57 protein-coding genes, 1 tRNA gene and 7 pseudogenes (2 of these 65 cut by a window edge) are annotated in these 54,525 nt (G+C 43.4%); 33 read left to right on the forward strand and 32 right to left on the reverse strand.

All coding sequences use genetic code 11. From position 1 onward, the window contains the following. Positions 1–15, reverse strand: partial view of a helix-turn-helix domain-containing protein gene (locus ACQY1Y_RS01370; RefSeq protein ID WP_223211029.1) — the beginning only. Its footprint begins 285 nt before the window's first position; only the first 15 of its 300 coding nucleotides appear in the window; it begins with the start codon at positions 13–15; its stop codon lies off the left edge, out of view. 135 nt (positions 16–150) lie between these two features. Between ACQY1Y_RS01370 and ACQY1Y_RS01375 the strand changes: the two genes are divergently transcribed. From ACQY1Y_RS01375 to ACQY1Y_RS01385, 3 genes are read left to right on the forward strand one after another with little or no spacing between them, the layout of a single operon-like run. Then, positions 151–285 carry a hypothetical protein gene (locus tag ACQY1Y_RS01375; protein ID WP_002736832.1) on the forward strand — a complete coding sequence of 45 codons (135 nt, stop codon included), beginning with the start codon at positions 151–153 and terminating at the stop codon, positions 283–285. Beyond that, positions 278–802, forward strand: a complete 525-nt coding sequence (locus tag ACQY1Y_RS01380; RefSeq protein WP_002737570.1) for a hypothetical protein — start codon at positions 278–280, stop codon at positions 800–802. Before ACQY1Y_RS01375 ends, ACQY1Y_RS01380 begins: the two co-directional genes overlap by 8 nt. Continuing rightward, on the forward strand, positions 802–1,614 hold the full coding sequence (locus ACQY1Y_RS01385; protein ID WP_430013815.1) for an urease accessory protein UreD: 813 nt from the start codon (positions 802–804) through the stop codon (positions 1,612–1,614). The genes ACQY1Y_RS01380 and ACQY1Y_RS01385 overlap by 1 nt, the downstream gene beginning before the upstream one ends. Before the next feature lie 21 nt (positions 1,615–1,635). On the opposite strand, the gene ispE is transcribed toward ACQY1Y_RS01385, so the two are convergent. Beyond that, positions 1,636–2,577 (reverse strand): 4-(cytidine 5'-diphospho)-2-C-methyl-D-erythritol kinase, encoded by a 942-nt coding sequence (gene ispE / locus ACQY1Y_RS01390; RefSeq protein WP_430013816.1) that lies wholly within the window; start codon positions 2,575–2,577, stop codon positions 1,636–1,638. 17 nt (positions 2,578–2,594) lie between these two features. After that, the gene (rsmA, locus tag ACQY1Y_RS01395) at positions 2,595–3,401 is read right to left on the reverse strand and encodes a 16S rRNA (adenine(1518)-N(6)/adenine(1519)-N(6))-dimethyltransferase RsmA (protein ID WP_430013817.1); all 807 of its coding nucleotides are present in this window, start codon (positions 3,399–3,401) and stop codon (positions 2,595–2,597) included. A gap of 124 nt (positions 3,402–3,525) precedes the next feature. Between rsmA and crcB (ACQY1Y_RS01400) the strand changes: the two genes are divergently transcribed. After that, a complete protein-coding gene (gene crcB / locus ACQY1Y_RS01400) occupies positions 3,526–3,915 on the forward strand; it encodes a fluoride efflux transporter CrcB (protein ID WP_002795171.1) in 390 nt (129 codons plus the stop codon). Between the two features lie 145 nt (positions 3,916–4,060). Then, positions 4,061–4,465 carry a fluoride efflux transporter CrcB gene (gene crcB, locus ACQY1Y_RS01405; RefSeq protein ID WP_002735948.1) on the forward strand — a complete coding sequence of 135 codons (405 nt, stop codon included), beginning with the start codon at positions 4,061–4,063 and terminating at the stop codon, positions 4,463–4,465. A 72-nt stretch (positions 4,466–4,537) separates the two neighbouring features. Here crcB (ACQY1Y_RS01405) and hpnA read toward each other — a convergent pair whose 3' ends face one another. After that, a complete protein-coding gene (gene hpnA / locus ACQY1Y_RS01410; protein ID WP_430013818.1) occupies positions 4,538–5,524 on the reverse strand; it encodes a hopanoid-associated sugar epimerase in 987 nt (328 codons plus the stop codon). 169 nt (positions 5,525–5,693) lie between these two features. On the opposite strand from hpnA, the gene ACQY1Y_RS01415 reads away from it, so the two are divergent. Next, on the forward strand, positions 5,694–8,228 hold the full coding sequence (locus ACQY1Y_RS01415; protein WP_430013819.1) for a glycogen/starch/alpha-glucan phosphorylase: 2,535 nt from the start codon (positions 5,694–5,696) through the stop codon (positions 8,226–8,228). Positions 8,229–8,312: 84 nt separating this feature from the next. Here ACQY1Y_RS01415 and ACQY1Y_RS01420 read toward each other — a convergent pair. After that, positions 8,313–8,386 (reverse strand) — tRNA-Asp (locus ACQY1Y_RS01420). A gap of 633 nt (positions 8,387–9,019) precedes the next feature. On the opposite strand from ACQY1Y_RS01420, the gene ACQY1Y_RS01425 reads away from it, so the two are divergent. Genes ACQY1Y_RS01425 through ACQY1Y_RS01435 form a run of 3 tightly spaced genes read left to right on the forward strand, consistent with a single transcriptional unit; the run spans position 9,020 to position 12,584 of the window. Beyond that, on the forward strand, positions 9,020–9,604 hold the full coding sequence (locus ACQY1Y_RS01425) for a COP23 domain-containing protein (protein ID WP_287744920.1): 585 nt from the start codon (positions 9,020–9,022) through the stop codon (positions 9,602–9,604). Between the two features lie 22 nt (positions 9,605–9,626). Next, complete coding sequence (locus tag ACQY1Y_RS01430) at positions 9,627–10,472, forward strand: S1 family peptidase (RefSeq protein WP_223210784.1); 846 nt, start codon at positions 9,627–9,629, stop codon at positions 10,470–10,472. 27 nt (positions 10,473–10,499) lie between these two features. Further along, the gene (locus ACQY1Y_RS01435; RefSeq protein WP_238406020.1) at positions 10,500–12,584 is read left to right on the forward strand and encodes a serine protease; all 2,085 of its coding nucleotides are present in this window, start codon (positions 10,500–10,502) and stop codon (positions 12,582–12,584) included. Between the two features lie 57 nt (positions 12,585–12,641). Here the strand turns inward: ACQY1Y_RS01435 and ACQY1Y_RS01440 are convergent, their stop codons facing one another. The 4 genes from ACQY1Y_RS01440 to ACQY1Y_RS01455 all read right to left on the reverse strand — a co-directional run bounded on the left by ACQY1Y_RS01440 (position 12,642) and on the right by ACQY1Y_RS01455 (position 17,429). Then, complete coding sequence (locus ACQY1Y_RS01440) at positions 12,642–14,333, reverse strand: CHAT domain-containing protein (protein WP_287231552.1); 1,692 nt, start codon at positions 14,331–14,333, stop codon at positions 12,642–12,644. A 31-nt stretch (positions 14,334–14,364) separates the two neighbouring features. Continuing rightward, the gene (locus ACQY1Y_RS01445) at positions 14,365–14,682 is read right to left on the reverse strand and encodes a DUF433 domain-containing protein (protein ID WP_430013820.1); all 318 of its coding nucleotides are present in this window, start codon (positions 14,680–14,682) and stop codon (positions 14,365–14,367) included. Positions 14,683–14,745: 63 nt separating this feature from the next. Continuing rightward, positions 14,746–15,714, reverse strand: a complete 969-nt coding sequence (locus ACQY1Y_RS01450; RefSeq protein ID WP_430013821.1) for a DUF1822 family protein — start codon at positions 15,712–15,714, stop codon at positions 14,746–14,748. Beyond that, positions 15,672–17,429: a hypothetical protein gene (locus ACQY1Y_RS01455; protein ID WP_430013822.1), complete on the reverse strand. Its 1,758-nt coding sequence runs from the start codon at positions 17,427–17,429 to the stop codon at positions 15,672–15,674. The genes ACQY1Y_RS01450 and ACQY1Y_RS01455 overlap by 43 nt, the downstream gene beginning before the upstream one ends. 297 nt (positions 17,430–17,726) lie before the next feature. Here ACQY1Y_RS01455 and ACQY1Y_RS01460 point away from each other — a divergent pair, with 297 nt between their 5' ends. The 3 genes from ACQY1Y_RS01460 to ACQY1Y_RS01470 are packed head-to-tail and all read left to right on the forward strand — an operon-like array spanning position 17,727 to position 18,660. Beyond that, entirely contained in the window at positions 17,727–17,876 is a 150-nt protein-coding gene (locus tag ACQY1Y_RS01460) for a hypothetical protein (protein ID WP_193746295.1), read from the forward strand. 32 nt (positions 17,877–17,908) lie between these two features. Further along, complete coding sequence (locus ACQY1Y_RS01465; RefSeq protein WP_002737387.1) at positions 17,909–18,124, forward strand: hypothetical protein; 216 nt, start codon at positions 17,909–17,911, stop codon at positions 18,122–18,124. A gap of 23 nt (positions 18,125–18,147) precedes the next feature. Next, positions 18,148–18,660: a TolB family protein gene (locus ACQY1Y_RS01470; protein WP_002738091.1), complete on the forward strand. Its 513-nt coding sequence runs from the start codon at positions 18,148–18,150 to the stop codon at positions 18,658–18,660. Positions 18,661–18,667: 7 nt separating this feature from the next. Here the strand turns inward: ACQY1Y_RS01470 and ACQY1Y_RS01475 are convergent, their stop codons facing one another. Continuing rightward, the gene (locus ACQY1Y_RS01475; RefSeq protein ID WP_430013823.1) at positions 18,668–20,011 is read right to left on the reverse strand and encodes a DUF3370 domain-containing protein; all 1,344 of its coding nucleotides are present in this window, start codon (positions 20,009–20,011) and stop codon (positions 18,668–18,670) included. Between the two features lie 318 nt (positions 20,012–20,329). On the opposite strand from ACQY1Y_RS01475, the gene moaA reads away from it, so the two are divergent. Then, positions 20,330–21,319, forward strand: coding sequence for a GTP 3',8-cyclase MoaA (moaA, locus tag ACQY1Y_RS01480; RefSeq protein WP_002751787.1), 990 nt, complete (start codon positions 20,330–20,332; stop codon positions 21,317–21,319). A 4-nt stretch (positions 21,320–21,323) separates the two neighbouring features. On the opposite strand, the pseudogene ACQY1Y_RS01485 reads toward moaA, so the two are convergent. Together ACQY1Y_RS01485 and ACQY1Y_RS01490 are read right to left on the reverse strand one after the other, a co-directional pair. Beyond that, a pseudogene (locus ACQY1Y_RS01485) lies at positions 21,324–21,509 on the reverse strand (PCP reductase family protein). A gap of 101 nt (positions 21,510–21,610) precedes the next feature. Continuing rightward, on the reverse strand, positions 21,611–22,198 hold the full coding sequence (locus ACQY1Y_RS01490) for a Uma2 family endonuclease (protein WP_193977418.1): 588 nt from the start codon (positions 22,196–22,198) through the stop codon (positions 21,611–21,613). Between the two features lie 225 nt (positions 22,199–22,423). Between ACQY1Y_RS01490 and ftsY the strand changes: the two genes are divergently transcribed. From ftsY to ACQY1Y_RS01510, 4 genes are all read left to right on the forward strand, one after another. Next, positions 22,424–23,758 carry a signal recognition particle-docking protein FtsY gene (ftsY, locus tag ACQY1Y_RS01495; protein ID WP_272015950.1) on the forward strand — a complete coding sequence of 445 codons (1,335 nt, stop codon included), beginning with the start codon at positions 22,424–22,426 and terminating at the stop codon, positions 23,756–23,758. Between the two features lie 94 nt (positions 23,759–23,852). Beyond that, positions 23,853–24,653, forward strand: a complete 801-nt coding sequence (locus ACQY1Y_RS01500; protein WP_430013824.1) for a metal ABC transporter ATP-binding protein — start codon at positions 23,853–23,855, stop codon at positions 24,651–24,653. 39 nt (positions 24,654–24,692) lie between these two features. Then, a complete protein-coding gene (locus ACQY1Y_RS01505) occupies positions 24,693–25,109 on the forward strand; it encodes a DUF3119 family protein (RefSeq protein WP_108937557.1) in 417 nt (138 codons plus the stop codon). 333 nt (positions 25,110–25,442) lie between these two features. Continuing rightward, positions 25,443–26,726 (forward strand): DUF3086 domain-containing protein, encoded by a 1,284-nt coding sequence (locus tag ACQY1Y_RS01510; RefSeq protein ID WP_430013825.1) that lies wholly within the window; start codon positions 25,443–25,445, stop codon positions 26,724–26,726. Between the two features lie 4 nt (positions 26,727–26,730). On the opposite strand, the gene ACQY1Y_RS01515 is transcribed toward ACQY1Y_RS01510, so the two are convergent. Then, positions 26,731–27,816 (reverse strand): tRNA (guanine-N1)-methyltransferase, encoded by a 1,086-nt coding sequence (locus ACQY1Y_RS01515; RefSeq protein ID WP_430013826.1) that lies wholly within the window; start codon positions 27,814–27,816, stop codon positions 26,731–26,733. Positions 27,817–28,177: 361 nt separating this feature from the next. After that, entirely contained in the window at positions 28,178–28,648 is a 471-nt protein-coding gene (tsaE, locus tag ACQY1Y_RS01520; RefSeq protein WP_430013827.1) for a tRNA (adenosine(37)-N6)-threonylcarbamoyltransferase complex ATPase subunit type 1 TsaE, read from the reverse strand. Between the two features lie 338 nt (positions 28,649–28,986). Between tsaE and ACQY1Y_RS01525 the strand changes: the two genes are divergently transcribed. Then, positions 28,987–30,186, forward strand: a complete 1,200-nt coding sequence (locus ACQY1Y_RS01525) for a lipid-A-disaccharide synthase-related protein (protein ID WP_430013828.1) — start codon at positions 28,987–28,989, stop codon at positions 30,184–30,186. Here ACQY1Y_RS01525 and ACQY1Y_RS01530 read toward each other — a convergent pair. The 3 genes from ACQY1Y_RS01530 to ACQY1Y_RS01540 all read right to left on the reverse strand — a co-directional run bounded on the left by ACQY1Y_RS01530 (position 30,183) and on the right by ACQY1Y_RS01540 (position 32,595). Next, positions 30,183–31,763: a glycoside hydrolase family 3 N-terminal domain-containing protein gene (locus ACQY1Y_RS01530; protein ID WP_430013829.1), complete on the reverse strand. Its 1,581-nt coding sequence runs from the start codon at positions 31,761–31,763 to the stop codon at positions 30,183–30,185. The two genes, ACQY1Y_RS01525 and ACQY1Y_RS01530, sit on opposite strands and share 4 nt — an antisense overlap. Positions 31,764–31,969: 206 nt before the next feature. Next, positions 31,970–32,356, reverse strand: coding sequence for a 30S ribosome-binding factor RbfA (rbfA, locus tag ACQY1Y_RS01535; protein ID WP_430013830.1), 387 nt, complete (start codon positions 32,354–32,356; stop codon positions 31,970–31,972). A gap of 41 nt (positions 32,357–32,397) precedes the next feature. Beyond that, on the reverse strand, positions 32,398–32,595 hold the full coding sequence (locus ACQY1Y_RS01540; RefSeq protein ID WP_002737592.1) for a DUF751 family protein: 198 nt from the start codon (positions 32,593–32,595) through the stop codon (positions 32,398–32,400). 785 nt (positions 32,596–33,380) lie between these two features. Here ACQY1Y_RS01540 and ACQY1Y_RS01545 point away from each other — a divergent pair. Together ACQY1Y_RS01545 and ACQY1Y_RS01550 are read left to right on the forward strand one after the other, a co-directional pair. Beyond that, the gene (locus tag ACQY1Y_RS01545) at positions 33,381–34,769 is read left to right on the forward strand and encodes a carbohydrate-binding protein (RefSeq protein ID WP_430013831.1); all 1,389 of its coding nucleotides are present in this window, start codon (positions 33,381–33,383) and stop codon (positions 34,767–34,769) included. Between the two features lie 238 nt (positions 34,770–35,007). Then, positions 35,008–35,199, forward strand: a pseudogene (locus ACQY1Y_RS01550) (hypothetical protein). Positions 35,200–35,205: 6 nt separating this feature from the next. Here the strand turns inward: ACQY1Y_RS01550 and ACQY1Y_RS01555 are convergent. Together ACQY1Y_RS01555 and ACQY1Y_RS01560 are read right to left on the reverse strand one after the other, a co-directional pair. Next, positions 35,206–35,280, reverse strand: a pseudogene (locus ACQY1Y_RS01555) (DUF751 domain-containing protein); the annotation flags it as partial. 88 nt (positions 35,281–35,368) lie between these two features. Next, positions 35,369–36,271: pseudogene (locus tag ACQY1Y_RS01560) on the reverse strand (hypothetical protein). A 12-nt stretch (positions 36,272–36,283) separates the two neighbouring features. Here ACQY1Y_RS01560 and ACQY1Y_RS01565 point away from each other — a divergent pair. The 5 genes and pseudogenes from ACQY1Y_RS01565 to ACQY1Y_RS01585 all read left to right on the forward strand — a co-directional run bounded on the left by ACQY1Y_RS01565 (position 36,284) and on the right by ACQY1Y_RS01585 (position 38,613). Continuing rightward, positions 36,284–36,676 carry a hypothetical protein gene (locus ACQY1Y_RS01565; protein ID WP_002737311.1) on the forward strand — a complete coding sequence of 131 codons (393 nt, stop codon included), beginning with the start codon at positions 36,284–36,286 and terminating at the stop codon, positions 36,674–36,676. 107 nt (positions 36,677–36,783) lie between these two features. Continuing rightward, positions 36,784–37,365: a hypothetical protein gene (locus ACQY1Y_RS01570; RefSeq protein WP_430013832.1), complete on the forward strand. Its 582-nt coding sequence runs from the start codon at positions 36,784–36,786 to the stop codon at positions 37,363–37,365. A 23-nt stretch (positions 37,366–37,388) separates the two neighbouring features. After that, complete coding sequence (locus ACQY1Y_RS01575) at positions 37,389–37,613, forward strand: AbrB/MazE/SpoVT family DNA-binding domain-containing protein (protein ID WP_080600713.1); 225 nt, start codon at positions 37,389–37,391, stop codon at positions 37,611–37,613. Positions 37,614–37,617: 4 nt separating this feature from the next. Next, a pseudogene (locus ACQY1Y_RS01580) lies at positions 37,618–38,052 on the forward strand (type II toxin-antitoxin system death-on-curing family toxin). Positions 38,053–38,481: 429 nt separating this feature from the next. After that, a complete protein-coding gene (locus tag ACQY1Y_RS01585; RefSeq protein ID WP_265578834.1) occupies positions 38,482–38,613 on the forward strand; it encodes a hypothetical protein in 132 nt (43 codons plus the stop codon). Positions 38,614–38,679: 66 nt separating this feature from the next. On the opposite strand, the gene ACQY1Y_RS01590 is transcribed toward ACQY1Y_RS01585, so the two are convergent. Continuing rightward, positions 38,680–39,834, reverse strand: coding sequence for an HNH endonuclease family protein (locus ACQY1Y_RS01590; protein ID WP_430013833.1), 1,155 nt, complete (start codon positions 39,832–39,834; stop codon positions 38,680–38,682). 219 nt (positions 39,835–40,053) lie between these two features. After that, the gene (locus ACQY1Y_RS01595) at positions 40,054–40,695 is read right to left on the reverse strand and encodes a DUF262 domain-containing protein (protein ID WP_430013834.1); all 642 of its coding nucleotides are present in this window, start codon (positions 40,693–40,695) and stop codon (positions 40,054–40,056) included. Between the two features lie 129 nt (positions 40,696–40,824). Between ACQY1Y_RS01595 and ACQY1Y_RS01600 the strand changes: the two genes are divergently transcribed. From ACQY1Y_RS01600 to ACQY1Y_RS01610, 3 genes and pseudogenes are all read left to right on the forward strand, one after another. Then, complete coding sequence (locus ACQY1Y_RS01600) at positions 40,825–40,962, forward strand: CHAT domain-containing protein (protein ID WP_430014633.1); 138 nt, start codon at positions 40,825–40,827, stop codon at positions 40,960–40,962. A 121-nt stretch (positions 40,963–41,083) separates the two neighbouring features. Then, a pseudogene (locus ACQY1Y_RS01605) lies at positions 41,084–41,283 on the forward strand (IS5/IS1182 family transposase); the annotation flags it as partial. 154 nt (positions 41,284–41,437) lie between these two features. Next, a pseudogene (locus ACQY1Y_RS01610) lies at positions 41,438–41,666 on the forward strand (IS5/IS1182 family transposase); the annotation flags it as partial. Between the two features lie 300 nt (positions 41,667–41,966). Here the strand turns inward: ACQY1Y_RS01610 and ACQY1Y_RS01615 are convergent. Next, positions 41,967–43,391 carry a Ni/Fe hydrogenase subunit alpha gene (locus ACQY1Y_RS01615; RefSeq protein ID WP_271936289.1) on the reverse strand — a complete coding sequence of 475 codons (1,425 nt, stop codon included), beginning with the start codon at positions 43,389–43,391 and terminating at the stop codon, positions 41,967–41,969. A gap of 687 nt (positions 43,392–44,078) precedes the next feature. Here ACQY1Y_RS01615 and ACQY1Y_RS01620 point away from each other — a divergent pair. Both ACQY1Y_RS01620 and ACQY1Y_RS01625 read left to right on the forward strand, forming a co-directional pair. Continuing rightward, entirely contained in the window at positions 44,079–45,065 is a 987-nt protein-coding gene (locus tag ACQY1Y_RS01620; RefSeq protein ID WP_002737778.1) for an RNA polymerase sigma factor, RpoD/SigA family, read from the forward strand. A gap of 100 nt (positions 45,066–45,165) precedes the next feature. Then, a complete protein-coding gene (locus ACQY1Y_RS01625; protein ID WP_002737830.1) occupies positions 45,166–45,639 on the forward strand; it encodes a DUF29 domain-containing protein in 474 nt (157 codons plus the stop codon). A 212-nt stretch (positions 45,640–45,851) separates the two neighbouring features. On the opposite strand, the gene ACQY1Y_RS01630 is transcribed toward ACQY1Y_RS01625, so the two are convergent. Together ACQY1Y_RS01630 and nblB are read right to left on the reverse strand one after the other, a co-directional pair. After that, positions 45,852–46,943: a tetratricopeptide repeat protein gene (locus tag ACQY1Y_RS01630; RefSeq protein WP_430013835.1), complete on the reverse strand. Its 1,092-nt coding sequence runs from the start codon at positions 46,941–46,943 to the stop codon at positions 45,852–45,854. A 73-nt stretch (positions 46,944–47,016) separates the two neighbouring features. Beyond that, positions 47,017–47,682, reverse strand: a complete 666-nt coding sequence (gene nblB / locus ACQY1Y_RS01635) for a phycobilisome degradation protein NblB (protein WP_430013836.1) — start codon at positions 47,680–47,682, stop codon at positions 47,017–47,019. A 44-nt stretch (positions 47,683–47,726) separates the two neighbouring features. Between nblB and ACQY1Y_RS01640 the strand changes: the two genes are divergently transcribed. Further along, complete coding sequence (locus ACQY1Y_RS01640) at positions 47,727–48,479, forward strand: tetratricopeptide repeat protein (protein WP_430013837.1); 753 nt, start codon at positions 47,727–47,729, stop codon at positions 48,477–48,479. Between the two features lie 22 nt (positions 48,480–48,501). Here ACQY1Y_RS01640 and ACQY1Y_RS01645 read toward each other — a convergent pair whose 3' ends face one another. Continuing rightward, positions 48,502–49,455 (reverse strand): ABC transporter ATP-binding protein, encoded by a 954-nt coding sequence (locus ACQY1Y_RS01645; protein ID WP_103113343.1) that lies wholly within the window; start codon positions 49,453–49,455, stop codon positions 48,502–48,504. A gap of 402 nt (positions 49,456–49,857) precedes the next feature. Here ACQY1Y_RS01645 and ACQY1Y_RS01650 point away from each other — a divergent pair, with 402 nt between their 5' ends. Next, entirely contained in the window at positions 49,858–50,058 is a 201-nt protein-coding gene (locus ACQY1Y_RS01650) for a hypothetical protein (protein WP_002735656.1), read from the forward strand. Positions 50,059–50,154: 96 nt separating this feature from the next. On the opposite strand, the gene ACQY1Y_RS01655 is transcribed toward ACQY1Y_RS01650, so the two are convergent. Further along, a complete protein-coding gene (locus tag ACQY1Y_RS01655; protein ID WP_130758081.1) occupies positions 50,155–50,976 on the reverse strand; it encodes a sulfotransferase in 822 nt (273 codons plus the stop codon). Between the two features lie 272 nt (positions 50,977–51,248). Here ACQY1Y_RS01655 and ACQY1Y_RS01660 point away from each other — a divergent pair, with 272 nt between their 5' ends. Beyond that, positions 51,249–51,431, forward strand: coding sequence for a hypothetical protein (locus ACQY1Y_RS01660; RefSeq protein WP_002746279.1), 183 nt, complete (start codon positions 51,249–51,251; stop codon positions 51,429–51,431). A gap of 320 nt (positions 51,432–51,751) precedes the next feature. Here ACQY1Y_RS01660 and rpmE read toward each other — a convergent pair whose 3' ends face one another. The 6 genes in view from rpmE to ACQY1Y_RS01690 are tightly spaced (at most 40 nt apart) and all read right to left on the reverse strand, a layout consistent with a single transcriptional unit that may run on beyond the window. Next, a complete protein-coding gene (rpmE, locus tag ACQY1Y_RS01665; protein WP_002735793.1) occupies positions 51,752–51,985 on the reverse strand; it encodes a 50S ribosomal protein L31 in 234 nt (77 codons plus the stop codon). Positions 51,986–52,004: 19 nt separating this feature from the next. Next, entirely contained in the window at positions 52,005–52,418 is a 414-nt protein-coding gene (gene rpsI, locus ACQY1Y_RS01670; protein ID WP_002737094.1) for a 30S ribosomal protein S9, read from the reverse strand. Between the two features lie 4 nt (positions 52,419–52,422). Continuing rightward, complete coding sequence (rplM, locus tag ACQY1Y_RS01675; protein WP_002735375.1) at positions 52,423–52,878, reverse strand: 50S ribosomal protein L13; 456 nt, start codon at positions 52,876–52,878, stop codon at positions 52,423–52,425. 40 nt (positions 52,879–52,918) lie between these two features. Further along, on the reverse strand, positions 52,919–53,734 hold the full coding sequence (truA, locus tag ACQY1Y_RS01680; protein ID WP_016514326.1) for a tRNA pseudouridine(38-40) synthase TruA: 816 nt from the start codon (positions 53,732–53,734) through the stop codon (positions 52,919–52,921). Between the two features lie 2 nt (positions 53,735–53,736). Beyond that, on the reverse strand, positions 53,737–54,087 hold the full coding sequence (gene rplQ / locus ACQY1Y_RS01685) for a 50S ribosomal protein L17 (protein WP_002760055.1): 351 nt from the start codon (positions 54,085–54,087) through the stop codon (positions 53,737–53,739). Between the two features lie 21 nt (positions 54,088–54,108). Further along, a protein-coding gene (locus ACQY1Y_RS01690; protein WP_002737965.1) for a DNA-directed RNA polymerase subunit alpha crosses the window boundary here: on the reverse strand, positions 54,109–54,525 show its 3' portion. Its footprint extends 525 nt past the window's final position; only the last 417 of its 942 coding nucleotides appear in the window; the start codon falls outside the window, past its right edge — the gene reads right to left on this strand; its stop codon occupies positions 54,109–54,111.

Genomic DNA, 54,525 nt, shown 5'->3' on the forward strand with positions numbered 1-54,525 from the left:
CGGACTATATGTCACAGGAATAATTTTCCTCTCCTCCCGTCAACCAAACAGCCTCTTAATCAGAATCAAAAGATCGTCAAGGCAGCTCACAGGGGGACAAAATCGGATTTTTTAGCAGTTTTTCCCCCGATAATTTAGGATAAAATAAAAATGCGATCGAGAGTTAATACCATGGCCCGATCGGCAGCTCGAGAATCGATGATAATTGAGATTAATGATCCCTTAACTCCAGCGAAAACTATTAACCTGATTTTCCCAGCCCAAAAATTCCCCCAAAATGCTTAATCCTCTCCTCTGGCAAAGTGCCAATCCCCACCCCGATAATCTGGAGAATTTCCAAATTATTAGCCAATGGTGGCAAGATTTAAATCTTAAGGAAGTCTTCTGGCAACAGCGTTTAATTCCCGATACTGGCTCTCTGGAAGATATTAATTGGGAGCAGCAAGGTTTTGATGAAAAGTTTAGCCTCCAAATGCCCCAAATTCGCGGGATTACCCTCTATTGGCATAAATCTACTTTTGCTGACGAAAGAAGCATGACACCTAAACAATTAATTTTAGATCGGGAACGGGAGCAATTAGACATTTATCCTCAATCCCAAGCTAGTTTAGTTATTCGGGTGACGAAACCCCATCTAGTTTATAAAAAATTCGAGCTAAAAAATCCTCTCCTAGTCGGCAAAAAAGCGGAAAGTGAATATATTTTACTGATCAGGGATAAAGAACAGCAAATAGAAGTTAAAATTAATCTTAGTCCTGAAAATTATCGGCAATTTCTAGAAACCATGACTGAGGAGCAATAATGTGGCAGGGAAACCTAGAACTAATTTACAAGCAAAAAAATCTCGCAACCCAGATTAATCACGTCTATGCTACCGCCCCTTTAAAAGTACAAAGACCTTTTTATCCCGAGGGAAAAAACCTTTGTCACACGGTGATTTTACACACTGCGGGGGGAATAGTTGGGGGTGATGTTCTTCAACAAAAAATTCATCTCCAAGCCGCTACTAATGCCCTGATTACCACTGCTTCTGCTGGAAAAGTTTACCAGAGTAATGGTCAGATGGCACAGCAATTAATCGAGATTAAAATCGATGACAATGCCGGTTTAGAATGGCTACCCCAAGAAACAATTATCTTTAATGGTGCAGCATTTCGCCAACATTTACGAGTGGATTTAGGGGAAAATAGCAGTTGGTTGGGATGGGAAATTACCCGTTTTGGTCGCAGTGCGCGAGGCGAGAAATTTTTAGCGGGAGAATGGCATTCTAATTGGGAAATTTGGCGCTCAGGACAACCTTTATGGCTCGATCGATCCTTCCTGTTGGGTGGTAAAATGATCGAGGGATTTTCTGGTTTAAATGATAGCGCCCTGATCGGTACTTTAGTTTATATCGGTCAACCGGTGGGCAGAAATTTAATTGAGAAAGTGAGAGATTTTTCCCTAGAAGGGGAGATGGGAGTTACTAACACTTTAGGAGATGGTCTTTTGTGTCGTTATCGGGGTAATTCTAGCGGTGAAGTGCGACAATGGTTTCAGCAGGTTTGGCAAATTTTAAGGCGAGAAATGAGCGATCGAGAGGCAATTATTCCGCGAGTTTGGTTATCTTGGTAAAGGCGGTCAATTTTAATTTTCTCAAGTCACTTGAATGCCTGTATCGGTGATTGGGGCTATCCAAAATTGTAGATCGGGAGCGACGAGAATTTCCTGGGCCTCTTTAACGATAGTTTCCGCCACTTCTTGAGATGAACAGAGAGTAAAAACCGTCGGGCCAGAGCCTGACATCATCGTTCCCAAGCCGCCTAAATCCCCTAGAACCTGTCTTAACTCTGCTACGAGGGGAAATTCCGGTAAAACCACCTTTTCGAGGTCATTATGGATAAATTTGCCGATAGCGGCTGGTTGTTTATGGGCGATCGCTTGTACCAAAGCCCCAGAACTTACCTGCTGACGACGGTGATGAAATTCCTCTGGAGAAGACAGATAGGTATCCTGAAATTTTTGCCGATAGCTTTGGTAGGCCCAGGGTGTAGAAACGGATAAATGATCGTATTTAGCTAAAATCACCCATAATCCGGTTAAAGGAGCGATCGGATCGAGAATTTCTCCCCTTCCCGTACAGATAACCGTTCCTCCTGTCACACAAAAGGAAGTATCAGACCCCAATCTTGCCGCTAAAGTTTCTAATTCCGGACGGGTTAACCCTAATTCCCAGATTAAATCGATACCGACTAACACCGCCGCTGCGTTGGTGGAACCCCCCGCTAAACCGGCAGCCACGGGAATATATTTCTCGATGGTGATATCGATACCGCCGTAATTGGCAAAGAGACGGGGGAATTCCTTCGCCATCAAAGTGGCGGCCCGATGGGCGAGATTACTGCTATCTTGGGGGACGAGGGGATGAGAGCAAAAGAGGCGGAATTCCTGCAATCCGTTGGGCCGGAGAGTGATGCGATCGCATAATGCCACCGTCTGCATCACCATGACTAACTCGTGGAAACCATCAGGGCGATCGCCAACGATTTCTAGATATAAGTTAATTTTAGCGGGGGCTAGAAGGGTATAACTGTGCATTTGTCAAGGAAAAAAATCTAAAATTTTGGCAATTGACCTAATTTTTCCGCCAAGTCAATCCATTGCGATAAACTGAGATCTTCGGCGCGAGCGAGGGGATTAATTTCTAATTGTGTCAGGATTTGGCTTAATTGATCGCTATCTAGACAATTTTTTAGATTATTGCGTAACATTTTGCGCCGGTTGGCAAAACCAAGGCTAACTAAAGTGGACAAAAAGGCCGCATTACTGACATTATTCGGCAAAACACGGGGTAAAAGCTGAATTACCGCCGAATCCACCCGGGGAGGTGGGGAAAAGGCTCGCCGGGGTACATCACAAATCCATTGACAATCGGCAAGGTATTGAACGCGGACGCTCAAAGCACTGTAAGCTTTGGTGGAGGGGACAGCGACTAATCTTTCGGCGACTTCTTTCTGGACTAAGAGGGTAATACTCTGGTAAGGGGGGGTGAAGGGATGGGCGATCGAACCGAGCAGCTTTTCGAGGATCGGACCGGTGATATTATAGGGAATATTAGCCACTACTTTATTAACCGGCGGCAGTTGCTCCGGTTTAAGGCTAAGAAAGTCGCCCGGGATGAGATGAAAGTTATCTTGTTGGCCAAATTTTTTATTTAAAATTGTCCATAGATCTCGATCGATTTCTACAGCGACAACCAATTGAGCGCCATCGAGAAGACGACGGGTTAAAATGCCTGTACCCGGACCGATTTCTAATACCCGATCCTCTGATTGTAAATTAGCAGCGCCGATGATGCGATCGAGTATCGATTCATCTTTTAACCAATGTTGTCCAAAACGTTTACGCGGTTGAATTTTCATACCTCTATTTTAAAATCAGAGGGTTGTTCTCGACAATAACACCCCTGAAAATATGGGCCATGCGATCGATAAACGCATCAATTATCATAGAGCCTAGGCAAAGATAGCAAAAAAATTAGATACAATGTCAGATTTGAACGATGTTTTCGCAATTGTAGCCGGAGCGGTTCCGGGGGCGTTATCTCGTTATCATATTACCGAATGGACAAAAGCAAAATTCGGCTTGCGCTTTCCCTATGGAACCTTTATTATTAATTTAACTGGCTGTCTAGCTATCGGCTTTTTTTGGGCTATTTTACCCAGTTTTCCCTTTTATTCCCACGCACTAGATTTAATGGTTAGAACGGGATTTTTAGGAGCTTATACCACCTTTTCTACCTATAGTTTAGATATCTTGATCCTCTGGCGCAATCAGCAAAATTTTCTCAGTCTTTTTTTTGCCGTTGCTAGTATAATTTTCGGATTGATTGCCGTGAGAATCGGGGCAGCTATTGCCCAATTTTTTCTAGGTTAAGTAGGTAGGCGTTAAAAACTATCAGATGCCCCCCTTATCAAGGGGGGATTAAGGGGGGATCGAACCTAAAATCCATTTTTAATTTAATTATAATCAGCTACTTAATTCTCCAATTTATTGACTATTGAAGGGCAGGAGAGACAGCATGAATTTTTTCAGGGGACGTTATAGTTTATTCGTGGCGATTGGAGCTATTTTTGGGGCTTTGAGTCGTTTTTATATCGGAGAATTAATTGACAGTATTTTCGGTCAAGAATGGGGATTTTTGGGGACATTTTTTGTCAATATTTCTGGTTGTTTAATTATTGCCTATATTTTTACTATGGTTAAGGAAAATATTCGCATAATTGCCCCAGAATTAGGATTGATGATTGCCACGGGTTTTTGTGGTTCCTATACAACTTTTTCCACCTATAGTTTGGAGGTCAACAAGTTTTTAGAGCAGGGAAACGTGACTTTCAGTTTAATTTACTGGTTGGGCAGTGTTCTTGGGGGGATGATTGCGCTTAAAATTGGAGTTATTTTAGCAAGAACAGGTTTTCCTAGATGAATTATTAAGGGCGCAAAAATAGATAAATATCTAAGCACAATTGAGACCATCTTTTTCCTTTCCTACTCAGTGTTAATAAGTAATGTCTCCATTGGTTTGAAACCAATTGACGGCATCAGCTAAAGCTTGTCTAATCGGCGATTGCGGTAAGCCCAGTTCTTGCACTGCCTTCGAGGAATCGTAGTACATGGACTGTTTTGACATTTTCACGCCATCAAGGGGTATAGAGGGCGATTTTCCGAAGACAGGAAGAACTTTTTCATCCAACCAAGATATTAGTAAAGGAATCCAAAAAGGTAAAACAATTTTCGGGGCATTTATGCTGGTAATTTCGGCTAATTCTGTTAACAAAGTTTTTAAAGAAGTGTTTTGATGACCTAAAATATATCTTTCGCCAGTTCTGCCCTTTTCTAAAGCTAATAAATGTCCCCAGACCACATCGCGCACATCAATTAGATTTAATCCCGTATTCACATAAGCGGGCATTTTTCGCCGCAAAAAACGGAGAATAATGTCGCTGGTGGGTGTAGGCTTGATATCAAATGCTCCTATGGGCGTACTAGGATTAACTATAACGATATCCTGTCCTCTTTGTACTGCTTTGAATGCCTCCTGTTCTGCCCAATACTTCGATTTTTTATAATAACCCACTAATTGATGGGCGGGACTTTGATAAGTTTCATCGACACTTTCACCCTTTTTACCTACTCCAATAGCCGCCACAGAACTGGTATAAACTATTCTGGTAATTCCCGCTAAATGCGCCGATTCCAGGACATTTCTTGTGCCTAAAACATTGTTTTGGTAGAATTGATATCTATCCTTTTGCCAGAGAGAATAGTGCGCCGCTACATGAAAGAGAACTTCGCATCCGACCATTAATTTAAATAAGTTCTCATCATTTAAATTACCCCAGACAATTTCGAGATCTAAACCCCGCAAATTTCTGAGATTACTCTGGGGACGGACGAGGACGCGCACTTGGTAGCCTTCGACTAAAAGCAATCGCACCAAATTCGCCCCGATAAAACCTGTTCCACCCGTCACAAAAGCACGCATTGCTCAAACTTTCCCCTATTTTTGCTTCCTATCGGTAACTGAAATTTAATTACCTTAACTTCATCATTACTATACCTTAATCTTAGTCAAGATTTAAGCTTTTCTTGATACAATTTCAGGGCGGGTTATCTTAGACTAAGAGCAGCCAATCTTCAGTAAAAATGCTCCTATGAATCCATCTCCAGAGTCAACTTTTGTTTGTCCGATTATCATCGAAGATGATAGAACAGGATTAGACACAGAAACTATCCGACGGGCTTTAAGGGATAATTTACTCTATATTCAAGGTAAATTACCGGAATTAGCCAGCAAAAACGATCTTTATATGGCCCTAGCTTATACCATACGCGATCGTTTATTGCAGCGTTGGTTAACCACCCAACAAACCTATCTAAAAAAAGATGTCAGAACCGTTTGTTATCTCTCGGCCGAATTTTTAGTCGGTCCCCATTTAGCTAATAATTTAATTAATCTCGGTATCTACGAACAGGTCCAGAAAGCTGTCAGCCAATCGGGATTAAAACTAGAAGAATTAATTGCCCAAGAAGAAGAACCGGGGTTAGGAAATGGTGGTTTAGGTCGTTTAGCTGCCTGTTATCTCGATTCCCTTTCTACCCTAGAAATTCCAGCTATTGGTTACGGTATTCGCTACGAATTTGGTATCTTTGATCAAGAAATTCACGACGGTTGGCAGGTGGAAATAACCGATAAGTGGTTACAGTATGGAAATCCCTGGGAAATTGCCCGACCGGAAGCGGGAGTAGAGGTAAAATTTGGCGGTTATACCGAATCCTATACCGACGAAAATGGTAATTATCGCAGTCGTTGGATTCCCGATTATGTAGTCAAAGGAATTCCCTACGATACCCCAATTCTCGGCTATCGAGTTAACACCGCTAATACCATGCGTCTATGGAAGTCAGAAGCTTGTGAATCTTTTGATTTTGGACGCTTTAATCGCGGCGATTATTATGGTGCGGTGGATAATAAAGTTCACTCGGAAAATATCAGTAAAGTTCTCTATCCTAATGATGAACCAATTCAAGGCAAAGAACTACGTTTAGAACAGCAATATTTCTTTGTTTCCTGTTCTCTACAGGATCTAATTCGTATTCACCTGTACGAGAACCCCAGTCTAGATAATTTTCATCAAAAATGGTCGGTACAATTGAATGATACTCACCCTTCTGTCGGGGTAGCTGAGTTAATGCGCTTGTTAATTGATGTGCATCATTTCGATTGGGATAAAGCTTGGTTTATCACTCAAAATACCTTCGCCTATACCAATCATACTCTTTTGCCAGAAGCTTTAGAAAAATGGCCTTTGAGTATTTTTGGTCGTCTTTTACCGCGATTAATGGAAATTATCTACGAAATTAACCATCGTTTCTTGGATAAAATTCGCATTATTTATCCCCATGATGACGGCAAAATGTCCCGTTTATCTATAATCGATGAAAGCGGCGAAAAATACGTCCGTATGGCTCACCTTGCCTGTGTGGGTTCTCAGGCAATTAATGGGGTGGCAGCCCTCCATACAGAATTACTGAAAAAAGATGTTCTGCGCGATTTCTATGAACTCTTTCCCGAAAAGTTTAGCAACAAAACCAATGGAGTTACTCCCCGGCGCTGGATAGTTTCTAGTAATCCCCGCTTGACTTTTGCGATTACCGAAAAAATCGGCGAAAATTGGATTAAGCATCTGGAGGATTTACGCGGTTTAGAAAACTATGTGGATGACGGTGGATTTCGGGACTCTTGGCGACGAATTAAATACGATATTAAGGCAGATTTAGCCAATTATATCGCTAAAAAAGTCGGCATTAAAGTTGATCCTAGTACCCTCTTTGATGTGCAGGTAAAACGCATTCACGAATATAAACGGCAACATCTCAACGTTTTACATATCGTCACTCTCTATCATCGCCTCAAAAATAATCCCAATCTCGATATTACCCCCCGTACCTTTATTTTCGGTGGTAAGGCAGCCCCGGGTTATTTTATGGCGAAATTAATCATTAAATTGATTAATTCTGTGGCAGAAGTGATCGATAATGATCCGACAATTGGAGGACGGTTAAAAGTGGTTTTCCTACCCGATTATAATGTCACCTTCGGTCAACGGGTTTATCCAGCTGCCGACTTGTCCGAACAAATTTCCACGGCCGGGAAAGAAGCTTCGGGAACTGGTAATATGAAATTCTCTATGAATGGGTCCTTAACTATCGGCACTCTCGATGGGGCAAATATCGAAATTCGTGAAGAGGTGGGAGCGGAAAATTTCTTTCTTTTCGGCTTGACAACCGAGGAGGTTTATGCTAAGAAAGCCGCCGGTTATAATCCCCAAGAATACTATTACCATAACGAAGAATTGCGGGCAGTATTAGACCTCATTGGTTCGGGATTTTTTAGCCGGGGTGATAGTAGTTTATTCCGTCCGCTTGTGGATAATCTTATCTACAATGATCCCTATATGTTACTGGCCGATTATCAGTCCTATATCGATTGTCAGGAAGGAGTCGGTTGGGCCTATAAAGATCAAGAACATTGGAGTCGTTTAGCAATTCTTAATGTGGCCCGCATGGGGAAATTCTCTAGCGATCGATCGATTCGGGAATACTGCGAGGAAATCTGGCGGGTACAACCGGTAAAGATTGAATTACCCGATTATATTCAAGCTAATGCCGGTTTATCGGTAAATTAGAACAAATCTAGGCAGTGGGAACGTCTTCATCGATCCTACTGCCCACAGGATAACCAGCCTTGAGCGACTCTAATCTAGATTTTACGGGATTGACGGGGCTCGAACCCGCAACTTCCGCCGTGACAGGGCGGTGCTCTAACCAATTGAACTACAATCCCATTTTTGCGACAATTCCAATTGTAACTTCATCATCAGGGTTATGTCAAGCATCTCTGGGAAAATTTTTTTTGAGGGAGTGGGGAGAGAGGAGATGGGGAGAGGGGGGAAACAATTGATAACTGGGTTTTGAAAGTTGGATTGGGAGTTAATCGTACTATCGATCAAAAACGGATTTGCTATACTTCAAACGGTCACAATGCGAGTTTTTGCGGCTCTTCTCGACTTTGTATGATAATCAGTGCTGATCATTCCTAGTAGTCTTGCTAGGCAAGGCTTTGAAGACTATAGTTCTGGAAAATTATCCCTATTCCTCTTCCTTCCACACAGAAACGAGAAGATCCGTGGCTCTTCTCGACTTTGTGTGATAAGTTTAACTTATATAGTAGCGATCGATCTTTGTGTCCTCTGTGTCTCTGTGGTTCGTTCCACTCCCTCGCCCGCAAGACTGTATCTTAGAATACATTTTACCCACCAAACCGGGGAGAGCCGATCCGTTAGTTAAAGCCAAAAAATCCCAATCAAGTCAATCAGGAAAAATGTAAAGAATTATCAAAAAAAGTCCTTGAGCTAACACCCGCAGCAAAGACTTTGAGCTAGAATCCAGTTGTGGACAGACTAAGAAGGAGGTTTCTATGAAACTTAACTTGTTCGCTTCACTAATGGCGGCTAGTACGCTGGCTGTTGGGGCTTTGGCTATTGGTGGGCAGCCCAGTTCTGCTCAAACTCAGAAGTTTTTTTGCAGTATGAGCAGAGAAGGAGGACCTGCAACCTTTGTTGTCACTGAACTTGCGGGTAATGTTGAGCTAATTCGTTGGCAAGACGATTCTTTTCCTCCACCTCATACTCCTCAACAGCGTTGTGTAATTGTATCTCAAAGATTCCAAAGATTTTACTCCAATGGTACATTGAAGTTTATTAAAGCGGCAATACTCAGAGGGGAACCTATCTTGTGCGTTGCCACTTTTAAAGGCGGCCCTTGTCTTAAAGACGGAGTGCTAGTGACTTTCAAACGCGGGACAAATCCTGAGATTATTTTAGAACAGATCAAAGATAATGCCAGACTTGCTTCAGGTAAACCCGTCCTTCTAAGTGGGGATAGCGAAATTTCCAAAGTCAATGGCGAATTCTACCTAGATGTAAACAGTTTGTTGGGAGGGGTGGATCCTTCAAATTTTTTCTCGCCATTTGATCAAAATTCAGACATTTGGGATCAGTGAGTGAATTACAAAACAAACTAATATGCGGTGGTGGACAGTAATAGTAGTTGCTTGTATGGGGAGTTCATCGATCTTCATTCCTTTTGGGTTGCTCAATGGTGGGGTGTCTATTCCAAGTAGAGACTCAAAGATTTCTCTTTTGGGTTTATCTTGGCAAGCGGCTGGGCTATCTTTAATATCGGAGCAATTGCCAAAACAGGCTCAGTCTATCACAGTCAGAATTCTCTCAAGAGAAGTCATAGGGTCGGGATTCCTAGTAAACCGGCAGGGAACAGTTTATACAGTTCTGACTAATGCCCATGTCCTGAGATCTGGTACTCCCCCATATCATATTCAGACTTCAGATGGCCATGTTTATTTAGCTAATTTATTCCAGTCTGTATCATTTAAGGGTAATGATTTGGCTTTGTTGCAGTTTCGTAGCTTTAAGGTTGTATATAAAGTAGCGTCTTTTGGTGATCCTGCGATAGTGGGAGAAGAGGTGTTTGCTGCAGGGTTTCCCTTGTCAGTAGAATCATCTACAAGGCCAATCTCACCGTCCATTACAGACTATAATACTGGCTTTGTTTTTACCAGCGGGAAAGTCACGCAGATACTAAGTAAGCCCTTAAAAGGTGGCTATCAAATTGGCTATACTAATGTAATTGAAAAAGGAATGAGCGGGGGGCCACTATTCAATCATCGGGGTGAAGTTATTGCTATTAATGGAATGCACGCAGAACCTCTCTGGGATATTCCCTATGAATTTACAGATAATTCTGAAGCAACACCAGATCAACATAAGAAAATGAGCCAATATAGTTGGGGAATCCCCATTGAAACCTTCAAACAGTTAGGACTTCCAGCACTCAGAACCCACAAGCAGTAGTAATTCTTCAAAAGAAATATGATAATGATGAAATTTTCCTATCAAATTCCAGTCGCACTAATTGGGGCAGTGGTTTGTCTAGTGCAACCTCAGCTTGCTATAGCGTTGACACTTCAAGAGATTCAAGTTATTGCTGAAGAAATTACGGTAAAAATTGACGGTGCAGGAACTGGCTCTGGGGTGATTTTTGACCGACAAGGTAACAAATATTTTGTCTTAACTTGTCGTCATGTTTTCTATAACGACAAAAGTAATGAATTTCAAGCAGGACAATATGAAATTCAAACCTCAGATGGAAATCGTTATCCTATTTATAATAGAAAAGAAATACCAGGGCTAGACTTAGCAGTAGTGGAGTTTGAGAGTAATAAAAATTATAGAATTGCTAAGTTAGGCGATTCTGACAAAATCATAGGTTCTGCAATAGTTTACGCTTCGGGTTGGACGGCTAAACAACCAAAAACCGAAAAACGTGAATACAGTTTTAATGTTGGCTCTTTTATAGAACGACGCTCTACGCCAGAAGGTGGAGGTTATGCTTTAGTTGTTAATAATACTATCTTTGTTGGGATGTCAGGGGGTCCGTTGTTAGATGAAAAGGGTTTTCTAATTGGTATTAATGGGCTACGTGAGTCACCAGATGATAGAGCTTTGAGGTTGGCAATTCCTATCAAAACTTTTTTGGCGGCTCGGAATAATCCAGTACTATCGCCACCTGCGGTAGCTCTTCAGCCTACTGCAGAAGACTTACTAACTCTAGGAATATCTAAGGCCAATAGCGGTAACTATGAAGAAGCGATTGCAGCTTACAATCGCGTTTTGCAAATTTCACCTAACAATGTTGATGCTTATTTACAAAGAGGCATCGCATATATCGAGCAAAACAAATATCAAGCAGCCATTGCGGATATGACTGAAGTTATCAAGCTGAACCCGAACAACTCCAGAGCTTATTTTTGGCGTGGTTTAGCTCGTGATTATAGTGAAGATAACCAAGGTGCGCTCGAAGATTATAGCCATGCGATCCGTCTCGATCCAGAATACAGCGGAGCTTATAACAACCGAGGAACTGTCTATGCAGAACTCGGGGAATATCAGAAAGCAATCTTGGATTACACTGAGGCAATTCGCCTCGACCCTGATGTTTTTCTGGCTTACGAAAATCGTGGCGATGCCCGCTATTCTTTAAAAGACTACCAAGGAGCGATCTCTGATTATACTCAAGCCCTTAACTTCTTAGAATACTCTGGCTTGGGTTTTCAATATCGGAGACATGAATCTGGTCAAGGGCTAATTATTACCAAGATTTTTGAAAACTCTCCTGCTTTCAAACAAGGCTTGATTCTAGATGATTTAATTATAGCTATTAATGGTAAATCAACACTGAACAAAAGTGCGGAAGATTTAGTTGAACTAACTGTTAATCAAATGAGCAGTGAGTCGGTTACTCAAGTCACCTTGAAGCTTAGACGCAAAGATAGAGGAGATTTTGATGTTACTCTAACTAAGGAGAATATTGCTGTCCCTAGATCTGCGAGTATCTATTTCGGCAGAGGAAACGCCCGCTATTACTTAAAAGATTATAAAGGGTCAATATCCGATTACAATGAAGCAATTAAGCGCAACCCAAAATATGCAGCTGCCTACAGAGAACGGGCAGATGCTAGAGATGAATTAGGGGAACACCAAGAAGCTATTAAAGATCTGAACCAAGCTATTAGCCTCAACCCCAAAGATGCTCGTGCCTATTTTCTTCGGGGTTGGATTCATTCTAATCGGTTTAAAGCTTATCAGGAAGCACTCAAGGATTATAATCAAGCAATTCTCAACGATCCTCAATATCACATTGCGTACTTTGAGCGAGGTTTGATTCATCGTGAGTTGGGAGATAATCGGGGAGCAATTAATGATCATACTCAGGTTATTCGTCTGGTTCCCGATTGGGCGAATGCTTACTACAACCGCGGGCTTTCATATAGAGATCTCGGAGAAAAACCAAAAGCCTTAGAAGATTTTAAAAAAGCAGCAGAACTTTATAAACAACAAAATAGAAAAGAAGATTACCAAGATGCGATTGACAGAATTAATGAGCTTCTAGGTGGAAGAGTATAAATTTCTCTCTCAATCTGTAGACCTGTTATCAAAATTGATTTTTCTCCTCATATTTTGCTAGAGATTTGGATTCAGTTCAACTTGGAATGAATTAATCATAACCTTTGTTACAAGCGGCAAAAACTCAGGAAATTCTTTATTTTCCGCCGTGTAGGTGATTCTGTAAATTTTTTCTCCTTTTATCATTAAGAACTGTAAAGATTTCAACTGAAAACCTAGATCATCTTGCCAAGTATACTCAATGAGATGAGCTTGATTATTCGCTAAGGTCGTCTGCTCAGACCTAAGAATAATGCTGGAGTTTTGTTGATTTATTATTTTAGAGATAGTGTCATTCACATAATCGTCTAACATAGGTGGACCAATCAAATATTCGTCTAGGCTAATAGTAAGGCGAGGAGGAAAAGAGGATAAATCGTTTTTATCTGGTGAAAATTTGACAAAAATTCCTGATCCTTCTAGGTCGCCTTTTCCCTCTTGTAATTGCCAGTTACGGGGATATTTTATTGAAATTCCGTACTTGTGGAATTGATAGGTTTCAATTTCTGGCGGTCGATTTGGAGGTGAATTTTCATTGTGATTTGACATTGAGATAATGCTAGGTATAATAAACACCAGTGCCATCGAAGCGGCAAAAACAAAGGGAAGTGCTATCCAAAAACGGATAGGCAGCCTCTTCTGAGTTTGCCAAATTATAGGAACGGCAGCAGGATTTTGACAAATAACGGGCAGCCCCATCACCCCCGGCAGTTCCGTATCTAATCCTTCTTCAGCTAGACGTTCTCTCGCCGTCCGCACCGACAAATACAAAGATTTACCCCTAGAAAATGCCTTGAGAAAATGCTTTAAAAACTCCTGTGCCACCTTATCGGGTACAGGTTCTCGCATGACGATCGCTTGAGGAATTTGCAAATTCTCCAATTCCTTGGCCAACCCTAACCCATCACAAGAGTTAAAAATGGCTAACTGTAACCCCCCTTCGATCGCTGTCCTCAAACCATGTTTTAACTCACCGATAGTCAAACTTTCCCTTTGATTAATATAAATGCGCCCCACTTCCCCTTCCGTATGGCTGTGTCCGGCAAAAAAAAGGATGTCCCAGTGTTGTTCCCAAAGTTGTTCGCTAATCTTTTGTCGAGGCGGTTCTACCAAAAAAACCGTCTCAGCCCCTGGCAAATTCTCCAAGAAGCGTCTATCTGCCGTCACGTCAATGCCCTCGCTATTGCCTAAAATTGCCAAGATTCTCAGCCTTTTGGTGGGGGAAGGTGGGCTAACAATTTTTTCAAAGACAGGAGCGGCGATCGCAACCTCTGACTTGGGATAATGGTCAAAGAACTCAATCAAATTCCAAGGTAGCCGCCGCAAATAGCCATCCCCAGCTTGAATGATGAAGCGAATGGGTTCGGAACGGTTCAAATTCTCTAACAGACGCTCTCTCACTGGACGAAACGACTCGGAGTTCAGCCAGCGTTTGAGGCTATCTTGCAAAGTTTGAAGGGTCTGGCGACAGTCGGCAGTAGTGGAAACATTGGTAATTTGGGTAGCAGGTGCTGTTAGCCTGACAACAACAGGCAAATGTCTATAACTAGACTGCCATTGGTCATAGTTTTGGGGAATTTCCGGAGCGCTTGGCAATCTACCTGTAACTTCGATCGAAGGAGGGGAGCCTTCCTCAGCAATTTGCAGGATAACGGGAAATCCCTGTTCCCAGTTGCCTTCTCCCAATTTAACAGTCACTAACTTAGCCATCGCTACCACCTGTCGTAATAAAGTTTGAGGCTCACTTGAGAATTCCTTGTGTTTTAAGTCTGGCCACAAAAGGCGACTCGATCGCTGAGTGCCGCATTTTTTGGGCATATTCCAGATCGGCAGCGATCGCCCCGTCCAATTCTTCTTTATGATCCCAATAGTAGGCGAAGGCTGAGTGAATCTGACTCATACTCAAATGGCGATGGTTGATTTGAATTTCTTCAGGAGTCCAACCGTAAGCCATCTGAGCCATCACCAGATCAATCACCTTCATTGTCGAGCTTGCAATGATTGGTATCCCGCGTTCGTCTATTTGAATATGCTTGTATTCGGTTAGTGCGGTTTTCATGATTAAACTTTCTCCGTTTACTTGTACTTTAGTTCCTAGCAATTTCTCAGGGGGAAAGTTCTGCTAGAGGGTAAAATCTTCGGTAATATTTGCCTCTCCCAGTCCCACCCTGACACTGAACTGTTCTCCCGGTGAACCACTAAACTTGAGTTGGATGTAATTGTCCAGTTCTCTTGCCTCAGTTTCCAAAAAGGTTTTCCCAGCCTCATCCAGCACCACTAATTGTAAGTGGGCAGGCAAATATTTCTGGTTTCGCATCGGATAGACCCTGAGGAGAACCGCTATCATTTGGTCAGTTTTAGGCAAGACAGCCACCATTAGAGTCACTGGGTGTTCCCCGATCAGCATTCCTAAATCTTTAACTCTCCTCAACCCACCTGCCAAGTTATGCGGAGCGAGCCGCCATAAACTCTCTGCCGCACTCCAACGGGTTTCTTCATCCTGAGTTACCCCCAGCAAGTGAGTCAGAGCCGCCAATACCTCAGAAGATGCAGTTCCCATCTCTCCCAAGCGCAGTGCTGCTTGTCTGCGGCGATGCTCCTCCTGACTGGTATAAATCGTCTCAATTAAATCGCGAACCGTCTTGGAATCCATAAAATCAGCCCCGCGCTCGCGTAAGGCATAAGCATAGGCAAAACAGGGTTCTCCAGGTGCAAAAAGCTGTTCAATCGTCTGCCAGCTTTCCTCAAAAACATTTTGTAACCATTGGCTCAAATTGACTCGGCTTTTTAAGGAAACTGAACGAGATTGTTCCTTTTCAACAGCAAAGAGCTTTTCTAAACGGTAGTCTTGACTGGATTTCTGCCGCTCTGGTAAGCGATTAAGTTTTCCCAGAACTACTTTTTGGTTATTTTGGGCTGTCTCAAAGTCCGGGGAAGCGGGAGAGATATTTTCATACCCTTCACTAGCTTCTTGGTATTCCTCCCTAGCTTCCTCATATCGCTGCAAGCGAGTTAGATAATCCCCGATTAATTGGGCAATTTGACCGTCTAGAAAGGAATTTCTTTCTTGATTTCCGCTAGTGCCTGACATAGTTCATTGTCCTCCTGTTGGTTGGCTTTTCCAAAAACTTCGATCCACTCCTCTTTTGCTCTCAGAGGTTCTTGCCAGTAAGCATGATAGAGAGCTTCAGCCAGATTGCCCCTTTCTCGATAGTACCGCTCCAAGACCTGATGGGCAGCCTGGGTTCGCTCCCGCTTCTGCTCGTGGTTGAAACGACGGATGAAGGGATGAAGACGATACCACCCTTCACCTTGTTGCTCTGCCTGCCAGACGAAGGAAAAACTGAGGAGCGAGTCAAAGGCAGCATGGGAGGGATTGCATTTCAAGGATTCGCCCAGATGAAAGTAAAGGTCTTCATTAAAGGCTCGACAGGCACTCAAGACATAAACCGCATCTTCCAACACCCTGTCCGTGTATTTCAGGAGTCTTTCTACCAAAATCCCTAATTTCCGATTAAATCCCTCTCCTGTCTCGGAAACGGATTGAAAGTCGGCGGCGGTAAAGGCTTCTTTTTTTTCTGGCGCCATCCTGACTAAATCCGCGCATAGCCCCAGCAAGAGAGGATGAACGGAATCGCCATCAAAACTACTATAGGCAATCAAGCTCTGCTGCACTTGGGTATCCTCAATTCCTACTCTTTGTAGGTAGTCGAGGGCATCGGTTACTTGAAAGTTGAACACTTGCCTGCACTCTAACTTGTCCGCTGTAATTGAACAATAGCTGGCTCGATGCCACTGGGGAATTTCCCGTCCTGCCATGACGATGACAATTTGGGGCAACTCCAACAACTGCGACAACAGACACCGCAGCCATTCATCCTGCTTGAAAAATCTGGCACTTCCTTGATTGCGCCCTTCTCCCCAAAAGGCTTCGTGGGTGTCGAAAAACAGCACCAGTTTTTCAGGAGCGCCCTCTCTTTGCATGGCGACCTTGAGATCTTCCGCAAAAAAGTTAGGTAAAGCAACAATCAATTCCGTATCGGGGTCTAACTCGGTGATCCGTTGAAAATCTTTTTTCTGGAGTCCTCGACCATTTAGGTAACGATTCAAGTCCTTACCCAAATGTTTTGCTATGAGATTCAACGTGCTGGCTGTTAGTGTCGCTAAGGTACCGGGCAAGCCTAGTATGGCCGCCAAGTCTTTGTTCTCCTGAGCGATCGTTTTAATTGTGTTAATAATCCCACCAACTACAAATAACTCTTGTGAAGGAAACCACTTAGTTATATCAGTTTCATTCGTGAGTTTTCCTGTCTGTTTTAAATGCCAGATGCAAGAAAATTCATAGAGCGGAAAAGAGAGTTTATATCCCAAGCGAACAGCATTGGTTATTAACTGATTATGCAAAATCAGTAGCCCGTCAAAGGCTTCTTGAGGTTGTTCTGGTCGCGATGACCTGGCTGGGGATTCAAAATCCAACAGTGTGGCTGGCACAAATTGAAAGTCACTTTCCCAGTCAGTAATTGTCTTAATAAACTCAACAATTTCAGGATGGGTTTTGGTTTTAAGTTCTGTCCAAGTTTCTAAAGGAAAGCGCTTGCAACAATTTTCCAATAAGAATTTCAGCAGCAGCGACTTGCCATTGCCACCATCCCCATAGAAGAATAGGATTTTATGGGGGTCAAGCTCGTCATCGTTGAGATATTCTGCAAATCGCAAGGTTAACTCGTGTCGGTCGGTAAAGTGCCGGAGAGCGCGATTTAGCTGAGTTAACGAGGCTTTTTGGCTAGTGGGATCGCTGATGCTCATAGCCGTACTACTTAGAAAATGTAATTGCTATTAAAGTCTAAAATCTTCTCTAATTCTAGCCTTTCCTCTTGCCATGCGGACAATAAACTGCTCTTCCACTAAACCGCCAGACTTGAGGGTGCTGATTGGGTAGTATTGCTGAACTTCCCACCCCATACATATCTACTACAATAGCCGAAAACCCTTATCCATCAATGGATAAACCCATTAACTTTTCTTTATATACCCCGTGTTTATTGTAATATTCCTTAAATAGACAAATGGGGGAAGTTTAGGCTAAAATGGCGGCCGTGTATAGTGATTCAATTAGTATTATTCGATCGAGTGAACTTAGTGGAATTTGAGAGTGAAGATTATCCATCAGAAAAGTTAATTGCTTGTCAAAGTCCCTTAATCGCTGAGAAAAATCAAAAACAAACAGAAGCCTTATTCTTTACAATACAATAAAAGTGTAATTAAGCTTGTTGGGAGCCTGAGCTATGACTAACCCGAATTCGATCGAACAGCTATCGCAGGAATTACTCGATCTAGACCAAGTAGATGCCGATACCGGGGCAGATTTGCGGCAAAAAGCCCAAGAAATCCTCGCTGAAACCAGTATTGACCTACCGATTCGAGAAGCGATCGCCGATAGTCTCAGTCAAGGCAATCAACTACTTACCCTCAAAACCGTCGGCAAGGAAGAAAGTTACTAGCACATTTGGGGTCGAAAGTCAAGATGAAAGAAAAAATTTTTTTTGTCTGGCTGGGGCGATTTTTGGCCTCTTTTGGGCTGTTATCGGGGATAAGTGGCTGTAATTCCCCTCTCTTGATCACTCCTCAAGTTCCCGCCGGTGGTTTAAATAGTTTTGCTCCCGATCAATTCCCCAGTTATAGTGCTGATGGTCGCTATTTAGCCTTCGCTTCCGATCGCTCCGGTCGTCGTAGTATATATCTATTCGATCTGCAAGAAAAGCGCTTAGTTAATCTTCCTAACCTAAATCGTGGCGATTCTAGCCAAGATCAGCCATCTCTGAATGCTGACGGTCGTTTAATTGCCTATATCTCCAGCGAACGCGGTAAAAGTGATGTCATGGTTTATGATCGTTCCCAGTCCCGTGCAACCCTATTAACCGCTAACCTGCGGGGAAGCGTCCGCAATCCCACCATTAGCGGTGATGGTCGCCAAATTGCCTTTGAAACCAACCAAGACGGTCAATGGAATATTGCGATCGTTAACGGCCAATTTTAAACTTGTTCTACTCGGTCTTAATCGTTAAAACCTGCGGAGGGGTCGCATCTGGTGGATATAAAAAATTTACCTGTACTACACGCCAATCCCCCGGAGGAATAGTCAGAGTCACTAAAGATTGCCCCTCTTGTCCGCGTCTTTGGACGAGATGGAAAAATCTGCTTTGTGCCTGTCCTTGGTCATCGCTATAATTGACGGCTACTGTTCCCCGAAAAAACACCTGTGGGGCAGCCGGATCGAGAAAACGCAAACCCTGACCGATAATATTCTCTTTAATCGGTGTTTCTAGCGCAATAGTCACCGTTTTCGCCTCATCACTTCGATTAAATAGAGGTAAACTTAACCGATATTCCACACCGTAATTACCATGAGCTTGATAGGCCGTATCGGGATAGCGAACTAACATACTAGCACTTTGATTTTGTTCCGTTCCCAATTTGCCCCCGGGTAGGGTACTAATCCCATAGGCTATAGATTGACCAGAATCAGGAATATTTAACCATAAAGAAGCTCGATCGACCAATCGGGCGGGCCAAGCTGAACCTTGGGACACCCCCGCTACCCGTCCATAAATTATCTGTCCTTGACTATGGGGAGGAGTGGGCGCTCGATCCCGCGGAGTCGATAAATCGCCTTTTTCTAGCAAATTTTGCCACTCTGTCAGATTTGGGGGTCTTTCCTGCCCATTTTCGTCTAGGGGTGCATAAAGAGCTAAACTAGCAGCGTAGAGAAGACCGTCACTTTCCAGACGGAGATAAGTGGACCTACCGTTTAAAGGGGGAGTCAAATCGCGCACGGGAATCGCCGCATTTAAGACCATAAAACTCTCCCCAGGGGGAATAATAATCCTATCGGAAAAAATATCCTGACGCTGCCCCATTAAAATATCCCCCATTACCCGACTTCCCGGCCCGGCAAAAACCGTCCCCTGATTATTTTCCACTTGTGCGGGTAAATCGATAAAAGCTGCATCGGGTTGACTCAAATAACTAGCTCCTTGCAGAATTTTAACGGTCACGGGATTAGGACTGGGATTGTGGAGTAATATCCCCAAATAAAGGGTGCGTAAATTATCGGGAAAACTCCCCCTCGCTACATGGTGGGCAAAAATATCAAAGCGTCCCTGAAAAGCATAATTTAAATGGGCCGAGGGAAAACTTTTCTCTTGAGGGGGAAAAGTCGAAAGCAAAATCCCTTCTCCTAACAATAATTCGGGACTATTACTATTAAAAACGGGAACTTGATCTAGTTGATTCGGTAAAGGACGCACCTGCACCGGTCGAATTATTTCTACAATAGGAGGAGTTTGGGCAATGGGTAGTAAAAAAGGTAACATCACAGAAATTACCATCTCAAGATAATTAATTTTTGATCATAGCATTATTGGCTCGCTCAATTTAGATAGTATTCTGTTTGTCCATATCTAGAGGATTGTTTAATATTTCTTTCTGGTGTTAGCTGACATTTTTGGTTAAGTACAATCAAGAAAAATTATCAAATTTCCCAATCGTTATTTGCCCTTGCCATTGAGCAAATCTATTGTCATCATAGACTAAAATCTAGATGTAGCCGTGGTTTTCTGGAAACTTAGCCCGATGTCTAGATATCGATCGAGCCGGAATTGTTATGATAAATTCATGAAGTTTTATAACAGTATTTCCCCGTGAACATGAACCAAATTGACTATCTCAGGATTAGTTTAATCGATCGCTGTAACTTTCGCTGTCAGTATTGTCTGCCTGAAGATGCAGAATTGGCCTATGTTCGACCGCAAGACTTACTCACCCGGGAGGAAATTCTTACTTTAGTCAAAAATGTCTTTATTCCCCTTGGTTTCCGCAAATTTCGCCTTACTGGTGGGGAACCTCTCTTACATCCCGAAGTAGTGGAGATTGTGCGCGATATCGCCTCTTTATCTGCCACTAGCGATTTAGCCTTGACCACTAATGGCTATTTACTTGACAATTTAGCCGAAATGTTGTATGAAGCCGGACTAAGACGGATTAATATCAGTTTGGACTCCCTCGACCCCGACACTTTCGATAAAATTATCGGTAATCGCGGCCGGAGTCGTTGGCAAAAAACTTGGGCAGGTATTCAAGCGGCCCAGAGGGTGGGTTTTGACCCCTTAAAATTGAATGTGGTGGTGATTCCGGGGATAAATGAGGCAGAAGTGGAGGATTTAGCGGCTTTGACCATCGAGAAGCGTTGGCACGTCCGTTTTATCGAGTTTATGCCCATCGGTAACGGTGATTTATTTCAAGAAAAAGCTTGGATTGCGAACGAGGAATTAAGAGGGCGAATTCGGGCAAAATGGGGTTTAAATGAGGGTCAAGTGCGGGGAAATGGTCCGGCCGATGTTTTTCAAATTCCGGGGGCTAAGGGTACAATTGGCTTTATCAGTCAGATGTCGGAATGTTTTTGCGATCGCTGTAACCGCCTACGTCTTTCGGCCGATGGTTGGTTGCGTCCCTGTCTCCTCAACGAAACCGGACAAATTGACCTAAAAACTGCCCTCCGTCAGGGAATTTCGCCGGTAGAAATCAGGGAAAGAGTGCGGGAATTAATAGAACTGAAGGCAGAAATAAACTTTAAACTGCGTGATTCCGGCACATCAAGTGGCATTTATACCCGTACTATGTCGCAAATTGGCGGCTAAAAATCTACTGTCCGAATTCTACTCTAGCCTGTTCTACCATTTCCACGGTAACTCGATCGGAACCAGCATGACGAGCTAATTCTTCTATCCTTTGACGCGCTTGGGAACGAACAAAGTAGGGAATATTTTTCAGTTTTGCCTTGGCTTCTGCGGTCTATTGTAGTTGATCGGAAAAATCTAGAGCTTCCATAGATTTAACATATAGTAGTCCGTCTATTGTACCAAAAAAGATTAGCTATTTTGAGATAATGAGTTTCTTGATAGCGACTCTTTTTGACCTTTCTTTTAATTTTAGGTTTCTGCTAGGTCGAAATTGACTCTTTGATATAAATCTTGCAAAGAAATCTGCCAATCCACCGACACCAATTGTAAAACCGCATTTTCCCCCGTGACGAAATCAATTAACCATTGATCATCCTTTTGTTTATAGTAACGTTCCACACTATAACTAGATTGTTCGATCAGAATATATTCCTGAAAAGTTGGCAGAGAACGATAGAATTTAAACTTATCTCCTCGGTCATAAGCTTGGGTAGAATTAGAGAGAACTTCGACAATAATTAAAGGATTGATCACGTTAGATTGACTATTACCTTGATAGAGAGGTTGACCTTTAATCACCATCACATCAGGATAGGTGTAAATGCTATAATCTGACAGCCATAAACGCACCGTTTCCATGTAGGTATAATAATCTTGATTATTGATATTTAAGGGAAAATTACGGCAAAAATTTAGACAAATCTGATTGTGATTAGTGGTGGCTCCTACCATTGGGATAATTTCTCCTTGACGATATTCATTTTTATCTTCGGACGTTTCCTCTAGGGCGAGATATTCTTCGGGAGTATAATATTTAGTTTCAGTAGTGGTTAACATTTTTGACTCTCCTTCCTATTCTATTTTCTAGGATACAGCATTTCTCTAAAAAGAGACAAAGTTATCCTTGAGGAAGGTTATCAATTGAGTGGCTCGGATTATATTTTTTCCTTAATCTCCGGCAAAAAATGCTGAGAAATCCATAATTAAAAATCTAACTATCAAAATTGCTCACTTCAAAGGTTAAAATAAACTAGATAAATAGTTTTATGTTTAGTTTCTCCTATGTTTAACTGGTTCCGTCGTCAGAAAGTCCAACCCGAACAAGAACAAGCACCCCCCGCACCCGTAGAGGAAACCCCCAGCGAGGCAACCAGTCAGGAAGAGTATTTAGATTGGGCCAAAAAAGCCTTTAAAAATATTCAAGAGAAAAAAGCCACGGCCGAGGCCGTCGTGAGCGAAACCCCTGAAACATCTATTGCTGAAACGGAACCTCCGCAAGAGGAAGAACCAGTTAAAGAAGAAGAAACCGAGGATAATACCCCCGCATGGCTGAAAAAATCCGATCGCCTCGAAATTCTCAAAGAAACCGCCATCGAAACTCCCACAGAACCGGATGAAGATTTTATCTGGTCGGCCAAAGTTTTAGCCAATCAGGGACGACAAGCAGAGGACGTTTCAGAAGAAGAAATCACCTGGTTAAAAAAATTGCGTCAGGGTTTAGGCAAAACGCGCCGCAGCTTGGTCAATCAGCTTAAGGCCGTGGTCGGTCAGGGTCCCCTCAATCAAGATGCGGTGGAGGAAATCGAAGCTTTATTGCTTCAGGCCGATGTGGGGGTAGATGCCACCGATTATATTATCACTACCCTCCAAAATAAGCTAAAACAGGAAGCTCTGCCCCCCGAAAAAGCGATCGAATATCTCAAAGAAATTATCCGCGAGATTTTAGATGCACCTTTAGCCAATTATAGCAACCCCGGTTTTGAGCCAGAAAAAGGTAAATTAAATATCTGGATGCTCACAGGAGTTAACGGAGTGGGTAAAACGACGACTATCGGCAAATTAGCCCATTTATCTAAACAATCTGGCTATAGTTGTATAATAGCCGCTGCCGACACCTTTCGCGCTGCTGCCGTGGAACAGGTGAAAGTTTGGGGAGAGCGATCGCAAGTCGAAGTCATTGCCAACCCGGGCAAAAATACCGACCCGGCCGCCGTGGTGTACGATGGCATCGAAGCCGCTAAATCCAGGGAGATAGAATTACTCTTAGTGGATACGGCGGGAAGATTGCAGAATAAAAAGAACTTAATGGCAGAATTAAGCAAAATTCGCCGCATTATCGACAAAAAAGCCGAGAGTGCCGTGGTGGAATCCCTTCTAGTTCTCGATGCCACTTTAGGACAAAACGGCCTGCGACAAGCAGAGGTTTTCTCGGAAGCTGCCCAATTAAGCGGCGTGATCCTGACTAAAATCGATGGTACAGCTAAAGGGGGTGTTGCCCTTGCCGTAGCGCGTCAGCTTAACCTACCGATTCGCTTTGTTGGCGCTGGGGAAGGAATCGAGGATCTGCGGCCCTTTTCCAGTTACGAATTCGTGGAAGCTTTACTGAGTGGCGATTGATCTCACCCCAGCTATCTTTCATAATCTTTTCATGGTTGCTTCATAATTGTCTCATTTTTAGCTATGCTAGAACTGGAGACTCGGGGTAAAAACTATGCAAAGGACAATTACAGTTAGTCATCTAGGAGTATATTATCGCGGCGTGGAGGCCCTACGGGATATCACCCTGAAAATTTATCCAGGACGATTAACCGGTATTATCGGTCCCAACGGTGCGGGCAAAAGTACCCTGATCAAAGCCATGCTAGGATTAATTCCCGTACAACAGGGAAGCGTTAACTATCAAGGGCAATCTCTACAGCAACAACTGGATAAAGTCGCTTATGTTCCCCAAAGATCTCAAATCGACTGGACCTATCCCGTCACCGCTTGGGATGTGGTAATGATGGGGAGAGTCAGAAAAACGGGTTGGTTTCGTCCTTTTTCCCATATTAGTCGTCAACGGGCTTTAAATGCCCTAGAACGGGTGGAAATGGCTGATTTGCGCCATCGTCCCCTCGGTCAGTTGTCGGGGGGACAACAGCAAAGAGTCTTTTTAGCCAGATCTTTGGCCCAAGAAGCGGAGATTTTCTGTTTTGATGAACCTTTCGTTGGGGTAGATCAAAAAACCGAGGGGGTTCTTTTTAATATCTTTGGTGAGTTAGCCCAAGAAAATAAAATTGTCATGGTGGTTAATCATGATTTAGGCGAATCTATCACTCATTTTGCTGATTTAATCCTCTTAAATAAAGAATTGATCCTCGCCGATCAACGATCTAAGGTCTTAACTGATTTTAATCTCCGGCGTGCCTATGGGGGTAAAGTCTCCTTCTATGATGCCATGACACCACCAGATCATCGCCGATCGAGTCTCGATTATCTCGATCGCTTCTCAAAAAACAATGCGATAAACTAGAAGCGAAGATATTTTGGCTGACTGCCGATAGGGACACCGATGACAACTATTTCCCCGCAAGAAGTAACAGGAACGATCGAACTGGCTCCTAACTATCGAATTCCCCTGTTTTTGGTAATTTTATCGCTGCCTTTACTCTTTTTACAGGTCTGGCTCGGAATAATTTTCTCCCTGTTAGGCCTATTCTTGATGTTCCAGACTACCCGCATTCGTCTCCAGTTTACCCCTACCTCCTTAGATGTCTATCTGTCCGGGCAACAAATTCGCTCCTTTCCCTACCAAGAATGGCAAAATTGGCGAATTTTCTGGAATAAAGTCCCGATACTATTTTATTTCAAAGAAATTAACAGCATTCATTTTTTGCCCATTATCTTTGACAGCGCAACCCTGAGACTGTGCCTGGAAAAATACTATCCTTTAGCAGCATCGCCAGCGATCGACTCAGAAGCGAACTAAGATTGAGTTAAAATTAGATTTGGCTAATAGCGTCTTAAGTAGGTAGGTGTTAAAAATTGTCAGATCCCCCCGCCTATCGGCACCCCCCTTATTAAGGGGGGCAGGGGGGATCCCCCGCCTATCGGCACCCCCCTTATTAAGGGGGGCAGGGGGGATCCCCCGCCTATCGGCACCCCCCTTATTAAGGGGGGCAGGGGGTATCCCCCGCCTATCGGCACCCCCCTTATTAAGGGGGGCAGGGGGGATCGAAGGCAAGATATATCGTCTATTAATTAGAACCACTTACTTAATTGCCTGCCTTGGCCCTTTGTTCGCTCTGCATTTCTAAAGCCGATGAATTCAGAAGATTTTAATGTTTTACCCCTTGACAAAATGACAGACTTACCCAATGAATCTGTCGAAGAATTTAGTTTTGATGATCTCTGGAACGATCGCCCAGTAGAGAATCCCCTGCCATCGGCAATCGCCCCCGAAGGCGAATTAGTTCCCGCAGCGCAGGCGGAACCCCTACGAGCAGAAATCGAGGCTCTAGAACGGCAAAAACAGAGCCTAGCGGCAGAAATCTCGGCATTAAAAGCGGAAAAAGAACGCTTGATCGCCGAGGAATTGGGGGATATCAAAGCTCAAATCGAAAGAATGCTCAAGGAGGGCGTAAAAGACCTAGAACAACGCAAACAGGCTTTAGAAGTGGCGATCGAACAGTTAGAACGCCGTCGTGAGCGGATTCGACAGGAAATGCGGAGTAATTTCGCCGGAGTCTCCCAGGATCTAGCCGTGCGGGTTCAGGGATTTAAAGACTATCTGGTGGGCAGTTTACAGGATTTGGCCGCGGCTGCCGAACAGTTGGAATTACCCCGTTTTGAAACCCCCGAAAAATCCCCCCGACCCGTGGAACCTCCCCAGCGAACTGAACGAGAGGAAAACCCCCGTCCATCCCGTGGCAGTCAAGGCCGGGATGATCGCGGAGAAATTCCCCGTCCCCCCCGTACCAGTAACCAGGGCCGGGATAATTGGCAAGAACCCCGTCGTTCTAATCGTTCGGGTTATGAATCGGAACCGGTGGGACAATCCACCCCTAGACAGGGCTTTTCTGAGCAAAATCAGCGCATACAAACTCTTTTAGAGCGTTATCGCAGTCGTCCTGACTATTACGGTCCGCCTTGGCAATTACGGCGCACTTTTGAACCAATTCACGCCGAACGGGTGCAACAGTGGTTCTTTAAACAGGGGGGCCGGGGTACTGTTCGCGGTATGGGCAGCCGTCTCCAGAATATTCTGGTCGCTTCGGCAATTATCTCGATTATGGCGGAATTACAGGGCGATCGCTTCCGTTCTCTCGTTCTGGCTAATAGTCCCGAACGTTTAGGCGAATGGCGGCGCGGTCTCCAAGATTGTCTCGGCATTTCCCGCGCCGATTTTGGACCTGACCGCGGCATCGTTCTCTTTGAGTCTCCCGAAGCTTTAATTCAAAAAGCGGAACGTTTAATCGACGATAAGTATTCACCGCTCATTATCATCGATGATACCGAAGAACGGCTGAATTTCGCTCTTTTACAATTCCCCTACTGGTTAGCTTTTGCCCCTGAACCCCAACAAAGTTCTAGTTATTGGTATTAACTAATTAGTCCTTGAGTAGTGCGATACATTGGGCTAAAGAAGCGTTAGTTTTCACCGCTTGCGGGTTAATATGGGTGGCAGCAGCTCGATAACCTTGTTCTAGGAGAGCTGCAATTAAATCTTCCCTTTTAGGTAGATCTAATTTGCCCCTTCTACCAATTTCCCGAAAGCTATAAAAATAGGGAGGAAAATCGTTTTCTTCCCCCATTATTTTTAACAATTTAACTACCTTTTTCCACTGCCATTGATCGGCTAAATCTGCCATTTTTTCTAGATAAAGGCGATCATGTAAACTGCCTAACCACAAGGGTCCAGTTAAGGTTAAAGGTTGCCCGTCCCCAGAACAAACTATCTTGCCTAACTTAGGCCAAGGCACTGATTGATATTCCCCGCAGCTATGACAATAACCGAGAAAACCGTAGTTATGACTATTTAATTGTCTATTAGCCGTTAACCGCACCATCACCCGATAACTTTGACCAAAAAAGAAGGAAAAAATCGGCGTAATTCCTAAACCTAACCGGGCCGATTCTAATTGCAAACCGGCGATAATTAATCTTAATCCCTGTTCGTGGGCAGCCGGATGATTGCGAGCAGATGCTCCATAATCAGCTAAACTATTTTCTAGATTATGACCCGTCAGCGTTCGTCCATCGGTATTAGTCAGATAAATTAAACCACCGATTTTAGTGGCTAAAGGAATAGCACTAAACAGAGATGCAGGGGAACCAAAAGCATCAATATCAACTAGATCATAATGGTCTTTTTCAAGATAACATTCTAGGAGAACTTCTTGAGCAGATTTATAGGTTATTTTCCCTTGTTTCTGTTGTAATAAACTCTCTAAGTTAGCGTCTAAAGTTGGCTTAATTTCTGGATTTCCATCATTAACCCACAGCCAATCCGCACCACTTTCTAACCAATACCTGAGCGCTCGCACACCAGAGCCGCTCATTACTTCTAAAACGCGCAAACTGCCCCGCTCTTTTTGGGCAATTGCCGCCCCTAAAACTCCTAAATCTCGGACGATTTTACTATCTGGTCTATAGAAAGTATTGTTGATATTAAATATCGCTTTTTCTTCCTGCATCGCTCATCTCATAATTAGCACTCGATCGCTACTTTTTTTCTTTCCACAATTCCCTAGTAGCGAAAAGGGTCAACCACTGCCAAAACCGATCAGACATCAAGATAGAGGATAAATCTAAAGATAGTGTGAAATTAGCAGAAATTGCCGATTTTTTTAGTATTATATCCCTGAAAAGCTGATAGTTTCCCCGTGGGAAGGGCAAATTAAAGGTAAAAAAACAGTTATTTTTTTACATCTTATAAGTAGTTAGATGTTAAAAACTATCAGTTCCCCCCTTATCAAGGGGGGATTAAGGGGGGATCGAACCCAACATCTATCTTAGATGCCCAGAGTTACGGCTAAAGTTTGATTGCTTCAAAAGTCAAGTGCTGATAGCGATTCCTGTGGGGTCGCTATTTTTTTCCTCCCCACCGACAAAATTGAGCAGCGCTCGTCGTCCCTGCTCGCCTCGATCGAGTAAAGTAATCTCTAGATAATTTTCCGGCAAAAAAGTTAAACGTTCCGACCATTCGATCGCCACTATCCCTAAATCTACCTCGATTCCCTGCCAATAATTTTCTAGGTACAGCGCCTCGATATCTTGACCCTGCAAACGATACAAATCCAAATGATACAAAGGAAGGCGGCCTTCGCTATACTCGTTAACGAGGGTGAAGGTAGGACTAGCTATAGGCTCTTGAATACCCAATCCTAAGCCAATTCCCTGTACTAAGGTGGTTTTTCCCGCTCCCAAATCGCCTTTTAATAAAATTACACTGCCGGAGGCCAAGGTTTGCCCCAGTTTTTCCCCTAAATTGACAGTAGCTTCTCGATCGGGTAAGTCGATAATCATTTTTTTCCGCTAGGATGCCAATTAACCACTGATTCTAATATAGCGATCAGAGCAGCTTTCTGACCTTCTTGGCTCTGGGGGGCCAAATTTGGTCTTTTGATCGATAAAAATAGAAGCAGTTAAACTAATCTCTTATCTCTTAGTCTTACCTTTGGTCAAATGGTCGCCATCAAGACAGAGATAAGCGATCGGCGAAACCTTCTGGTAGATTAGACTAAATGGGAATTGGTTAACTGCTTTTATAAAATTGATTGTTCCCTAACCATCAGCATTGTCTGGGGTCGAAGGGAATAAAACAACCGAAGTTTAGGACTTTAAGTCAGAAGTTAAGAAAAACAGTGAAATTATTATTTTTGAGTAATGGCCACGGTGAAGATGAGATCGCGATCCGGATTATTAAAAGACTGCAATCATCTCCCCACTGTCCGGGTATTACTGCTTTACCCCTAGTGGGTAACGGTTATGCTTATACTCGTCTGGGGATTCCCCTTCTCGATCGAGGTCAAAAAATGCCCTCTGGGGGTTTTATCACTAGGGATGCGAAACAATTATGGCGAGATCTACGGGAGGGATTATTAGGATTAACCTCCCGTCAATACCGTCTGGTCAGAAATTGGGGCCAAGAAGGGGGAAAAATTGTTGCGGTGGGAGATATCTTACCCCTTGCCCTTGCTTGGTTAAGCGGGACAGATTATGCTTTTGTGGGAACGGCTAAATCAGAATACTATCTCCGGGATGAGCAGGGATGGTTAGATAGTAGCTCGATGATCGATCGCCTTTGGGGTTCCTACTATTATCCCTGGGAACGCTGGTTAATGGCTCATCCTCGCTGTCGGGGGGTTTTTCCCCGGGATAGTTTAACTAGCAAAATTTTACAACAGTGGTCAATTCCCGTTGTCGATGGGGGTAATCCGATGATGGATGACCTTTTACCCTCCATAACGGGCGATTTTCCCCAAGATTGCCTAAATATTCTGCTGCTACCCGGTTCGCGCTTTCCCGAATCTCTCCACAATTGGCAGCAAATTCTCGCAGATGTGGCCGCCATTATCGGCCGTTTTCCCGATTACAAGCTGGAGTTTTTGTCGGCGATCGCTCCTTCTCTCCCCCTAGAATCTTTTACGGCTGCTTTAATTGACCGGGGTTGGCGAGAACATAGCACAAATAAGTTTATTTGTCAAGAGGTATTTATAACTATTTCTCAAAGGGATTACGCCGAATATTTAGGCCGTTGCCATCTAGCGATCGCCATGGCGGGAACTGCCACGGAACAGTTCGTCGGTTTGGGTAAACCGGCGATCACAATTGCGGGATCTGGACCACAGTTTACTCCCCATTTTGCCAAACTGCAACAGCGTTTATTAGGCTGTTCAATTCTCTTAGGCGATAGTGCCGAGTCAGTGCCAGACAAGTTAGAATATTTATTACAAAATCCCCCAAAGTGGCAAAAAATCGCCTTTAATGGTCGTCAGAGAATGGGTTCAGCCGGTGCCTCCGATCGCATTGCCCAATGGTTACTAGGCAATTTTTGCCCTTAAACGAAAGTATCGGTCTGATTTTCGCCGCTAGTGGTCCCCTCAAAAATAGTTTCTAGGGCGATTTTTTGGGCGCTTGGTTGTTGTCCGTAGCTGAAAAGATAGGGAATGTCTCCGCTTTGTTGACGAAACCACTGGAAAACGTAGGGACTACCATAAACAATCAATGCTTGAATTTGTCCGGTTTTCAGCAAAGCTTGATAGATAGCTTTCGTTTCGTCCCTTAATCCGGCACTACCCCGAAAAGGATTACCACGGATAAATACTTGTAGGAGAGTCGTTTCTGGGGAGACGAGGGACTGATTAAAGGTGCTACGGTCGATTATTTGGGTTTGATAACCCCATTGTCGGGGAATTGTCACCGCCGGACAAGAGCGATCAAGAAAGTCACAGTTGAGTAAATCATCGATAATGATTAAATTGCGGCCTTGAGTGGCTTGAATCGGTAAATTAGCGCTAACTGTTTGGGAATCTTTTAAAATATCGCTGACAATCTCTAGAGCTTGCGGTGCCGCTAAACTGCTTAAGGATTCTAAGGATGGCTGTCTTTGCCCCAATTTCTCTTTTGCTCGTTGAATACGTTGCCAAGAATCATTAATTCTCGCTTCGCTAATTGTACCCGCTTGCACGGCACTATACACCGCTTCGATCGCTTCGATCGGATCGGGAGGCATTAACAGTATATCAGCCCCCGCCTGTACCGCCCTCACTGCTATGGCGGCAGCACTGGCAATTTTGGTCACTCCTCCCATAATCAGGGCATCGGTGACGATTAAACCCTGAAAACCGAGATTTTGGCGCAGTTTTTCCGCGAGAATTTTCGAGGAAAGAGTGGCGGGAAACTCGGCATCCCAAGCGGGAATTAACAGATGGCCTGACATAATACTATCAACCCCCGACTCGATCGCCGCTTGAAAGGGGGGCAATTCGATCGCTTCTAGGCGATGATCATCGTGGTTGATGATGGGAAGATCGAGATGGGAGTCATTGCTGGTGTCACCGTGGCCGGGAAAATGTTTGGCCGTGGTCAAAACTGGATAGGAATCGGCCCCTAAAATAAAAGCTTGAGCTAGATTAGCGACGATTTCGGGAGTTTCAGCGAAGGAACGAATATTGATAACGGGATTGTCGGGATTATTGTTCACATCGACAATTGGGGCTAAAATCCAGTTAATCCCGATCGCTAGGGCCTCCTTAGCGGTAATTGCTCCCATTTCCCTAGCATATTCTGTGGCTTTTGTCAAGCTTTTTTCGGCTATTTTTCCTAAAGCCATCGGGGGGGGAAACCAAGTAGCACCGGAGAACCTTTGGCCGACTCCCTCCTCGATATCGGCGGCAATGAGCAGAGGATTATCCCTGGACCAACTTTGTAATTGTTGGCTACGGAAAGCGATTTCGGCGGCGCTGCCTCCTAAGAGAATTACCCCACCGAGGTGGAGGGTTTCTAACCAATGTTTCAGGGTGGCGTTGACAGGTTCCCAAGCAGGATAGCGGATTTGTTGGTCAAAGAGATAGCCGGAAGCGCGGACTACTATCATCTGACCAATACGTTCTTTTAGGGATAAAATGCGATCGCTCATTATTCAGTTATCAGTTATCAGTTATCAGTTATCAGGAGACAGGAGACAGGAGATTATTTTTATTTGTTCTCCCCATACCCCAATTCATAATTCATAATTCATAATTCATAATTCCCCCACTTCCCCATCACCCCACACCCTACACCCTCTTTCAAGTCAGGAGACTCCGAGACAGGAGACAGGGAGAAAAAAGACGGCTAATAGTTCTATTCTTCTTCGGAATCGTCATCTTCTGGGGGTCGATCGGTTTTAATATGATCAAGAAGATGTAACATTCGATCGCCGCGTTCAAGAGAAGAATCTTCTAGGAAGACCACTTCGGGGGTACGTCTCAGACGGATGCGTTGGCCCAGTTCACGTCGGACGAATCCCGCAGCAGCTTTTAACCCGGCCATGGTTTCGGCCTTTGCATCTTTGTTGCCGTAGATAGACACAAAAATCCTAGCGTGTTGTAGGTCGTGGGAGAGATCTACATCGGTAACGCTAACCATACCGGCACCGACGCGATCATCTTTAATTTCCATTAATAACATTTGGCTGACCTCGCGCTTAATTAGCGAGGACACGCGAGATACTCGACGATCATTGGCCATAATTTTCGTCCCCTAAAAACAGCGAAACCTTTACCATTGTATCAAGCTAATCCGAGCATGGCTTTGAGGGTGAAATAAAGAAAGGCGAAAGTTCCCCCCAGAAAGCCCACAAGTGCGATCGCTGTGAGGGGATTTTTTAATAAAGGGGCCAACCAGCCGAAAAAGGCGAAGAAAATCCCTAAACTAAAGCTAATCAGATAGCGGGGGTAACGGCTCACGTTATCAAAAAAGTCGCCCATAAATTTTATTTATTATCTTTGTCCGTAAGTAATTATAGCAGTAAGCTTCGATGCTGCCACGCCGCCCGATTCAAGGAACTTAACAGAATCTCTAGACTTTTGTACTATTTAGCAGTACAACATCTGGCTGGAGAGAAATACGGAATCACTCTACTCTAGATACAGTTAAGGGTACAGCCATTTTCAAGCTGGCGACGGGCATCGATCGATCCCTGAATTTCGGCTAACCAAAAGAGGATAATTAATAGCCGGATGACAGCGATCGAATATCGAATCTTGGCGGAGAGAGTCAGAAATTTCCCCGACTAATAAGGGATTGTTAAAACTTAGCTCCAAACTAACTTTTGGATGGGTGCAAGGTTGGCATTGATACCTTAATACCTTAATTTAGCAACGACTAAGAATGCGGTGCTGGGGCAGAGGGTGATTAGATAGATAAATTCTAATTGTTAAGAAAATCTTAAACTTGGGTGTTGTCTGGAAAAAATCCGTCTAGGATTACAGTTATGATCGTCGAACAGTAAGCTCGATAATAAGTTCGCAGGAACATTTAAAATTAAACACTTATGGCTCTTCGTTTTGTGTCATGCAATGGACGGGGGTTATAAGGGATGGAACACTTATATAGAAAGGCATTTAGCGATTTTTGTCAATTATTTTCGATCTAGAGCGAACTAATCAATTAAGTCTTTTACCAGATAAGGATTTAGTCGATTTATGCCCTCATATCGAACCATACCAAGTAACGAAGAACCACACTTATTTCCTAAATTCATAAATGTCCTATGTTAAAGATTGCCACAATTCCCTATCCAATTGCCACAAAATACAAAAGCTTGTTTGGACAGGCAGAACCAATAGTAAAAAACCCTATTTGGTTGAACTGTTTTGCTCGTGGTGTCGATGGTCGTGTTTATCGAAAGTGGTTCAACAACAACGCCGGGTGGAAACCATCTGACTTTGATTGGCAGCCGCTTGGGGGAGGGATTACGGATTACCCAGTTGCAGTGGCATGGTCTAGCGATCGACTTGATATTTTTGCCCGCGGTGTTGATGGCGCTCTGTATCACAATTATGGAAGTAACAACGATAAACCTTTAGCAGGATGGGAACTACTGGGTGGTCTGATTCAAGGTTCTCCTACAGTTGTTTCTTGGGGAACTAATCGAATCGATATTTTTGCCCGTGGCACGGATAATCGTATTTACCACAAGTGGTGGGATGGCAAGGGATGGAAACCCTCACAATTAGATTGGCAACCCCTGTTGGGGATTGAAACATCTGAGCCTCCTGCCGCAGTAACATGGTCTAAAGGTCGTTTAGACATTTTCGTACTCGGTTTAGACGGGAATGTGTATCACAACTATGGAAATGGCAATCCTAATAACTGGAGCGGATGGGAAACACTAGGTGGCTCACCGTTAAAAGGAGCGCCAACGGTTGTTTCTTGGGGGGCTGAGAGGATTGATATTTTCGTCCGGTCGTGGGATGGTACCATTAAACACAAATTATGGGATGGAGTATTTCCCTGGAAACCATCACAATTAGATTGGTATGATGTAGGTGGTCCGATTAACACCAATAGACCGGGTACATCTGACCCTCCTGCTGCGGTTGCATGGTCCAAAGGCCGGCTAGACGTATTTATACGCGGACAAAAAGAGGGGGCTGTGCATCATAATTATGGCAATGGAAGTCCTGGCAGTTGGAGTGGATGGCAATCACTGGGGGGCAAAATCCAAGGACCTCCTACAGTTGTTTCTTGGGGGACTAACAGGCTTGATGTTTTTGCCCGTGGCATGGATGATGGGGTTTGGCACAAGTGGTGGGATGGCGTACCCCCCTGGAAGGGTTGGGAATTATTGGATAAACCAGTGAGTCCATCAATCGTTGTTTTTACTACAAAGAATCAAACTGGTGGAGCCATAAGGGTTAGCGGTAAAGGTTTTACCCCTGGTGGAAGAGTCAAGTTCTATGTTGAGAATCTAGTCAATCAAAAGAATCCATTCCATCTGACGGAAGATCGTGCAGATGCACAGGGACAGTTTTCGGAAAAAACTAATTTCTTCCAGGCCAACTGTTGGCCAAATCAAGTTAATCCTGCTGTAATTCGCGCAGTTGATGTGGTGACTGGTGCATCAGCAACAGGGACATCAAATGCTTATACTTGCTAATTGTTTATTAAGTTTGATCCCATCGCCTCGTAGCGACTGTTTTGATTGTCAAGGGGTAATTCAAAAAACACTCAAGCAGTTACCCTAAAACTCAAAATCTCAAGCCGAAAAAAAACGCAGGAAAAGCTAATCCGATCAGGCTAAAATAAAGCAGCTAAAACCCTTGATCAGAGACAAGAAGGGGTGTGATACTAAATCTCGTCATTAGAGACTGATTATCTATTGCCCCTTTTGTCTATTGCGGCTCTTCTCGACTTTGTGTGATAATTTTTGCTTATAGAATCATGAAATGCTTACTGGGAAAGACTTTTAGGACTATTTTGCTGAAGAAACTATCAGTATAGACCCCGTTTCCACACAGAAACCAGAAGAGCCCTATTGCCTATTGCTTGTCCTGATATGTAGCCTATACTCAACGGATTTAGTGTGAATCTCTGGCGCAGAAAATCCCTAAACTAAAGCTAATCAGATAGCGGGGGTAACGGCTCACGTTATCAAAAAAGTCGCCCATAAATTTTATTTATTATCTTTGTCCGTAAGTAATTATAGCAGTAAGCTTCGATGTTCAAGGGTAATTCGATAATTTCCCCGATTGAGTTTCACTGGGATTGTGGGACATCCGGCGCGAGAATCATCAATTGTCCCTCCTTATCCTCGCGAATGGCTAGAATCGCCGGACGTTCATTTTCTGCCGACTGAGGGGATAACCCGCGAAAAACATAAGTCCAATTGTTATTTTGGATTAATAACCGCCAAACTCGCGGGGGATTGACTTTACTATCATTCGTTTCTTTTCCCCGCAGCTCTTCGAGTAATTTAGTCTCACCGATAATTCGATAACCTTTGAGAGAAGGATCGGTAAAAACATCCTCTGGATTACGACCGATCGCTATCTGTTTTTCTGGTAAAACTAAAGTGATAACTGGTAAGGTAGAACTATCATTAACTGCATCGCGACGGGCATCGATCGATCCCTGAATTCGGGCTAACCAAAAAAGAATAATTAATAGCCAAATAACAGCGATCAAATCTTTTCGGAGAGCTTCGGGAATTCCCCGGACTAATAAACCTAGGGGGTGAAATATTTGATGAAATTCCCGTTTAGATTGACTGACAATTAAATAGGATGGCAGGGGAGACAAAATCCAGAGGGTAAATTGAATCGCAAAGGCAACGGCAACCAGCGCCAGAAAAGTTCGCAGCAACGCCCCGAAATCGCCACAGAAGACCTGTATCGGCACGAAAAGGAAGGAACGCAAGGGCAAGTGCAGACGGTTAATCTCAAGGCTAAACCAGCCGAAATAGGACTACCGATAAATCCATCCCGTAAAATAGAGAAAAATCCCCAGCAAACCGAGAAGACTGGCGAAAGTTCCTAGTATCTGTGTTCCGGGAGGGGGCGAATTCGGAGCGCTCACGGTAAAATGTCCCTGATTGGCGTTTTCGATCGCTATCCTACTCGATCGATCGGGTTCTATCGCCAGTTCTTTGTATTTTATCAAGGAGAATAACCCATGTCCATCGACGATCCCCGACAAGTTCGTTTGTTAATTGAGAAAATGGAAGCGAGTTTACCAATCCCTGTGCGTGCAACTCCCGAAACGTTAAAACTAGCTGAAACAAAAGGCGAGCGATACAAACCCGATCACCAGTTTTCGATCGATAAAATTTTCTACACGGGAGACGAGGGGGGAATTATTTGTTTCCTAAAAAATGAATTGGGAAAACAAACGGGTCTTATCTGTTCTTTAACCCATCTACGCATCGATAACGATCATCCGTTAGCGGCGGATATTCAATCCTACCAGAAAAAGCGATCGATGCGGATCGCACTACAGGATGGCAAAACTGGAAAAGCCCTCCGTATTGCCAAACAAAACCGCCCGAAAAAAGGTTTCGGAAAGTAAAAATATATTGATAAAAACCGCAGGTTGGGTTACTGTTACTCCTAACCCACCGCATCCAAGATCGAAAACAGAACCAACCCAATCCCGATCATTCAGGCAAGGTAAAGATGAAAAAACTCTACCCAATAATAACCGCAACTAGCCTAGTTTTTATCGCCTCTCTTGCTGGCTATCATCTACCAGCCACCGGCGATCTATCTCCCGTCAAGAAAATCCCCGTATTCATGCCGGATGATACGAAAGTATCTTTAAAAAATGGCACTTCTCTATCTGGGAGATTAATCAAGTTCGATTCCCAAGCAAAAACGATCGCTTTAGGGAGAGAATCAAAAACAAAAGAAGTGGCAACGAAAGAGATCAAACAGATAGAGTTTCAAGGCAAAGTAATTATCAGAGAATCCCAATCTCTTGTCATTAGTGTAGTAGAAGAATTATTAAATGACGAACAACAACAGAATAGAGAACGCTGGCATGAACCCCTACAGAACTTCAAAATTGTTGATGTTAATGAAGGAAAAGCGGAAGTAACTTTAACCTCGCTAAACCCTCGACAAATAGGATATATATCGGGTGTATTGCATAACAGTTCCTACGTTGTCGAGGAAATTAAGTTCAACCCCTCGGACAAAATTGGGATTCAAGTAAACCGTTGTGTAGCTACTTACCAATATGGGAGGTGCTATGATTGATATATTTACTCAGTCAAAAAACGATGATTAAGTTAAAAGTCACAACGGTAGGGAACTCTATGGGGGTGATTTTCCCGAAAGAGTTGGTGGAGAAGCTGCGCCTTAGTAAAGGCGATATGCTCTACCTCTTGGAAACGCCGAATGGCTTTGAGCTTACACCCTACGACCCCGAATTTGTCCAGCAAATGGAAGTGGCGGAGGAAGTGATGCGCGAAGACTGGAATGTTTTGAGAAAGCTGGCAACTTAGGCTCATGAACCAGCTAATCTGGATAGCTGATGGGGTAGCTCTCGCGATTCATCACCGCCAAATAGCCGAGCATGGTGGATTAGAGGGTATTCGAGATGAGGGGTTGCTAGAAAGCGCACTTTCCCGACCGCAAAATCTTCTGGCTTATTCTGAGTCGCATCCTGACATGGCTTCTTTGGCAGCAGCCTAAGCTTATGGGATTGTCAAGAATCACCCTTTTGTAGATGGGAATAAGAGAACGGCCTATGTAGTGACGAGGACTTTTCTGAGGCTCAATGGCTACGATCTTCAAGCTTCTAGTCAAGAAAAATACCAGATATGGATCGATCTTGCTGTTGGTAAGCTTTCAGAGGAAGAATTAGGGACTTGCGCTTTGATAATGTACCTTTTGGGCGAACGCAGTTCGCCCCTACATTGTGGACAAAATCCGTTACTGTAGGGGCGCAAAGCTTGCGCCCTCCGATCGATTGGGATATTATTCCCACGCAAGTCCCTTAGCTGATTGGATTAGGAAACATTTATTAAAGATTCTTCTAATGTCGGGTTAGCGAGGGGAAAAATCATGTCATTGATCAGATCTTCGTACTTAAATAGGACTGTTATCGCATGAAATTTAACAAGGGAGTTGAATATGATTACCTTTGAAAACGCGCTGGAGTTGGTTAGTCAATTACCCAGGGAACAGCAAGAAATGTTAATCGAGTCAGGGGAGAATATCAGGAATTGAGAGCTTGTTCCTGTAGTTATGATTGCCGCATCATTTTCTATTTGGAACGAGACGAAAAAACTCAAACAGATAGGATAGTTTTGATTAACATTGGAACTCATGATGAGGTGTATTAACTAATAACTGATAGCGGAAATAACTATGAATCCCAAATTTTACGCCTTACTTACCCTTTCCCTAGTGGCTACCGTCACCCTACCAGTTGTTAACGGGAAACTCTCCTCTCTCGTCCCTGCGGTAATAGCGCAAAATACGGATGCGAGGAAAGCCTAAAATTGTTAAGTGATGTGAGAAATTCAGGAAATTTTCTGCAATGCCCGACCTTTTTCTCTCCGTAAGCTACAGACGAAAAATGGCAACAGCAGCATCTATCAGTAATTTTTGATGAGCCTCAATTTCACTCTTTGTCCAAGCTGTCTTTGAGCCTATCTCTTGAGTTAATAAAACTGAAGATTTTTGATAGAGCGGTTTTTTAGTAGAAAAATTGTCGTTGCCTCCAATACTATTTTGTGCAGGGTCTAAAATAGTAAGATTGCCAAGAGAATTTTTGAGTTGGTCAAGCTCATTATCTTGGTCAGATTCACTGACGTTACGAGGATATATATGTTCGATCGATGTGCCAGCAAAGTCATATAATCTGCTTTTGTCAAGACATACAGACTCACCACTTGCACCGTCTTTGTACCATTGATAGTAATACTCAATTGTCATTAAAAAATATTTTAGAGGCTTGTTGCTACCACCAGATTCTTGATATTCAAGGGTAACTAGGTTATCCCTGAATTTTTGATCTGATGCCTTTGATTCCATAAGTTTTTGTAGCTCATTTCTGAGATTATTAACATTATAATTATTGGGATTTTTGCGAATATTAAGAGCCTCTTTGGCGTAGATATTTTTAAGCGGTGTTATGTGTTGATTACATACTATTTTATACCGAAAGAATACCTTTTCTAAAATATTAACTATTTCTGAGAATGATTTTTGATTGAGTTCAGATGCTGCCAGTAATAAAGGAATTGATAAAGTATGTCCAAGTTCAACTATAAGAATGTTCAAACGAGTTTTATCCCAACTGGTTAGAGGTTGCCGAAGTTCATACAACCATTCTCCTTTTACCAGTTTTCTACACTTAAAAATGTCTTCGTGAGTCTTTTTTACTACTTGATAAATTTTTTCGGCATCATCTTCTGTAAAATTTTGTTTCTTATGTTGTGGGAAAAATTTATCAAGAAACATATCAAAAACGGCATTCTGTTTTGGTCTATTACCTTGATAAGAATCATAAATCCAATTTAAATAATCAGTTGTGTCGGTTGGTGAATCGGACAGGATATTGTCCCATAATTTTTCTACAGAATCTTGGTTTCTGGAATAGCCTTCGAGAAGTTCCAATGTTTTAGCTCTTAATAAATCTCCATCTGTAAGATTGGTTCCTCGATCATTAATAACTTGAAAAAGTCTAAAAGCATCCTCTCTATTTTCAGTTACCATGTGCAAAATTGTAAAATCATTGTCTAATATATTTTGAATAATTTCGAGATCATCTATCTTGTGGTTCTTCGGTTTGTCTTATGCAATGGACGGGGTTATAAGGAATGAAACCTTTATAGAGACAGACATTGCCGCAATTTTTGTCAATTGTTTGCGATCTGGAGCGAACTAATCAATTAAATCTCTTGCCAGATAAGGATTGAGTCGATTTATGCCCCCCTATCGAACCATACCAAGTCCCGAAGAGCCTATCTTGTTTTCTATTCTGTGATGACCATTGATTATTCTTTGGATTTCATCTAATAAAGTTTTATGTGCAAATGAAATTTTATTGTGTGAGTCTCTTGAGGGAGATGGATTTATATTACGAATCAAGTCTTTATAGAAAGGGCTGTCGGCCGTTGAAAGTGTTAAAACTTCCACAGGGGTTACTTGTCTCTGAATCTCTTGATCGAATTCAATAAATCTGTTTGACAAATCTTGAATACGTTTGTTGATAATTGATACTAAATCATTTTCCCCTGGTGACTGTTGAGCCTCTGATTTTAGGTTCTGATAAGTTTGAATCATACAAGCAACCAACAAAGCAAATGTAGCTATTCTTTGTTGTCCATCAATTATTTCATATTTATGCTGATCAAATGCTCCAACAACAGGGTGTTTGACACTCAGAATGCCACCAAAAAAATGATTTATTGGCGAATCTTGCTTTCTTTTTTCAAAGCAATTAAGTAAATCCTTGATAAAATCTGAGACTGATTCTGATTCCCAGGCATAAGCTCTCTGATATTTAGGAATAAAAAACGTAGATTGACGCTTAAAAAGTACACCGACCGATGTGTATGTGGGTTCAATCTTCATAACTCATCTAAGCCTATAGAACATTTCAGTACAGTATCTAGAACGGGAAAAGAACTAACTGAGCCTATTCAATGCTAACATACCCCAGCAGGCGAAGACAAGTCCTCTGAGGCAATTAATTCGATTATGATGGCTGAATTCTATCAAAATCTCCAGAAAGGAATGAGCAAAAGCGCATCGATGAGAGAGGCAAAATTAAGCCTGATCGAAAAGTATCCCCACCCTTATTTTTGGTCGCTATTTATTTTGATTGGGGCTGCTAATTAGACCTCTTGCATAATTTTTTTATGGTATAATGGAAGGCCTTGCTTTTTTCTCGATTTTTAGATGGAAGTGGAAAAAAGAATAAAATGTAATCTTAGGTCAGGAAATCATCCATACTTTTGCTATGTTTATTAGCAAAAATATGGATTATCAAAACTTATCAGATGAACAGTTCAAACGCCGTTTCGGTGTGTATAAACAAACCTATAGAAAGATGGTAGGATGGTAGAATCAGTAAAAAGTGTTGAAGCCGACTCTAATTCAGTATCTAAAAGCGGACCGAAACCTAAACTATCTATAGAAGAACAAGTTTTAGTAACGTTAGAATATTGGCTCTTCTAGGTTCTGTGTGATAAGTTTAATTGACATTATGATCGATCGATCTTTGTGTCCTTTGTGTCTTTGTGGTTCGTTCCACCCCCTCGCTCTTGAGAAATGTATCTTAGAATACATTTTACCCACCAAAGCTGGGAGAGCCGAATATTGGCGAGAATATAGAACATATTTTCACATTGGTACAAGCGGTCAAATATCAGAATTAACTATAGGCTGTAAATAAGACGGAAAAAATGCTTTCACAATCGGGAAACTTCCGTTTAAAAGGAAAAAAAGCTCTACTAAATCAAGCAGAGATACCGGTCGTAAGGGTAGTGGATGTAACGGAAACTCCCATTGAACGCCCCAAAAAGAAACAGAAAAATTTTTTTTTCAGATAAATAAAAGGTTCTTCGTTACTTGTTATGGTTCGATAGTGCGGCATAAATCCACTAAATCCTTATCTGGCAAGAGATTTAATTGATTTAGTTCGCTCTAGATTGAAAACAATTGACAAAAATCGCCAAATGTTTTTCTCTATAATAGTTTGATTCCTTATAACCCTGTACGTTGCATAAGACAAACCGAAGAACCGTTTTATTTTCCCCCAATATCTTATCATCTAAAATGAAATAGCCCCGGGTGTTAGGAGGAATTTGCCCTATTTCCCAACACCCTAACAACTTAGATAATTAACCCCTTTGTCGAGTATTAATCACCTTACCAGCTGCATTAACTAACTCTAGCTGTAGCGGCATTTGTCCCATAGCGTGAGTGGAACAACTTAAACAGGGATCATAGCAACGAATACCCGCTTCTACGCGGTTTAACATCGCTTCGGGAATTTCACCACCATGGATATAATGTTGGGCGATTTGTTTCACCGTTTGATTCATGGCCAAATTATTATTACCTGTGGCAATAATTAAATTCACCGTTTCAATCAAACCATTTTCATCCACTTTATAATCATGGAATAAAGTACCCCGGGGCGCTTCACTAACTCCCACCCCTTGCAGATTATTAATTCCTGCTTCGGCCCGGCAGCGTTGAGAAACTATATCGGGATCATCGATTAAACGTTCAATCTGTTCTAAACAAGCCAAAATCTCGACTAAACGAGCATAATGATAATAAAAAGAAGAGGTTGCTACACCACCGACCCGATGGCGATATTCGCGTAACTCGATATCCGCTCCCTCCGTGCCAAAATGGGAACAAACATTTAAGCGGGCCAAGGGACCAACTCGATAGATACCATTGGGATAACCGAGGGGTTTATAGTAGGGAAACTTCAAATAAGACCATTTTTCCACTGATTCGCCGATATAATCGCGATAATTGTCTTCGCTCAGGTTATCGGCTACGATATTGCCTTGACTATCGGTAAAACGAATATGACCACCGTAGTGTTCCCACTCGTCCCGTTTACCAACCAATCCCATAAATAGAGAAGGGAAATTACCAAAAGCGGCGATTTCTGTGGTTAAATTGTCCAGAAGTCCTTTAAATAGGTTTAAAGCCGTGTAAAGAGTCGCTTTAGACTCCGGCAGTCGTTCTTTAATCCATTGTCGCCCTTCTTCGCTTAAAGGGGAACGCACACCCCCCGGGACAGACCAAGCGGGGTGAATTTTTTTTGCTCCCAAAAGTTCAATAACTTTCTGTCCAAATTGACGTAAACGGATGCCTGCTCGCGCTAGGTCGGGATCGGCCGCAATTAAACCGAAAACATTCCGTTTAGCGGGGTCACTTTCCCAACCAAGCAGAAAATCGGGACTGCTAAGATGAAAAAAGCTTAAAGCATGGGATTGGGTTAATTGTCCCAAATTCATCAAGCGCCGCAGTTTTTCACCCGCAGGGGGGATTTGCACCGCTAGAATTTTATCGCCGGTTTTGGCGGCACAAAGTAGGTGACTAACGGGGCAAATGCCGCAAATTCGGGCAGTAATTCCCGCCATCTCCCACATCGGCCGTCCCTCGCAGAATTTCTCGAAACCACGATACTCGACCACATGAAAACGCACGTCATCCACTTCCCCCCCATCGTCAAGGAAAATCGAGATCTTGGCATGGCCTTCGATCCGGGTGACGGGATCGATAACGACGGTTTTAGTCATAGTAAGTCCTCATTGTTCAGGAGTTCCACAGAACGGCATTGTGGAGACTGCGATCGAGCTTGGTTTCGACGGTAATTTATCCCGATCTCCGCCCTGCTGTTTCTATGATAGTTATTACTCCCCTAGCAATCCTAATTTTTATAACAATTTTTCCCGATTCTCAATCGCGGCTAATTTGGCATTTTGTAACAAATACTACAGAAAATAGTTCGGAAATCCGCAATGATTACATCTCACTTTGCTGGTGTTGATCGGTCATTATATATATAGAAGTCGGTTCTCGGCTGTCAGTCTTCCTCTCAAAGCTGAGGGCGAAAGGGTCGGAAGTCAGCCAAATTGTTTATGACTAATCGGGAAAATCACCTTTTTGTCTTGTAATCTTACCTAACAGTATCAGCGGCACTGCCGAGGATTCGGGAAAAAGCGACCCAAAAACAAGCGATTGTAGTTGATAGTTCTAGGCTGTAATACTTTTGTTCTAAATGTTGGGGGAAAAAGGATAAACCTAACATCATACCAAAGAATGAATTAGCTTTGAACCTTTAGGGGATTGTCTGCGTCTAAAAGCACAGGATACAATCAAAGGAATTCCGAATCGAACTCATACCGACTTCAGATAAGCCAGACTCACCCGCGAGTCGGAATAGTAACAGACTTTTTCTGTGTCAAGGAGTCACCACCAAACCAATGCCCACAGCAAAAACCAACCAAACTCAACCACAGCCCACCCTCAATGCCGATATGGTGCGTACCTATCTGCACGAAATTGGGCGGGTTCCCCTCCTAACTCACGAACAAGAAATTATTTACGGCAAACAAGTCCAACGGATGATGAGCCTGTTAGAAGCGAAAGAAGCACTATCGAAACAATTAGGACGGGAACCACAGCGCTTGGAGTGGGCGGATTCGGTGAATTTAAGCGAAAATGAACTGGATCGCGCCTTGAAAACTGGCGATCGAGCTAAACGGAAAATGATTGAGGCTAACCTCCGCTTGGTAGTTGCGATCGCAAAGAAATATCAAAAGCGGAACATGGAATTCCTCGATCTAATTCAAGAGGGTAGTCTGGGATTAGAAAGAGGTGTAGAGAAATTTGATCCCACCAAAGGTTATAAATTTTCTACCTATGCTTACTGGTGGATTCGACAAGCGATTACCCGTGCGATCGCTCAACAGGCCCGCACCATTCGTTTACCCATCCATATCACCGAAAAACTGAATAAAATCAAAAGAACCCAGCGCGAACTCGCCCAAAAACTGGGAAGAAGTGCCACCCCTGCCGAGATTGCCCTGGAATTAGAGCTAGAACCCGCTCAAATCCGCGAATATCTCAGTATGGCTCGTCAACCCATCTCCCTTGATGTGCGCGTCGGCGATAACCAAGATACGGAATTGTCGGAATTATTGGAAGATAGCGGAGTTTCTCCCGATACCTTCATCACCCAAGAGTTATTACGGCAAGACTTAGCCAATCTCCTGGCCGAATTAACCCCCCAACAACGGGAAGTGATTACTCTCCGTTTCGGTTTAACCGATGGCAAGGAGTTATCCCTAGCCAAAATCGGTCAGAGAATGAACATCAGTCGGGAACGGGTGCGACAATTAGAACACCAGGCCCTGGCTCATTTACGCCGTCGCCGGGCCAACGTCAAGGAATATATTGTCGCTAGTTAGTAAGATTAGCAAATAACCAAGAAGGAGAGTTCAAGCTCTCTTTTTTTTGGGTTTAATTAATATAGAATCCCGATTAGTTTTCACCTGTGGCAGTTCCGTCATGACTAGATCAACAGAAACAGCGACCCCAACACTATACGAAGAAGATTTTTATCTCTGGCTAAAAACCACGGCAGAACAATTAAAAAAAGGCCAGTTTGCCGAGGTGGATTTAGACAATTTAATTGAGGAGATTGAATCGATGGGGAGAAGTGAAAGACACGCGCTCAAAAGTCTTTTAACTCGTCTCCTAGAACATTTACTCAAATTAACTTACTGGCAATCGGAAAGAGACCGGAATGGTAATCATTGGAATGGAGAAATCAATAATTTTCGGGCAGAAATTCAAGATTTACTGGAGGATAGCCCTAGTTTAAAGCCCTATCTTCGGGAGATTTTTGAGCCATCCTACCATACAGCTTTAGAGGCCGTCCGGAAAAAAATGGGTTTATCCCCCGGCGGTTTACCCAGTCAGATAATTTTTAATCTCGAACAGGTTTTAGATCATCAATGGCTGCCGATCGATTGGGAATAAACTATTGACTATCTAATACTAAATCTGGTTATTAAAGACTGATTATTTATTCCCCCTTTTGCCTCTTGCCTATTGCATGAGTGCCTGTCCTGATAAGTAGCCTATATTCAACGGATTTAGTATAAATTACTCCTTGATCGCTAAACAGTCATCAGTGAACTGAAAACTCAAATCTGATAACTGATAACTGATAACTGATAACTGATCTGGTTTTACTCAAGCAATTTCTTCAGCAGGGCATCCACTTCCTCCAGGCCAGATTGATTATTTTTCAGCACATAAACCGCTCGCGCTTGCTTAAAAGCTTCCTCCGCCTCTCTTTTTCGTCCTCGGCCCGCGTAGGCCCGACCGAGATTAAGATAGACATCGGCGTTATTGGGGGCGATTTCGGCCAAATCTTGATAGGCGATAATTGCTGCAAGATAATCTTTTCTGGCCAGATGGATGCGACCGATTCCCGCTTGTGCTTCCAACGATTGGGGTTCTAGGAAAACAGCCCGACGATAAAAGGGGAGAGCCTCGTCAAAACGCTCTTGTTTTTCGAGTAAAATCCCTATTTTTAGCTGAATTAAAAAATTTCCTGCACTTTGTCGCTCTATTTCCTTTAAAATTTGGGTTCCACCATTTAAATCGCCCTGTTTGAGCAAAAGGCTGGCCAGTTGCAATCTTAATTCACTATTGTTAGGGAATCTTTGCAGGGATTTTTGGAGAAAATCGAAGGCTTCGCTGCTTTTATTCTGTTCGATCAAGGCTTTACCCATGATTTCGTGGGCTTGCTGATTATTGGGGTCGAGAGCTAAAATCCATTGGTAAACTTCGCCCGCTTTTGCATAGTTTTTTTGCCGTAATAATACCACCCCTAAACCGAGGTAGTGTTGGACGTTTTTCGGTTCTATTTGGATAGCGTAGTAGTAAGAAGTGGCTGCATTGTCGTAATCGCCGATATTAGCCAAACTATAACCGAGAGCATGGAAAAAGTCGGGATTACTCGGATCGAGACTTAAAGCTTTTTGGTATGCTTGGGCGGCGGCGTTATAATCCCCTTGCCGCGTTTGTAAAAAGCCGATCCCAGAGAAAATTTTGGCATTATTGCCATCAAGGGCGGCGGCCTGCTCGTAAATGGCTATAGCTTCCCCATAATTGCCATTTTTGACCAATTGCCGCGCTTGACGCAGTAGTTCGTTAACCTGTGAATCCTTGCTCACGATTGCCCCCGCCGGATTATCAGCGATCGCAATTGAGGGAGAGAAACAGCCCCCCGCGAGGAGACCGATGAGCAAGATTAAACGGGTAAATTGTTTCATCGCTTTACCTTTGTTAACGATTCTTAATTAAAGTTTATTGTAAATGCTATTGACAAAAATCAACTATTCCGCATCACTCTTGGACGAGATTATTGCGGGCCTCTTGGGCAACTTGGGCGCTTTTATCGCTGGTTAACTGGGTCAAAACAGCGATCGCATCTTCCCCCCCTAAGCGGCCTAAAGCTTGAGCAAGACGATAGCGCAGTTGCCAGTCATCATCATTAGCCAAGGGAACGAGTAAAGAGACGGCGCGAGGGTCGCCTAGTTCCCCAAAAGCGCTAACGGCGGCCGTTTTTACCAGTTCATTATCGGAGTTTAGGGCGATTTCGAGCAGTTCAAAGCCCCGGGGTTCCCCCAATTCGCCCAAAGCTGCCACAATGCTAAATTGAATTAACCAGTCGCTGGATTGTTCATAGACGGCCACCAGATCATCGTAGGCTGCCGTTAATTTTAACCCCCCGATCGCATCGGCCGCGGCTGCTTTCACGTCCGCTTCGGGATCATTTAACAAGCGATCGCGTAGAATAGTTAAGGCCAGATCGAGATTCTGACGACCGAGGATATCTAGCTGACTTACCGCCGAATAACGCACCCTAGCGTTACTATCGTTAATTAAAGGCTGTAACATCTCGAAGGCGATTTCTGGGGCTAAATAACGCAGTTGATTAACTCCCGATAAGCGATCGCCATAATCATCGGAATCGAGCAGCCGTTGCACGGATTCAGGGGAATAATTCATAATTTGATGACACCCTTAACAATTGGACTGGTATTAATTGTCCCATGAATAGTTATCGAATCCTGACTATCTTGATCATGTTTAGTTCCCCGGTTTTTTGGGGCTGTAGTCCCCCCTCTCCCCCTAAAAAAGAACCGACGGCTAAGATAATCATTTCTCCTTCTCCCAGTCCGATTATTCCCCCATCAGACATTAAGGCTGCTAATCGTTATCGTCAATTGGGATTACAGTATCGTCAACAGGGAGATTTTATCAAAAGTATTGAGGCTTTAAAAAAATCGGTACAGTTAAACCCCAATCATCTAGACGGGAGAGTAATTTTAGGCTGGACACAACACCTAGCTAAACAACCTTTAGCGGCACAAACAACTCTCGAAGAAACGATTAAAATTGCTCCCGATCATGTGGCTGCTTATAATGCTTTGGGTATTGTTTATCTTGTCGGTGGTCATCTTGAAAAAGCCGTAGTCACTCATACTAAAGCCGCTAGTTTAAAACCCGATAATGAAATCGCCTACTATAATTTATCCCTCGCCTATCATCGCCTAAAAGATTTTGATTCAGCTATTACTAACGCTAAAAAAGCAGTTAAATTAGAGCCGAATAATCCCCATCCTCTTGTGGCTTTGGCAATGATTTATTTAGATCAAGGTGATAGTAAAAAAGCGCGGGATACCTACAAAAAGGCTAGGGATTTAGACGGTCGTTATCGACAACAATGGTTTCTGGCACATCTGAAGGAAGCGGGTTTTAGTCAGGAGCAAATTAAATTAGTCGAAAAGTTACTATCTGGTTAGATTTAAAAATTATTATTTCCCCTTAAGATGCCTGTCGATGTCCCAGTTTTAGGAAAATAGTTTCTAAATCTTCGCGGCAAGTATAAAACTCCCTTAAGGCCAGGCCAGAAACGACTAAAGATTTCAACAATTCGGCACTATCTTCTAGGGTTCCTGTAAATTTAACTCGGAGAGTATTAGTATTAATAATTCTTTGCCAACTTTCCACAAAAACACATTGTTCAAGAGCGGTTTCTAAGGCTTCTAAATTGCCTAGAGTCGTAATCTGCAAGTATTGACCAGCTAGACGTTGATTTAATTCCTCTAAAGAGGTACTTTCCACTAGATAACCTAATTCCATTATACCCACAGAAGTACAAAGTTCCGCTAAATCACTAAGGACATGGGAGGAAATTAAAATAGTCATACCTGCCGATTGTAAGACTTTAATAATCTCACGAAATTGTAGGCGAGCGATCGGGTCTAATCCAGAAACCGGTTCATCGAGAAGTAAAATTAAAGGTTCATGGATAATCGTTCGGGCTAAACTTAAACGTTGTTTCATCCCCCGGGATAAAGTAGCGATCAAATTATGACTTTTATTGGTTAATTGTACCAGTTCTAGAACCTCATAAATGCGGCGATGACGTTGGGAGCGAGGGATATGATAAAGACGGGCAAAATAATCCAGATAATTCCAGACATTTAGGTCATCGTAGAGGGGAAAATTATCGGGTAGATAACCTAAATTTCTTTTGAGACGGGGATTACTCTCATCTCTTAAAAGACGTTCTCCGTGCAGATATATTTCTCCCGTTGTCGGTTCTTCCGCTGCCGCTAACATCCTAATTAAAGTGGTTTTTCCCGCTCCATTTGGACCGATTAACCCGTAAACTTCCCCTGCTTCAATCTGTAAATCTACTTGATTAACAGCCCCATGGCGGTCAAATTGTTTGGTTAAACCAACGGTAGCAATGGCTAATTCGGGTGCGTTCATAAAGTTTTTTAGTTAGGTTCTGAGGGTGACTCGCTAACCAAGAATACAGGGTTTATCTCCCATGACTTCCGCTGGTTGTTGTTAAATTGTTTAAGTCTTAATATCTTCTCAATTTTTTGATAATTGACCACTGTTACATTTGGTAAATCGAGGAGTTGATTAAAATTTATCCAGATAACCCACCTCCTATTCTGTATTGATATTATAACATCCTCACACAGAACCTAGAAGAGCCGCCTTATCTTCTGAGTATTCACAATTGATCGGTAAATACCTTGTATAAGAAGAGTCCAGGCGAAAAAAAGCCAAAAAGTAGCGGAATGTATAGCGCGGCACTACATCTCAGAAAAAACATCCTACAATGGAGACAAGAATAATCGGAGATCAATGGGGGTGAACGTCATGTTAGTGATTTTAACCGACGAACACATTCTCGATACGGGTTCTGTGTGTCAGGGCTGTCTTTTAGCCAACCAGCAGGGGCAACCCCGGTGGCGAGAGGGTAAACTAGGCTGTGGTCATTCCCTAGGCAAAGGGGGCAGCCAACAGCCCAATCTCTACGAGTGTCAGATGGGCTTTACAATTGCTAATATTGAAGGCTAATCGAACCTACTAAAGGATCAACCTAGAGTTGAATTAGGGGGGTTTGCTTGGGACTCCGAGGAGAGAATCAAGGCTATTGCTCATCCCCAATTCAGCTTAGATACAATGACAATAATGGCTAAGGGTTTTGTAGCATTGATCGTAGGCTTTTTGGGCTTGGGTTAAAACATCGTCGGAAATTTCTATATCTAATTTTCTGGCTTGTTTAATAATTTTACCCGCTCTGATATTCTCGGAAGAATCGCCTAGCCCACGAATGCCAGTAGTGTTTAAAACTCGATATTCTTCAGAAAATCCCGTTTTAGTATCGAGATGACTCTGTAAACTATTAAAGACCAATTGACTTTGGTTTAATAGTTGATCGTGGGTGATAAGTAAACTCTTTTCTTGACTGTTAATTAATCGGGCATAACTTTCTAAGGTGGCTAAACGACCAGTATAATAACCCAGGGCTTGCTGCTCATTGTGATGGGGTTTAATATCTAGAATACTAGCTAAAGTGCGCTTCGGTTCTCGTAGTAAAAATATGGTCTTAACCGCATCAGATTGCAAAAAACTATGATCTAAAAACTTCTCATCGTGAAGAACTTTATCTAAAATATATTTATGATTCATGTTTAAATCTTTCAAACGCCAGTGGAGTCTAAACATTAAAGTTTTAAAATCCTGTTCACTCTCATAAACCAGATGAGTTTCGCCAAAACCGATAATTTCAGGATTAGAATTGAGGATATGGGTCAATAAAGACGAACCCGATCGCATATGGCTAAGAATAAATAAAACCTGATAGGGTTGGGGACGAAAGAGAATTTTATAAGGGTCTTTGGGTATATCAATGCGTGCCTGAAAATACTTATAAGTTAAACGATGGGCTAAACCCTGCCAAGATTGGGGTAAGCGATCGAGGGCTATAGTCATAGGTTAATCAGGAATTGCGTCAATTTGTCGCTAAGATTCCCCTATAATGTATCCCATTTAAGACCCAAATAAAAGTGAGGTTTATACAAAATGGGATTGCCAAGTTGTTAGCTCTGGTTTTTTACAGCGCGAACCAATGTCTGGTTTATGATCAACCAGCAATTCTCATTTTGAAACGATTTTGCGTTGTTTCAGCGATCTAGAGATTCGTTAAGAATTATTAACCCCTCTAGGTGCAAGGGTTTTAATGTCATGAAACCTTAAAATGAGAATTGCTGAATAATAATCCCTACTCCGTCGTTGTGCAAAATGGTGTTATTTATGCCACCGATGCGGGGGGAAATTCCTTGCTCAGAGTTGATGGCAACGGCGATATAAAAGTGATCGCTGCTTTTCCCGTTCCCTCAGTTACACCACCACCCTTTATTCCTAATTTAAAGTCAACTTCTTTGTAACCGTTCGGGGGGAGACGAAATCTGGCAATCTGAGAGATATCGCTCTTGGAGGGACTCTGGCAAAAGTCTTACAGTCTCTAAACTCTAGCTCTCTTATGGGGTAAACCTTCAAGCTATCGCTAACTAACAGAAACCGGAAATTTGAGTTTTTATTAGAAAAAAAGTTAGCGATCATTTGTCAAGCAAGGGTTTCAGAATCTGGATTCGGTCAGGGATTTCCGAAAGTTCCAGAAGATCGATAATGACTCTACTAGCCTCAAGATAGCAAAAAACCCGGCGGGAAAATCTCCCCACCGGGTCAAAAAGGCAAAAGTAAAGAATTATTTCTGATCAGCCTTTTTGCTTGACTTATCACCCATTTTGTACTTACGCAAGAAGCGATCGACCCGGCCCTCCGTATCAATCATCTTCTGGGTTCCCGTATAAAAAGGATGATTACCAGACCAAACCTCCACATGAATTTCTGGTTTGGTCGAACCCACCGTCATCACCACTTCACCATTACAGATCACCTTAGCTTCCGGATACCAAGTAGGATGAATTTTTTTCGGCATAATAAACCTCTCTATTAACCTAACGTTTCGAGTATTGAGGCGCTTTACGCGCTTTGTGAAGACCGTATTTTTTCCGTTCCTTCGCCCGGGGATCCCGAGTCAGATAACCTTCACTCTTGAGGGGAGGACGATTTTCCGGGGCCAATTGACATAAAGCTCTAGCGACACCCAATTTCACCGCGTCCGCTTGGCCGGTCAAACCACCGCCCTCGGCCTTAACGATGATATCATACTCGTTTTCCAGTCCCAAAGTCTCCAGAGGAGCTTTAATCGTCTGGATATAGGTGGGAATGCGGTTAAAGTGGGTTTCCCCATCGCGACCGTTAACGGTAATGGCCCCCGTCCCCGGCACCAGACGCACGGAAGCGACCGCCGATTTGCGTCGTCCCGTTCCCCAATAAACTACCTTATTTTTACTGTCCGTGGCTTGCATTGACTTAATTTCCTCCTGCGGGAATCGTATTAATCGCTAAAACTTCCGGTTGTTGTGCCTGATGGGGATGTTCCGCACCGGCATAAACTTTCAGTTTCGTGAACAATTTCCGACCTAAGCTATTTTTCGGGAGCATTCCCTTAACAGCGTGTTCGATAATCCGTTCGGGAATGCGTTTTTGCAGTTTATCGAAGCTTTCTACCTTCATACCACCCGGTCTGCCGGAGTCGCGGCGATAAACTTTCTGTTGGCGTTTTTTGCCCGTTACCGTCACTTTTTCAGCGTTAATAACAATGACAAAATCCCCCGTATCCAGATGGGGGGTGAAGGTGGCCTTATTTTTGCCCCGTAGAATCATCGCGATTTCGGTGGCCAGACGACCTAGACGCTGATCGGCCGCATCAATGACGTACCATTTCTGCTCTAGAGTCTCTAAATTTGGTAGCGGTGTTTTGTTCATGGTCAGTTTGCCTTGCTTTACAAAAATAAACTTTGAATCTCTATGCTCGGAAATAATAAAGAGGCTGAGTCTCGCACCAGACGCTATCGGCAAAGGGAAAATCGGCGTAACCCACCCGCAGTAAACATAGTCCTTTAGCTGGTGCGGCGTATTTGACCAATTCTCGGCGCTGATTGACCCAGATGTCGGTAAAGTTTTCTAGCGATCGCTCACCAGTTCCCACCTCTACCAACATTCCCACCAATAGCCGCACCATCCCGTACAAAAAGCCATTGGCTTGAATTTCCATCTGTATAAACGGCCCTTGACGGTAGCATTCCACCCCCTGTACTTCTACCCAAGAATGGTCACGGCTAGAGTTGGCACGGTGAAAGGCGGCCAGATGGTGCTTACCCAATAGGGGGGCCAGGGCCCTGGCCATCAAATCGGCATCGAGGGGACGATGGTAGTAGTGCCAACTAAAGGGGCTAACAAAGAGATTGGGGATGGGGTCGGTATAGAGGGTGTAACGATAACGTCGCCAGAGGGCCGAGAAACGGGCGTGCCAGCGATCGGGAACCTGGGCCGAGGCCCGAATGACGATATCGTCATCTAGCCGAGCATTGAGAACCTTGGCCCAATGGGCAGCTGGGATCGGACTTTGCTGCTGGAAATGGGCAACTTGGGCGGCGGCGTGAACACCGCTATCGGTACGTCCGGCCCCGTGCAGAGTGACAGCATGACCGAGAATATCGGCCAGAGCCTTCTCGATTTCCTCCTGCACGCTCCTGTGATGGGGTTGCCGTTGCCAGCCGTGGAAATTAGTTCCCACATACTGGATAACTAGGGCGATCCGCGACTGGGGGCAAGCTGTCATCGTTACATCAGTTCGATAATCGCCATGGGGGCATTATCCCCGCGACGGCGCAGGGTACGCACGACCCGGGTATAACCGCCGTTACGGTTGCCATAACGGGCTTGTGCGCCTTCAAAGAGGGCGTGAACCAGTTGTTTGTCGTAGATGTAGCCCATGGCTTGGCGACGGGCGCTCAGGGAACCGTCTTTAGCTAGGGTGATAATGTGGTCTACCTCTGCTCGCACCGCTTTCGCTTTCGCTAGGGTGGTGGTGATCTGACCATGTAGAATTAGCTGGGTGGCTAAGCTGCGCAGCAGTGCCTTTCTTTGGTCAGCCGGCAGACCCAATTGAGGCACTTTACACCGATGTCTCATGGTATTTTCCTGGAATTGGGTTTACTTGCTTTTTTCTTGGGGTAGGGTGATGCCTAACCGTTTTTGTAGGGCTTCAATGACTTCTTCAGCCGATTTCTGCCCAAAGTTTTTGATTTCTAAGAGATCTTCTTGGCTGTAATCGAGGAGGTCGGCTACGGTGTTGATCTGCGCTCGCTTCAGGCAATTGTAGGCGCGCACGGATAATTGTAGTTCCTCGATCGGAATTTGGTTTTCTTGGTTGATCTCTTGGTCGTCAAAGTTACCGGAGGATTCGAGGGCGTTGAGATCCTTGAGCGGGTTAAAGAGATTAACCAGCATATCGGCCGCTTGGGAAAGGGCTTCTTTGGGGTTAATGCTCCCGTTTGTCCAAATTTCTAAGAGCAGACGATCTCTAGCTTGACCGCTTTCGGAACGGATATCTTCGACGCTGTAGTTGAC

This window comes from Microcystis ichthyoblabe FBCC-A1114 (genome assembly GCF_050500245.1).
GTDB lineage: Bacteria > Cyanobacteriota > Cyanobacteriia > Cyanobacteriales > Microcystaceae > Microcystis > Microcystis ichthyoblabe_A.

What these genes read in the sequence shown, in the direction of transcription:
- ACQY1Y_RS01375 (WP_002736832.1), top strand. Translation starts at nt 151, where the DNA reads ATGCGATCGAGAGTTAATACCATGGCCCGATCGGCAGCTCGAGAATCG.
- ACQY1Y_RS01380 (WP_002737570.1), top strand. Translation starts at nt 278, where the DNA reads ATGCTTAATCCTCTCCTCTGGCAAAGTGCCAATCCCCACCCCGATAAT.
- ACQY1Y_RS01385 (WP_430013815.1), top strand. Translation starts at nt 802, where the DNA reads ATGTGGCAGGGAAACCTAGAACTAATTTACAAGCAAAAAAATCTCGCA.
- ispE (WP_430013816.1), bottom strand. Translation starts at nt 2,577, where the DNA reads ATGCACAGTTATACCCTTCTAGCCCCCGCTAAAATTAACTTATATCTA.
- rsmA (WP_430013817.1), bottom strand. Translation starts at nt 3,401, where the DNA reads ATGAAAATTCAACCGCGTAAACGTTTTGGACAACATTGGTTAAAAGAT.
- crcB (WP_002795171.1), top strand. Translation starts at nt 3,526, where the DNA reads ATGTCAGATTTGAACGATGTTTTCGCAATTGTAGCCGGAGCGGTTCCG.
- crcB (WP_002735948.1), top strand. Translation starts at nt 4,061, where the DNA reads ATGAATTTTTTCAGGGGACGTTATAGTTTATTCGTGGCGATTGGAGCT.
- hpnA (WP_430013818.1), bottom strand. Translation starts at nt 5,524, where the DNA reads ATGCGTGCTTTTGTGACGGGTGGAACAGGTTTTATCGGGGCGAATTTG.
- ACQY1Y_RS01415 (WP_430013819.1), top strand. Translation starts at nt 5,694, where the DNA reads ATGAATCCATCTCCAGAGTCAACTTTTGTTTGTCCGATTATCATCGAA.
- ACQY1Y_RS01425 (WP_287744920.1), top strand. Translation starts at nt 9,020, where the DNA reads ATGAAACTTAACTTGTTCGCTTCACTAATGGCGGCTAGTACGCTGGCT.
- ACQY1Y_RS01430 (WP_223210784.1), top strand. Translation starts at nt 9,627, where the DNA reads ATGCGGTGGTGGACAGTAATAGTAGTTGCTTGTATGGGGAGTTCATCG.
- ACQY1Y_RS01435 (WP_238406020.1), top strand. Translation starts at nt 10,500, where the DNA reads ATGAAATTTTCCTATCAAATTCCAGTCGCACTAATTGGGGCAGTGGTT.
- ACQY1Y_RS01440 (WP_287231552.1), bottom strand. Translation starts at nt 14,333, where the DNA reads ATGGCTAAGTTAGTGACTGTTAAATTGGGAGAAGGCAACTGGGAACAG.
- ACQY1Y_RS01445 (WP_430013820.1), bottom strand. Translation starts at nt 14,682, where the DNA reads ATGAAAACCGCACTAACCGAATACAAGCATATTCAAATAGACGAACGC.
- ACQY1Y_RS01450 (WP_430013821.1), bottom strand. Translation starts at nt 15,714, where the DNA reads ATGTCAGGCACTAGCGGAAATCAAGAAAGAAATTCCTTTCTAGACGGT.
- ACQY1Y_RS01455 (WP_430013822.1), bottom strand. Translation starts at nt 17,429, where the DNA reads ATGAGCATCAGCGATCCCACTAGCCAAAAAGCCTCGTTAACTCAGCTA.
- ACQY1Y_RS01465 (WP_002737387.1), top strand. Translation starts at nt 17,909, where the DNA reads ATGACTAACCCGAATTCGATCGAACAGCTATCGCAGGAATTACTCGAT.
- ACQY1Y_RS01470 (WP_002738091.1), top strand. Translation starts at nt 18,148, where the DNA reads ATGAAAGAAAAAATTTTTTTTGTCTGGCTGGGGCGATTTTTGGCCTCT.
- ACQY1Y_RS01475 (WP_430013823.1), bottom strand. Translation starts at nt 20,011, where the DNA reads ATGGTAATTTCTGTGATGTTACCTTTTTTACTACCCATTGCCCAAACT.
- moaA (WP_002751787.1), top strand. Translation starts at nt 20,330, where the DNA reads ATGAACCAAATTGACTATCTCAGGATTAGTTTAATCGATCGCTGTAAC.
- ACQY1Y_RS01490 (WP_193977418.1), bottom strand. Translation starts at nt 22,198, where the DNA reads ATGTTAACCACTACTGAAACTAAATATTATACTCCCGAAGAATATCTC.
- ftsY (WP_272015950.1), top strand. Translation starts at nt 22,424, where the DNA reads ATGTTTAACTGGTTCCGTCGTCAGAAAGTCCAACCCGAACAAGAACAA.
- ACQY1Y_RS01500 (WP_430013824.1), top strand. Translation starts at nt 23,853, where the DNA reads ATGCAAAGGACAATTACAGTTAGTCATCTAGGAGTATATTATCGCGGC.
- ACQY1Y_RS01505 (WP_108937557.1), top strand. Translation starts at nt 24,693, where the DNA reads ATGACAACTATTTCCCCGCAAGAAGTAACAGGAACGATCGAACTGGCT.
- ACQY1Y_RS01510 (WP_430013825.1), top strand. Translation starts at nt 25,443, where the DNA reads ATGAATTCAGAAGATTTTAATGTTTTACCCCTTGACAAAATGACAGAC.
- ACQY1Y_RS01515 (WP_430013826.1), bottom strand. Translation starts at nt 27,816, where the DNA reads ATGCAGGAAGAAAAAGCGATATTTAATATCAACAATACTTTCTATAGA.
- tsaE (WP_430013827.1), bottom strand. Translation starts at nt 28,648, where the DNA reads ATGATTATCGACTTACCCGATCGAGAAGCTACTGTCAATTTAGGGGAA.
- ACQY1Y_RS01530 (WP_430013829.1), bottom strand. Translation starts at nt 31,763, where the DNA reads ATGAGCGATCGCATTTTATCCCTAAAAGAACGTATTGGTCAGATGATA.
- rbfA (WP_430013830.1), bottom strand. Translation starts at nt 32,356, where the DNA reads ATGGCCAATGATCGTCGAGTATCTCGCGTGTCCTCGCTAATTAAGCGC.
- ACQY1Y_RS01540 (WP_002737592.1), bottom strand. Translation starts at nt 32,595, where the DNA reads ATGGGCGACTTTTTTGATAACGTGAGCCGTTACCCCCGCTATCTGATT.
- ACQY1Y_RS01545 (WP_430013831.1), top strand. Translation starts at nt 33,381, where the DNA reads ATGTTAAAGATTGCCACAATTCCCTATCCAATTGCCACAAAATACAAA.
- ACQY1Y_RS01565 (WP_002737311.1), top strand. Translation starts at nt 36,284, where the DNA reads ATGTCCATCGACGATCCCCGACAAGTTCGTTTGTTAATTGAGAAAATG.
- ACQY1Y_RS01570 (WP_430013832.1), top strand. Translation starts at nt 36,784, where the DNA reads ATGAAAAAACTCTACCCAATAATAACCGCAACTAGCCTAGTTTTTATC.
- ACQY1Y_RS01575 (WP_080600713.1), top strand. Translation starts at nt 37,389, where the DNA reads ATGATTAAGTTAAAAGTCACAACGGTAGGGAACTCTATGGGGGTGATT.
- ACQY1Y_RS01585 (WP_265578834.1), top strand. Translation starts at nt 38,482, where the DNA reads ATGAATCCCAAATTTTACGCCTTACTTACCCTTTCCCTAGTGGCTACC.
- ACQY1Y_RS01590 (WP_430013833.1), bottom strand. Translation starts at nt 39,834, where the DNA reads ATGGTAACTGAAAATAGAGAGGATGCTTTTAGACTTTTTCAAGTTATT.
- ACQY1Y_RS01595 (WP_430013834.1), bottom strand. Translation starts at nt 40,695, where the DNA reads ATGAAGATTGAACCCACATACACATCGGTCGGTGTACTTTTTAAGCGT.
- ACQY1Y_RS01600 (WP_430014633.1), top strand. Translation starts at nt 40,825, where the DNA reads ATGGCTGAATTCTATCAAAATCTCCAGAAAGGAATGAGCAAAAGCGCA.
- ACQY1Y_RS01615 (WP_271936289.1), bottom strand. Translation starts at nt 43,391, where the DNA reads ATGACTAAAACCGTCGTTATCGATCCCGTCACCCGGATCGAAGGCCAT.
- ACQY1Y_RS01620 (WP_002737778.1), top strand. Translation starts at nt 44,079, where the DNA reads ATGCCCACAGCAAAAACCAACCAAACTCAACCACAGCCCACCCTCAAT.
- ACQY1Y_RS01625 (WP_002737830.1), top strand. Translation starts at nt 45,166, where the DNA reads ATGACTAGATCAACAGAAACAGCGACCCCAACACTATACGAAGAAGAT.
- ACQY1Y_RS01630 (WP_430013835.1), bottom strand. Translation starts at nt 46,943, where the DNA reads ATGAAACAATTTACCCGTTTAATCTTGCTCATCGGTCTCCTCGCGGGG.
- nblB (WP_430013836.1), bottom strand. Translation starts at nt 47,682, where the DNA reads ATGAATTATTCCCCTGAATCCGTGCAACGGCTGCTCGATTCCGATGAT.
- ACQY1Y_RS01640 (WP_430013837.1), top strand. Translation starts at nt 47,727, where the DNA reads ATGAATAGTTATCGAATCCTGACTATCTTGATCATGTTTAGTTCCCCG.
- ACQY1Y_RS01645 (WP_103113343.1), bottom strand. Translation starts at nt 49,455, where the DNA reads ATGAACGCACCCGAATTAGCCATTGCTACCGTTGGTTTAACCAAACAA.
- ACQY1Y_RS01650 (WP_002735656.1), top strand. Translation starts at nt 49,858, where the DNA reads ATGTTAGTGATTTTAACCGACGAACACATTCTCGATACGGGTTCTGTG.
- ACQY1Y_RS01655 (WP_130758081.1), bottom strand. Translation starts at nt 50,976, where the DNA reads ATGACTATAGCCCTCGATCGCTTACCCCAATCTTGGCAGGGTTTAGCC.
- rpmE (WP_002735793.1), bottom strand. Translation starts at nt 51,985, where the DNA reads ATGCCGAAAAAAATTCATCCTACTTGGTATCCGGAAGCTAAGGTGATC.
- rpsI (WP_002737094.1), bottom strand. Translation starts at nt 52,418, where the DNA reads ATGCAAGCCACGGACAGTAAAAATAAGGTAGTTTATTGGGGAACGGGA.
- rplM (WP_002735375.1), bottom strand. Translation starts at nt 52,878, where the DNA reads ATGAACAAAACACCGCTACCAAATTTAGAGACTCTAGAGCAGAAATGG.
- truA (WP_016514326.1), bottom strand. Translation starts at nt 53,734, where the DNA reads ATGACAGCTTGCCCCCAGTCGCGGATCGCCCTAGTTATCCAGTATGTG.
- rplQ (WP_002760055.1), bottom strand. Translation starts at nt 54,087, where the DNA reads ATGAGACATCGGTGTAAAGTGCCTCAATTGGGTCTGCCGGCTGACCAA.